The sequence below is a fragment of the Streptomyces durhamensis genome, assembly GCF_000725475.1.
GTDB lineage: Bacteria > Actinomycetota > Actinomycetes > Streptomycetales > Streptomycetaceae > Streptomyces > Streptomyces filipinensis.
The window spans coordinates 1-41,899 of record NZ_JNXR01000045.1 but is presented as its reverse complement, the minus strand read 5'-3'; the positions used below and the strand labels follow the sequence as shown (position 1 = coordinate 41,899).

The window sequence follows — 41,899 nt, the reverse complement described above, 5'->3', positions numbered from 1 at the left end:
ACGAGGCCCCCAGGCCCTTCGCATGGACCAAGACCGCCGACGAGATCCTCGACAAGGTGGCCACGTATTGCCGGCGAATCTCTGACTCAGGTCACTAGGTGGGCCTCGATCGGATTGGCCCAGGGCGCTTAGGTCGGGCTGAAGCACAGCTTGATGGACACGGGTGAGCCAGGCGACCAGCACAGCAATCGTTTTCTCACCGCTGCCTTGCTCAGTGTCCTACTCGCACTGACCAGCACATGGGCGGCCGCTCCTGCTCCAGCGACACCACATATACCGACGACGCCGCCCGCTTCATCGGAGCCGATGCCACCGTCGGTGTCGCCGGCAGCGGCGCGGGCATCGGAAGCGTCTTCGGCAACCTCATCATCGGGTAAGCCCGCCAGGGCTTGTTTGGTGGGTCAGTGACAAGCCGGACAGCCGATCGTTCAGAGCAGTGTGGGGCGGGAAGATCTCACCGATAACGAATGGGCACGACTTGACCGCCCTTGCCGAAGAGCGCCGGGCGGGGTGGGCGGTGGAAGGATCGCCGGCAGGTCATCAACGGAATCTGTTCCGCCTGCGGACCGGTGGCGCGTGGAGCGACCTTCCGCGTCGGTTTGGAAGCCGGCAGAAGGAGCGTCGGGGTAGTTGCTGAGCACGTCCGAGAGCGCCTCCTGCTCCTCGGTGTCGATGCTCAGCCGGGGCTCGGTGGTCACCCTCACCAACGCCGGCAGGAGAAGCTCGCCGCATGGACCACGGCCCACGAACGCCGCACGGATGCCGCCCTCGCCGCGCTCGACGACAGTGATCGCCTGGCCATCGCGGAGACGCTGCCTGTCCTCTTCCAACTCGCCGAACGCCTGGGTGAGCCAGCCGCCGGCGCCGAGCTGAGCAGATCCCACAACGGCCCGCTGAGGGGCGTGTGAAGGCGGTTTGATCGTTGTTGCCTGATCACCTCAGGGTCTGGATGGCTCGGTCGAGTCCGTCCCAAGCCGACGACGAGCTGTGAATGGTGATCGAGCCACCGCTGCCTACGGTCGAGCGGCGGCCCGAGCCCCGGGATCCGCAGGAGGCCAGGCCGGTACGGGGTTCTATCGTCCCGCCCAAGTCCTGAACGGCACTGCCGCGGCCATCCCTCCCCTGGGTGTACAGGGCCGGAGACACCTCCGATCAGGTCCGCCAAGACGCTCCCCTCGGGCGGCGGGAGGTGCCCGGCGCACGCCGAGCAGCGGGACGGGGTGAGCGTGCCCGCTGCGCGACGCTGAGGTGCCCAGGCGGTGAGGTGCGCTCTGTCAGAACGGTGGCGGCCCCGTCCCAACGATGCGAATGGAGCCGGTCACGCCGTTCACAGAAGTCCAATCGGCAGCAAATGTGCCCTCGCGGCCGTCAGGCAAGCGCAAGGTGAGCTGATCGCCGCTTTCGAGCAGTGGATACAGGTCGGTGCGCAGATTGCTGGGAGTGAGGCTGCCGAACCACTTCCCGGACAACTCTGCGTAGGACTTCCGAAGCCTGCCGTGGACCGGGACCTGGGCAGATCGGGCGATGACGAGAGCGTCGTCGTTGTATGCCTTGACTGTCATGCACCTATTTTGGATCTTTTATCCGCATTCGGGTGGATTGATCGGCGCGTGGTTCCGGTGCCTGTCGATCGCGACGGTAGCCGCTGGCAGGCGCGCAGCTGCGCGAGCAGTTAGGCCGACGTCCCGGTGCGGGCGTTGAACTTGATGGAGTATCGCCGACTGGAATGCCGGCAGTATGCGCCTGCCTGAAGGGCTCCTCTGGGCATCCGGGGCATGTGAGCGGTCAGCCGTCTCGGCGTGGTGTCGGGGAACGTGCCGGGAGCGGGGTTGCCGGCCAGCACGTGCGCCCCCGCGACCAGCGGGGTGGCGACGCTGGTGCCGCCCGCGACCACCTAGCCCGTGGAACCGCCGGGATGGGGGATGTGGTGGTGTACACCGCCACGCCGGTGGCAAGGTCCGCGACCGCAGAGACGTCGGCGACGGTGCGGCAGTCCGGGCAGGAGGCGCTCACCATCTCCACGTCGATGGCCTCCTCGAACGACCGGTCCGGGACGACGGTGGTCGGCAGAGTGCTTCCGTCGCGTTGGTTGATCACGCGCAGGCAGCCGCTGGACGTGGTGCACGGAGGCAGGCGGAACTGACGGCGGTAGACGGCCAGGTCACTCTCCAGGTTGGGGTGGTGGTAGGCGACGTTGATCGCCACCGTCCGACCCCTGCCGTACTGACCGAAGAGGTTGTAGGGGCGGCGGAGGTCGAAGGGGCTGAGGCCGGGCGGATTCTGGTTCGGCGGGACGGACGCAAGCGGTGGCAGGTCGGTGCGTACCCGGGCCGTGCAGGACACCCGAAGAGGGTCGGATGGCTGAGAGCCGGCGCGCACGCCGGTCGGCGTACGGTGGCCGGCGGGCGAGCCGTGGGCCTGAGCGGCCGCCGGCACGACGACCAGGCCCCCAGGGCGAGGGCTGTCACCAGCAGCGATCGGATCGGGCGGACACCGCGCATGACACTCCTCCGGGGCCGGACGGTGCCCCCTTCCGTTGGGGCGGGGTTGCGCCGCCGGACACTCGGGTCCGCGGCCTCACCCGTCCCGTCGCGGCGTCACCGCCGGTCCGCCTCACCCGTCACGGCAACGGCCGCACGGCCCACTGCCGGAACGCGAACACTCCAGCGGCCCGAACGCCACCTGAACACCCGCCAGATGGCGCACCGAATCCACCCGTACAGCAGAACGCACTCCGCGCCACGTACGACAGGCATAACCGAATGACCGCTGCCTGGTCAGAAGAACTTGGACCAAGCCCCGATTGCTCACGGGTGATGGAGTGCCAGCTTGCCCGGACCTGTTCGCCCCACAAGATCAAGGGCTACAGCTGGAGTACTAGGGCGTGTTGTGAAAGCGCTTGCTGTGGGTTCGGGGGCGAGCGAAGCGGTGGCCCTTGATCAACGCGGCCGGGCTTCATAACCTCGCTCGATGGGACATGACGACCTTCCGACTCTTGAACTCGCCTTCCCGGGTCCGGAACGTGACCGTGGTGTGGCGGCGATCCTGAGCGGCCAGAAGACTGCCCTCACGGGTCTCCTGGAGATCTACGAACACGCCGGCGAGGCAGTACCGGTGACCGGACAGCGATTCTGGGTGCTTGATTCCGAAGGCCGTCCGGCCGTCACGATCGAGCTCGTCGACGTGCGCGTCGTTCCCATGAAGGAGATCGACGACGACTTCGCACGAGCAGAGGGACGCGGCTACTCCGACGTGGCGGAGTGGCGGGCAGCGCACGAAGAGTTCTTCCGGAGCGATGGCGTGAGCGAGTACCTGGGACGCACCCCGGTCATTGATGACGACACTCTTGTCGTTGCAGAACGCTTCCGAGTGGTCGAGCCCGACGACTCGGGTGGTCCGTGACCGACTCGATGGGAGTCCGGAGGATCAACCGGACAGGCCCTGTGAGTGCCGGTACGGCTGCTGGTCATAGCCACTCGTTGATGGCCGCGACCAGTACGGTTGCCTCGTAACGGACGGCGAGCTTGTCATATCGCGTGGCGACGGCTCGGTGGCGCTTCAGTCGATTGATCCCGCATTCCACCGCGTGGCGCTCCTTGTAGTCGGCCGTGTCGAACTTGGGCGGTCGGCCGCCTCGGGAGCCGAGCTTCTTGCGGTTGCGGACTTGGTCGGCCTTCTCACGGAATGGTGCACGCGACACCTCGTCTGCGTAGGTAGGCGCGGTTCGCTCGAGAGCCGTAGGCCTTATCGGCACGGACCTTGTCCGGCTTGGTGCGGGGCCGGCCCGGGCCAATGAGGGGCACCCGGATGCCCTCCAGCACGGGCTGGAACTGCGGGCTGTCGTGCCTCTGTCCGGCGGTCACGAGCAGGGACAGAGGCTTCTGTCCCTGCTCGACCGCAAGGTGCAGCTTGGTGGTCAGTCCGCCGCGCGAGCGTCCGAGGCCGTGGTCGTCGGGCTCGGCGTCGACACCACCAGGACGCTCCTTCTGCAGATCCCCCTTTTGCGAGCCCCGGCGGCGTGCTGGTGCGCGCGGGCGATCGTGGAGTCCACGCTGACATCCCACGTGATCAGGCCCTTCGCATCGGCTTCGGCCTGCAGTTGCTCGAAGAGCCGCTTCCACGTGCCGTCGCGTTGCCACCGCCGGAAGAGGTCGTAGGCTCGATCCCACGGCCCTTACCGCTCGGGGAGATCCCGCCACGGCGCACCAGTCCTGGTCCGCCGGCGTATGCCGTCGATCAGCTGCCGACGAGGCCACGTCGGCGGCCGTCCTGGCTTCTTACCCGTCGGCAACAGCGGTTCAAGCCGGGCCCACTGGCCATGCGTCAGATCACCACACCCCCATGGCAAGTGATCATTTCACGACCATGATCCACTTTCGCAACAGACCCTAGTACGCGGCACGGTGGAGGCCCGCGGCCCGCGGCCCGCGGCCCGCGCCGCACCGTCGTCGGCGAGATGGCCTGAGACCTGGACGAGGTGGCCGCCGCCCGACGCGACCACGGCCCCCAGGCCGCCCTCGACCTCCTCGGCCGCACCAGCCCGGCCCTGGCCCAGCCGGCCACCCCGCAGCGCACCGTCGCCGACGGTACCGCCGGGGCCCACCTGCACCAGTACGCCGACCTATTGCCCGCCGGCACCCGCTCGGCGGACCTGCGCCGGCTCGGCCACCGAAGTCAAGGTTCTCCGGCCTGCGACGTGTCTCATGAGGCACCGTGGAAGGCCTTTCCTTCGGCAGATGGCGAGAGCCGGGTTCCACCACTCACTGCTCACTGCTCGTCGACTCCTCTCCGGTGCCGCGCACTTCTGCCCGGGTGCGCAGCCGGCCGCGTGCAGTGAGCCTCTCCAGCCGGTGCTGCTCCCTGGCCGCCCAGCGCTCCACCCGTGCCGGGTCCAGCGGCCCCCCGTGGCCGACGTGCAGCGTGGTCGGCTTGAGCGCGAGCATCGCTCGCAGGCTGGCCAGATTGCCGACCGGGTCGTCGTGGAAGGGCGGGTTGGCCGGCCTTCGGTGTGCCATCCCGAGGAACGAGGTGGCGACCAGGTCGCCTGCGACGAGATCGCCCTCATCGGTGAGCACCGATATCGACCCGGCGGTGTGCCCCGGGGTGGGCATGATCCGGGCGTCGACGCCATGCTCGTACAGCGCGGCGGGCCCTCCGATCAGCAGGTCCGGCCGGAACGGTTCGGTGCGCTCGTGGAAGGCGTCCAAGCGGTCCAGGAAGCGGCCGAACCGTCCGGTGGGAAGATACGGTTCGCGGATCCGGCCGGTTTTGTAGGGGCCGAGATCCGCGGTGTGGGCGACCACCGGAGCTCCGGTGGCCCGGCGCAGTTCCGCGGCGGATCCGAAGTGGTCGATGTGGGCGTGGGTGATGACGATCGCCGAGACGTCGCCGGGCTCGATGCCGTGCTCGGCGATTCGCGCCAGGATCTTCGTGCCGCTGCCCGGGATGCCGGTGTCGACCAGAACGGCCCGACGGCCCAGCAACAGGAAGGCGTTGACGTTCCGTTTGCCCATGACCGGTACCGGGATGACTGTGGTGTGTGCCATGACTGCGACGCTACGTTCGTCCAGCCGAGCCGTTCCATGCTTATCTGACCCAGATTCCTAGCTGTTCGTCTCATCATAGGTAGTGTGCGGGTATGGATGTCCTCGCCGATGTGCTGTCCGCCACGAAGATCGGCGGAACTGTCACCGCCAGGGTGCATGCCGCCCGGCCGTGGGGGATCGAGTTCCCGCACCTGGCCTCGGCCGTCTTCCACCACATCACCCAGGGCTGCTGCTGGCTGCGCCGCCCGGGCGCCGAACCACTTCCCCTGACGGCGGGTGACCTCGTCCTGCTCCCGGCCGGCAGCGGCCACGCAATGGCGAGTGACCCGACGGGCCCGACGGTCCGATTCGAAGACGTCACCCAGGCGCAGCGCAGCGGGCCGGGCGCGCCGATCGACTTCCCGGGACCCGGACCGGACACCCGCATCGTCTGCGGTGGCTATCGCTTCGACACCCACGCCTCCCACCCACTGCTGACCTTGCCACCGGTGCTGCTGCTGCGCGCGGACCCCTCTGCGCGCCGGCACGACCTCACCGAGACGCTGCGCATGCTGGCCGTAGAACTGGCCGACCCGGCACCGGGGTCACAGACCATTACCGACCGGCTGGTCGACGTCCTCTTCGTCCACATCCTGCGCCAGTGGGCGGCCTTGCGGGACGCCCCGGATCACGGCACCACCTGGTGGGCGGCCCTGCGTGATCCCGAAGTCGCCGCCGCGATCTCCCTCATCCACGAGGAACCCGGGCGGACCTGGACCGTGGACACCCTGGCCCGCGAAGTCGGAGTCTCCCGGGCCACCCTGTCCCGCCGCTTCACCCGCCTCGTCGGTGAACCTCCACTGGCCTACCTCACCCGCTGGCGCCTGGAGATCGCCGCACGAAGGCTCCGGGAAACCAGCGACTCCGTCACCCGCATCGCCAACACCGTCGGCTACACCTCGGAGTTCGCCTTCTCCCGCGCATTCACGCGCCACCGCGGCACCCCACCCACCCGCTACCGGGCCACCCACCGCCAATGAGATGTGGTCTTGGGTTCTGACTCCGAGGGCTGAAGGTCATGCTCCGCGAGCCACCGCGGTGATCGCCGCCGCGACGGTTTTCTGTAGCTGGTGGGCGTCCGCGCCGGCGCGGGAGCGCAGGTTCACGCCATGTGCCAGGAGGGCCAGGACGTCGGCTGCGGAGTCCAGGTCGGCTTCCTCGGTGAGTTGTCGCTGCCGCCGTGCCGACAGGAGCGCGGTGTGCAGGGCATCGCGTAGGCGCCGGTGCTGCCGGTCGAGGATGGCGCTGACCTGGGGGTCGCTGTTCTCGGTGCCCGCGTGGGCGTTGGAGATCATGCAGCCCCACCGAGCGAACTCGCCGGTGCAGCGGGTCTCGATCAAGCCGGTGAAGAACTCGGTGATGGCCGGCAGTCCGCGGTCGTCCTCCAGTCGGCCGAGGAGGGGCCGCGACCGCTCCTGGACGTACCGTTCGAGGGCGGCGCGGTACAGCTCCTGCTTGCCGCCGAAGGTCGCGTACAGGCTGGACCGGCTGAGCCCGGTGGCGTTGACGATGTCCTGGATCCCGGTGGTGGCCACGCCCTGCCGCCAGAACAGCCGCACCACCGTGTCCAGTGTCGCGTCCGGATCGAAGTGTTTGACGTCTGCCATGCCCCACCGCCCATCTTGAACCGCTGATTCCAAGATACCCCGCTCCACCCATTGACTCGGAGTGCGCTCCGATGGCTATCTTGAAACGAACGTTCCAAGATATTCCGGGAGGAGACCCATGAGCGTCAACGCCGAGCTGCGCGCCTTCTTCGACAGCCGCCAGCAGCAGATCCCCGCCGACGTCCGCGCCGTGATGCAGCGCGCGGCCCGGGAACTGGCCGACTCCGGCCAGGCGGACCAGGCGCTGACCGTCGGCGCGAAGGCACCGTCCTTCACGTTGCCCTCGGCCACCGGCCGGACCGTCGACCTGGCCGAACTGCTCGCCGACGGCCCGGTGGTGCTGACCTTCTACCGCGGCGCCTGGTGCCCCTACTGCAACATCGCCCTGCGCTCCCTGCAGCAGAACCACGACGCCATCATCGCCCGCGGTGCCCGCCTCGTCGCCGTCTCGCCCCAGGTCCCCGACGAGTCCCTGTCGTACGCCGAGAAGAACGATCTGGCCTTCGACGTGCTCAGCGACCTCGGCTGCGACACCGCCAAGCAGTACGGCCTCGCCTTCGACCTGCCGGACGACCTCGCGGCCGTCTACGCCGGGTTCGGCATCGACCTGGCCCGATCCAACGCCGGCCACCCGCGCACCCTGCCCATGCCAGCCACCTACGTCATCGACCGCGACGGCACGAGCCGCTGGGCCTTCGTCAACACGGACTACACCACCCGTGCCGAACCGGCCGACATCCTGGCCGCACTCGACGAGCTGAAATGAGGGGCTGCAGCTGAGGGCCGATACGGCGGGCGTCCGAAGGGGCGCCGCCACCATCGCCCCGGCTAGGCCTTGAACCGCCACCCATCCGGGGCAAGAGACCCGGCCGCACGAGGCAGCGGCATCGGTCGCACCGTTGCACAGCCGCGTCGCTGCGAGCCCCAGGAACCACGTTTCAGCGGGGCCGCGTGAGGACCGACCGCTCCGCCTCCACCCGCGAGCGGATGACACACTCGGCCGTGTGATCGTTGACCAACCCCATGGCCTGCATGAACGCGAAGAGGGTGGTGGGTCCGACGAACTTCCATCCCGCTTCTTCAGGTCCTTGGACAGGGCGACCGAAGCCGGCGAGGTGGAGACCGTCTGCGGCACGTCGGCCTCGTCCGGGCCGGGTTCGCTGCGCCAGGAGAAGGCGGCGGGCGAGCCCTCCTCGGCAGCCAGGTCCACCGCTCGGCGGGCGCTGTTGACGACGGCCTCGATCTTGCCTCCATGACGGACGATCCCCGGGTCCCGCAGGAGCCGGTCCACATCGGCCTCGGTGAACTCGGCGACCAGGTGGAAGTCGAAGCAGGCGTCCTAGCCGCGGTGCACCTCTAGGACAGTCGTCCTATCCGGCGTCAAGGCTGTGCAGGCCTCCGAGACGGCCTGCGCAACCCGCATAGATATTCGAACAAGGTTTGCGGTGCAGAGCAGGGCACCGGAGACCAGCAAGAGACGACAAGGAAGCAACCCCCATGACACACCTGCACGTCTCCTGCCCAGGGGCGGCCATCACGCCGCCCGACTCTCACAGCCGAGACACTCTGAGGCGTCTGGTGATCCAGGGAAGCGCCGGATGATCACCATGGGCCATCATATCCTCCGCCTGCGCTTCGGCCTCCCGGCAGCCCCGGACAGCAAACTTCCCGAGCGGCTGCGCCGCCTACTCGAAGACATCACGTCCCGCGTGCAGATGATCGAGCCGGACATGGCCGTCCTCGGTCTCACCGGCGCGCTCCCGTAGTGGAAGCGCGACGCTCGGGCCCTGACCGAAGTCGTCCAGCTGCGCGCGCTCGCCCACTTCGGGCTGCACAGGCCTGCCTACCCCGCCGCCCGCGCCATCGGCTCCCGTCCCCCGTCAGCCCGTCGGTGGGACCAAGGCGGTCGCCCAGAGGACGCGCGTGAACGTCGTGCGACATAATGTGGCCCACTCGCACGCGATGTGGCTCATGGCCTGGGTGCGGTGCCGATGCCGGCTCCTGCCGGTTGCTGCGACCTTCTACTCATGGTCGACAGCAGGGATCGTTCAGCGCTGGGGACAGCGGTCGGCGAGGTCGTCGTGGGGCTTGGCAGCCTGACGCACCGGGAGCTGAACCCGGCCTTCGAACAGCTGGGGATGCCATCGGTCCCTGATGATGGCGGAGCAAGTGCGAGCGGATCGAGCTGAGTTTCAATCCGAAAGGCCTGGTACACCCATCCCATCGACGGGATACCCGACCCGCAAGCCCCCGCATCCGATAACCCCGGCTCATGCCCTACCGGCGGATGCTCTTACAGACTCCGGGACTTCCGGCAGCGTGCGCCGTGCGGGCGTGGCCAATCAAAGAGTGCAGCCCGCACTGCCCGAGGTGGCCGGGTGATCGGCCCGTACGCACATCAGCGGCGCAGCCCTGAGATCAGTCCTTCGCGGCACGCCACTCCGGTCTTGCGGTAGATGGCCTTGAAGTGGTCGTTGACCGTGTGGGGAGACAGGTGCAGGCGGCGCGCGATCTGTTGGGCGGGCAGCCCTTCGAGCGCAAGTTCCAGTACGCCGCGCTCCCTGCGGGTGATGCCGTACCAGGCGGCCAGGGCGGGCAGCAGCAGATCGGCGGGGGCGGGCTGCACGGTGATGGCATCCTCTCCGGCCGCCCCGCCGGCCAGCAGTTTCCCGTGTACATGGTGCGACTCTCCGATCACGCGACTCGTTGTGCGTGTATGACTGGTCGGGGGGATCTGAGTGATGCCGAGTGGGCCCGCCTGAAGCCGCTGCTGACCGTGAGCAACTGGCGTCGCGGCAGGTGGCGAGACCATAGGCAGGTGATCAACAGGGCCCTGCATCCAGTGCGGACCGGTGTGCAGTGGCGTGATCTGGCTGAACGGTCCGGTCCGTGGAAGACCGCGCACAAGCGACATTTGCAGCGGGCCGATCAGTCGGGGCAGGAGCTGGGTGGTGCCGGTTCCCCGGCGAGCATCCACCCCCACGTCGCCAGCGAGATCCGGTAGATCCGCGCGGAGGACTTCGCGACGCCCGCGCAGATGAGGTACCGCTCGACCGCCGCGGTGTACGACAGCCTTCTCGTAATAGCCACGTCGGACGATCGTGTAGCGCTGGTGACGCCCGGGGCTGAGGATATCGCCGTTGGCTCCGGGCGGCGGCGTCATGCCGGGTGGATGAGGCGGCTCTCGTAGGCGAAGATCACGGCCTGTACGCGGTCTCGGAGTTCGAGCTTTTGCAGGATTCGACCCAGATGGGACTTCACGGTCGCCTCCGCGAGGTACAGGGTGGCCGCGATCTCGGTATTGGACAGGCCGCAGCCCACCTGGATGAGAACCTCGCGTTCACGGCCGCTGAGCCGGCTCAGCCGCTCGTCGCGGCCGGTGCTCCTGCCGTCGGGGATGTGCGGGCGGAGGTTCTCCAGCAGGCGGCGGGTGATCCGCGGGGAGACCACCGCGTCGCCCGCGGCCACGCTGCGTATCGCGGTGAGCAATTCCTCGGGCCTGGTGTTTTTCAGCAGGAAGCCCGAGGCTCCGGCGTTGAGTCCGGCGAAGGCGTATTCATCCAGGTCGAAGGTGGTGAGGACCAACACTCTGCTCCGCGGGGAGATCCGGATGACCTGCCTGGTCGCCTCGATCCCATCGGTTCCGGGCATCCGGACGTCCATGAGGACGACATCGGGGCGCAAATCCTGGGCAAGGTGTATGGCCTGGATGCCGTCCGCGGCTTCGCCGACCGGTGCCATGTCGGGCTGGGCCTCCAGGACCGTGCTGAAGGCCATACGGAGCAGCGCTTCGTCGTCGGCGATCAGGATGCGGATCGTCATGCGGCCGCTGCTCCGCTGCCAGCGAGGACGAGGCGAGTATGCACTCCCCAGCCGCCGCCCGGAAGCGGTCCGGCCTGCAACTTCCCGCCGTAGGCGGCCGAGCGCTCGCGCATGCCTGGGATGCCGTGGCCGGATGGTGCGGTGCCGGGAAGTGGCGGGCAGGGGCCGCTGTCGGTGACGTCCACTGTGACGGTCTGGGTGGAGCACTGTATCCGGACCTTCGCATGTGTGCCGATGGGTGTGTGCTTGAGGGTGTTGGTCAAGGCTTCCTGTACCAGGCGGTAGACGGTCAGTTGTGCGGTGGCGGGTATGTGGGTGTAGCCGCCCTGGACCTCGAGGCGGGTCGGCAGCCCGGCGGCGCACATCTGGTCGGCGAGGGTCTCCAGTTGTGCGATGCCTGGCAACGGGTGGCGCTGCGCGTCCGGTTCGTCGATCCGCAGGATGCCCAACGAGCGCCGCATGTCGGTCAGAGCCTGCCGGCCCGTCTCGGCGATCTGGAGCATCGCGGTGGTGGCCTTGTCGGGCGACCGGAGCTGCGCGTAAACAGCGGCGTCGGTGAGCGCGACCATGACGGACAGGTTGTGGGTGACGATGTCGTGCATCTCCCGGGCCATACGTGTCCTTTCCTCGGCGACGGCCAGCCGCGCCTGCTGGTCTTGTTGTTGCTCCAGTCGTGCAGCCCGTTCCTCCAGGGCCGCGAGGTAGGCGCGCGTGGTCCGCACATTCACACCCAGGACGGCGGCGGCGACGACCATCGCGGTCACCGCGACGAAGAGGGTCAGGAATGCGCCTTCCGTCGCCCAGCGCAGGCAGGCCAGCAGGGCCCCGCCCTCCACGACGGCACCAGCGACGAGCGCGCCGCGCCGGCCCGAGTTCGCGGCCGCCGTGTAGAGAGCCACCAGCAAGGCGATGTCCGCCGGCAGTTGGACGTCCATCAGCCACTGGACGAAGGCCGCGGCTGCCACGGCGCCGAACACCGTGAGCGGTGCCCGGCGCCGCCACACCAGGGGCAGCGCCAGGGCCGTGGTGAGGGCCACCGCCACCGGGAGCTCTTGCGACGCGCGCGTGGTCATGATGTTGAGCAGGAGCAGCGCCGGCAGCAGCGAGTCCCACACTATGGGCGGCAGCCGGAGGCCCCAGCGCCGGGCGGCTCTCACCAGTCGTGCCGCTCGTGCGGAGGCCAGGTCGGCGTACCTCGTCATCCGTACGGCTGTCCTCGTCCGCCGCACACGGTTCCGGTAGCGCGCTGGATGGGCATTGCCGGGCTCTGCGGCCGCCTCGGTCATCACACGTTCCTGTCGGTTCAGCGTCATGTGGCCCCAGTCGGGGCCACCACCGCATACAGCCGGAGTCGGGCCGAGTACAAGGAGCGCACACCCCGAGCTCCCCAGCGTGTACCGCGGCCCTGCCACGGTAGGCCGCGGGCCCGCGAAGCACATGAGTCCACCGTCTGATGGCACCGCGCCGAGGTACGACCTCAGGAGGAGTCCCGCTACCTTCCACGGTCGCAAAGCGGCCGTTCACCTGCCGTGCTCGATTGCGACTCCGGTCGCACAGGCGAGACGCCTGGATGCGACGCCGGTCGCACAGAGGACATACCTCGGATTGCGACTCCGATTGCATGCGATGGCGACCCGGGATCGATGTGGCATCGCGTGCCCCGCCCTGAGGATGGCCGGGTGACCGAGATCATCACGGGGCTGTACATGGCCCCCCTGGAATTCCTTGCCTTGCTAGGTGCCGTCGCGCTGGTGATGGCACGCTGGCTTCCCCCCGCTGCCCGCCCACGCATCACGATCGCGGCGGGGGCGGTTCTCGTGCTGTCCGCGATCGTGCTGAGTGTGGTGGGGATCCGCTGGCAGATGCTGCCGGTCCTGGCAGGTGCTGCCGTCGCGTTGCCGTTCGCCCTCTCTCCCCTGCTGCGACGCCGTACCGGCCAGCCGGCGTGGCGGGCCCGATGGTGGCTGGCGTTGCCGGGGTCGGTGGCCTGCGTCGGCCTGATTGCCACGGGTCCGGTGGCCGCCTGGGCCTTTCCTGTACCCGTGTTCCCCGAGCCGTCAGGCCGTTTCGCGGTCGGCACCCGCGTGGTGCAGTGGACCGATCCACGCCGCCCCGAGAGGTTCACCGCCGACCCGCACGACCATCGCACGGTCGTGGTCCAGCTCTGGTATCCCGCGCAGAAGAGTCCCGCAGGCACGCAGCGGGCCCAGTACCTCGGACGCACGGAGCACGAGGCGCGCACCGTTTCCGACGCCCTCGCCCGTGAGGTCGGGTTGCCTGGCTTCCTGGTCGACGGCGTCCCGCGCGCCCACACCCATTCGGTCTTCAACGCCCCGGTGGCCGACCGGGGCGGACGGTTCCCCGTCGTGCTGTTCTCTCCCGGGTCGGGCGGAGTGCGCACCCAGAACACCGCCTGGGCGGAGGAACTGGCCAGTCACGGCTATGTGGTCGCCGCCCTCGATCACCCGTACGACTCCGCAGCCGTCGTCCTCACCGACGGCCGAACGATTCACACCAAGATCGCCTCCACTGGCGTCCGGGACAAGGACGACAAGCTGGCGGATGGCTGGACGACTGTTCGTGCCGCCGACCTCAGCTTCGTCCTCACTCAGCTGGGTCGTCTGGACAGAGGCGAGATTGCCGGCCCGCTGACCGGACGCCTGGAAACCGGCCATGTCGCGGTGACCGGCCACTCCATGGGGGGTGCTGCCGCCCTGCAGGCAGCCCGGCAGGACCACCGGTTCGACGCCGTCATCGATCTGGACGGCTACCCCCACGGCCCCACCTCCCCCTCCCTCCAACAGCCGACACTCGCGCTCACCCAAGCCATCACCCCCGGAACCGACCCGCGCTACATATCCCGCCTCACCAAGGCCCTCAAGCTCAACACCGCGACGAGCTACCGGCTCACCATCCCCGGCGCCGCACACCTCACCTTCATGGACGGCCCCCTGTACCTGCCGCCTGTGCCCTCGATAGTCGGCTCCCTGGGCCGCACCCAGAGCCCGCACGTCGTCGCCGCTACCGCTCTTGCCTTCCTGGACACCACCCTGCGGCACAAACCCGATGACCTGGCCGGCGTTCTGTCAGCCTACGGCGACCTCAGCGTCTACCACCCGGGCAACAGCCGCTGACCAGCTGTGCCTCGGACGGAGACGACGCCCCGCCGACGGCACCCCACCTCGTACCTGGCCACCAACCTGCCCCACCACCCCGACGCACCCCACGCCACAACCAGCCCGCACCAGCCGGCCGACCTCGCCGAGATCATCCGCCTCTACGGACTGCGGCCGTGGATCGAGCAGAGCTACAAACAGATCAAGGACGAACTCGGATGGGCCGACTTCCAAGTCCGCCTCCGACCGCGCCATCCGCCGCTACCAGACCCTGGTCAACTGCGCCTTCTCCTTCTGCTGGGACCAATGGTTCGCCGCACCCAGCCCCCTGGACGCCACCGCGCCGGACCCCTGCTCCGACGAGGGGCCGGAGGGGGGGCCGGGCCCTGTCCCACCAGCCCCAACAGCCTTACTGGCCCATGGCCTTACGGGCCATCCGCTCCTGGCTCACCCCCCGCCGTCACCCTCACTCGATGGTGGCGAGCCTGGACGGACAGGGACCCGCCCTCCGAGCTCAAGGCCCTGATCGACGCATTCACCACAGGACACGGCATTGACCTCTACCGCCGGATTCGACGAACTACCGTTACTCAGGTCGAACTCGCGGAGTCCGTCAATCCCTGACAGTTCTTGATCGTTGCGGTACGACGTGGTCATGCGGTACGCGCCCGGGAGCGGACTGACAACCGAGGAGCAGGAGAAGCAGGAGCCGGGGCGCCTTCGGGCGACGGACCGGTGCGCTCGAAGGGACCGGCATTGATCGACAAGGGTTGAAGATCCTGGCATTCGGCTCATCGAACTGACGCTACTCGGCACTCTGTTCCTCGCCGGGCTCTGCACCCTGCTGTTCGTGGTGTTCCTTCCGGGGCAGAGCCTGGACCGGGCGGAGAAGGCGACCTCGGTGATCGGGGGGCTCGGGCTGACGCTCCGGCGGCCGACCCCGCCGCCGGAACCGGACACCGGCGTGGTGCGGCCCTCGTCCGTCACCGGACTTGGAGGGGTCGCCGTCGGCGGCAATGTGGGCGGTGACGTGTCGACGGAGGTGTCCGGCATGGCGGCGTCCCCGTATGCGACCAGTTCCGGCACGGACGCCGCCGCAGCGCCGGGATCCGCGCTGGTCAGGGGAAATGTTACCGGGCACGTACGCATCAAGGTCGACGGGTGGGACCAAGGAGCGGCGTCATGACTTCCGTTCGGCAACGCTGGTTCTGGAGAGGCGCCCCGAGATCAACGGGGACGTCCGGCACGTCAACACGACCATCAACCTGCGCTCCAGCCGCGCCCAGGAGCAGGCCGAAGCGGCGGCGCTGGCGGTGGAGAGGTTCCGCGCGGAACTCACCGCCAACCTGCGCACGTACCTGAACGCGATCGACGGTCCAGCGCCGATGGCGGTCCGCTGGAGCCTGCTTCGGGGGAGCGGTGTCGACCGGTGGGTCAACGTCGTCACGCCCTCCGGGAAGGCCGTGTCAGACCCTCGGGACGCCGTGGCCGAGCCGCCCACCGCACTGGACGACCTCGTCGACCCCTTACGGCTGTATGACGCGGTGTCGTCGCGGCGGCCGCTGGTCGCCGGGTCGGCGGGCAGCGGGAAGAGCGTGTTCGTCGCCCGCTTGGCGCATGGGCTGCTGGAGCGGATGGATGACGTCCCTCCGGTCGTGGTGCCGGTCGGCAACTGGGACCCGAAACGGGACTTGTTGGGAGACTGGTTGGTCAAGTGGTTGCAAGAGTCCTACAGCAAGCTGGGCCAGCCCGCGGCGGCCGGCGGTGCACTCTCGCCCAGTGGCTGATGGCGCAGGGCCGCCTCCTGCCCGTACTGGACGGGCTCGATGAAATGCACGAGGACTTCCAGGAGGAAGCGTTCGCGGAGCTGAATCGCGAGCCGGGACGTCCCCTGGTCGTGGCCATGCGCGAGTCCGCGTTCCGGAAGGTCACCGCCGACGGGAGCGTGCTGCGGGCGGCAGCCGTCGTCAACCTGCGTCCGCTCGAGTCCACGGATGTGGCCGCCTATCTGGCCCGTGCACCGGTCGAGTGGGACACCGTCCTCCAGCGACTCTGCGACGATGACCCGGACGTCAGGCACTTGCGCGGCGTCCTGACCAACCCGCTGATGGCCGCCCTGGCCCGCCGCGCCTACGGACCCAAGGGGGCAGGGATCCGGCGGAGCTGCTGGAGGACGGCCGGCCGTCCGAGGTCCCAGCCGTCGAGGACCTCCTGCTGGACGGCTTCGTACCCGCCAGCTACCCGACGCGGCCGCCCCGGAAGTTCTAGGGCGAGAAGTCCGTACGGTACCGCGCGGAACAGGCGGAGAAGTGGCTCGCTCGCCTGGGCGCGGACATGAACGCCCTCGGCACCCGCGACCTCGCCTGGTGGCGCCTTGCGGAGACCATCCCACTCCACGTCCAGGCGCGATTCTTCTACGCTGTCCTGATGGTCGAGGTGTATCGGGTGATGGCCTTCTGTCCCCTGCCCCGCCCCCGCAGGCTGGCCCGGTCAGCTCCTGGTCACCAGGTGACCGGTAGCGTCTTCAGGCCTCGATGATGGAAGGAGGGCAGCCATTCCAACTCGTCGGCGGGGACCGCAAGGCGGAGGCCAGGGAACCGGGCGAGGAGACCGGTGAGCGCGACTTCGGCTTCGAGGCGCGCCAGGGGGGCGCCCAGGCAGTAGTGGATGCCGTGGCCGAAGTCGAGGTGGGTGGAGGGACGCTCGGGCCGGAAGCAATCAGGGTCGTTGAACTGGGCGGGATCGCGGTTGGCCGAGGCGAGCGAGACCCAGACGCGGGAGCCGCCGGGAATGGTGACGCCGCCGATGGTCACGTCTTCCAGGGTGAAGCGTCGGACCCCCAGGGTGACGGGAGCGTTCCAGCGGAGGGTCTCTTCGAGCACCGCGCGGAGCGGTGTGTGGCCGGCGCGGACCGAGTCCATCACCGCAGGGTGAAGCAAGAGCGCCAATGCGGCGTTCCCGATCAGGTTCACCGCACTGGTGTAGCCGGTGAAAAGGAGCAGGAAGCTCATCGCGAGCAGCTCGGGTTCGCTGAGGCTGTCGTGTTCGTCGCGGGCTTCAGTCAGCGCGGTGAGAAGGTCATCGGTCGGCTTGTTGCGCTTGGCGGCAATGACTCCGGTGAGGTATCGGTGCATCTCCCGCATCGTGGCACGGGATTCCACCGAGGCGTCCTCGGAGGACCCCCGCACGCTGTCGGTCCAAGCGTGGAAATCTCGGCGATCGGTGGTGGGGATACCGAGGAGTTCGCAGATGACTTCCATGGGCAGAGGGTTTGCCAGGGAGCGCATCAGGTCGGCCGGCCGCTCTGTGATGGCGGCCAGGAGCTCGTCAGTGTGCGCCTGGACGCGCTGCCGCAGGCCCTCGATACGCCGGGCGGTGAATGCCTTCGAGACAAGACGTCGAAGCCGGGTGTGGTCGGGCGGATCCATATTGAGGAGGTGGGCGTCCAGCTCCGGCGGCATGGATGACTGGTAGCGGCCGGTGGTATGGACGTTTGCCTTGTTCAATGACAATCGCGGGTCCGTGAGAGCGGCGCGCACATCCTCGTAGCGGGTGACGACCCACACGGGTGCGCCGTCAGGAGTGATGGTGCGGTGCACCGGCCCGGCTTCCCGCAGGCGGGCGTACGTCCCGTACGGGTCGGTCATGAGCGCGTCGTTGAACAGGGACGCTGGAGCAGAGGTCATGCTCGATTCGCCTCCTCGGTCGGCTTGTTCGTGGTTACTGCTGCCTGGTCGACGAGTTCCGATTGAACGCCTCCGCGGCCGTTCCGTACGGCTGGCCGACCGGTCGATCCGGCCACCGGCCCGGCCCCGGAAAGCCGCACGTCGTCGTCCTGCGCGTGCCGACGCCGCCGCATCCCGTCATGCCGGTGCAGCCAGAACGGCCGTGCGGCGGTCCCTACCGCCTCGGGATCCTGGTCCAGCAGGATCAGCCGGTCCTGCTCCAGCCAGGGCTCAGAGCCCACGTGACCGCCGACTGTGACCGTGTAGTAAAGGCCGGCGCTACTCTCCCCGCCCTTGGACCAGCGAAACTCCCGGACCGGATCAGCCCTCTCGAAACGCGGGTTCCAGCCCCGCCCTAACGGCTGCCGATGATGCTGCCCGGGCTCGACGAACCCCCGCTCGAAGACCGTCAGGACGGCATCGCCGTAGGCCGGCGCGGCAACAGCCACCGTCTCCCACCCCACCGCTCAAGATCAAGTGGAAGAAACCTACTGGCCGTCAAACTTGCCTGGCAACCGGCCAAGATCTTCTGCCAGAGCTCAGCGGCCCATGTGCGCGGCGGGGCATCGACCTTCCCTTCCAGGGCGTCGAACCGCTCGTCGACCTTGGCAAACCCGTCACGGAGTTCCCGGCGCAGCGCCTGGCCTCGATGACCGACGCGGAACTCCCGCCCGCTGCACCTGCATCGCCTCGACACGACCTCCCACCGCTTCGACGCGGCGGGTCAGCGCCTCGATCTCCCTCTGCGTGATGTCCTCCTCGGCTACGCGGGACTCCCCCGGATCCCCGCGCGGGCACCGGATTGCCGTCCGTGAGGACGCCCGCGACTTCACCCTGTGGATGCAGCTCGCCGACAAGCCGGTACGCGTGCACTGGCGGAACCGCGGCAAGGCCCTCTCCGGGTACCCCGGCGCAAGCCACCGGCTCTCGCCCAGGGTACGCCGAACCCCGTGACCGGGAAGCCGACGATCGGCAAGAAGTACGCACCCGCCACCCGGGCCCACTGCGAAACCGTGCTGCGCACCTTCTACGACTTCCACCTGGATCTCAACAGCGGCCAGTTGCTGGTCAACCCGTTCCCGCTGGACCGAAACCGCCGCAAGGGGCGGCCCCACGCCCACCACAACCCAGCGGACGAGTTCAAGCACGAGCGGACCGGCCGCTACCGGCCGACCGTCCCGGAACGGATCCCCCGCCGAATACCGGACGACAAGTACACCGAGGTCTTCGCCGGCCTGCGCTCGCACCGCGACCGCGCGCTACTCGCCTTCTGGGTCTCCAGCGCCGCCCGCTCAGAGGAGTTGCTGACCTCGACCGAACGGGATGCCCTGCCCGGCCAGCAACTCATCGGCGTGATCCGCAAAGGCACCAAGGACTATCAGCAACTGCCCACCTCACCCGATGCGTTCGTCTGGCTCCGGCTCTACCAGGAAGAAGCCTTGAAGAAGGGTGTCCCCCGCGGCCGCAGCCAGCCGTTGTGGTGGACTCTGCGGCGCCCCTGGCGGCCTCCTCAGTACGACGCCGCCCGCATGATGTTCAACCGCGCCAACGAACTCTTGGGCGCCAGCTGGACCCTCCACGACCTGCGGCACACCGCTACCTACCGCATGGCCGAGGATCCCGAGATGTCGCTGCTCCACGTCCAGCACATCCTCGGTCACAAGGACCAGCGCACGCTCCAGAAGTACCTCCGTCCGAGCCGGGACGAGGTCATCTCGGCAGGTCTGGCGCATCACGCCCGACAGGAGGCGAAGAAACTCGCCCCGCCACCGGCTCCTGCGGCCCCCGCCTACAACGAGGAATCGCTGAACACCCTCTTCGGAGGGCTCGTCGCATGACCACCGCATTGCTCATCGCGCCACCGGAGACCACGCGCAAGCTCGCCGGCGCCGAGGCCGCCACGCTTCTACAGCGGTCCCCGCCACGCCGGAATCCCGAGTCCTGGCACATGACCGAAGCCGACACCGACTACATCCTGGACTCCCTCGGCCGCAGACCTCTGCGCGCCGAAGGCAGGAGCGCACAGTACACGCGAATGGTCGGCGCCCGCGCGATCCTGGCCTGGCTGACAAGTTTCCCGGGTTCGACCTGGCAGGCCAGTCGGGACGCGAGCCCAGCTGCCCTCTCACCCGCGGGCTGGCACAGCACGGTCCTCGACTGGGCCGCTCCCACGGTCGGCCGGAGGCCCACCTCATCTTGCTTGGCCTCCGGCGCATTGGCCTTGATCTGCGCGGACGTCGTCCGTCCGTCCCCGGCATGGCTGGCGGCCAGTTCGTCGAACGCCCTGCGTCCGGCGATGGCGGCGGCCCGAGACCCTGAGGGCTTCGCCCGCCAGGAAGCCGCGTTCCCCGCCGACATCCGGGACACCCGGCACGCCTCCGCGGCCCTCAAGGCGGTCGCCCGCGTCCTGGCGACCTTCGGCCGCCGCGTCGAGGACATCGTCGTCGGCGACCTTCTCGCCCTGCTCCAGGAGACCAACCACGCGGCCCGCGGCACCCGCATCGCAGTCAGTTCCCGTCGGACGCCCCGGCAACGCTGCTGCGTCTCCAGACCCGCACGGGCCAGGTGACCCCGGCGGAACTGGTGGACCGCTACCACCTGCGCTGTCGCCCGGTCCGGGACCTCCTCGTCGACTACCTCACCGAACGCCAGCCCTCGCTCGATCACAACTCCCTGATCACCCTGTCGACCTCCCTGGCCAACAACTTCTGGGCCGATCTGGAGCGTCACCACGAAGGAATCGACTCGCTCCACCTGCCCCCGGACGTCGCAGCCGCCTGGAAAGCCCGGGTCAACACGGTCACCCGCCGCCGTCGCATGCCCGACGGGCAGGTCGTCGAGACGACCGAACCGCGCAGCAGCGCACCGGCGATCAAGACGCTCGTCCGGTCCTTCTACCTCGACATCGCGCAGTGGGCCCTGGACGAGCCGGCCCGGTGGGGCCCCTGGGCAGCGCCCTGTCCGATCACCGGAGCCGACTGCTCGGACAAAAAGACCAAGCAACGGCAGAAGACCGCCTCGGATCAGCGGACACGCGAGCGGCTCCCCGTCCTGCCTACGCTGATCCGTGTCGCCGACCGCCGGCTCAAGGAGGCCCGCCTCCGCCTGGACGCGCTCCACGCTGCCCCGCTCAGCACCCAGTTCACTGTCCTCGGAGAGACGTTCACCGCGCCGAAGAACACTTCCCGGGCCGGTCTCACGGGCCAGGCATACGACTCCTCAGGACGCCGACGCGACCTCGAGGCCGAGGAGAAGCGGGCCTTCTGGGGCTGGGCCACCATCGAGATCCTCCGGCACACCGGCATCCGCATCGAGGAACTGCTGGAGCTCGGACACCACAGCATCATCCGTTACAAGCTCCCCACCACGGGCGAGCTTGTTCCGCTCCTGCAGATCGCGCCGTCGAAAACAGACCAAGGACGTCTGCTGCTGGTCACTCCCGAACCGGCCGACGTCCTAAGCGCGGTGGTCGCCCGAGTTCGCGGCGCGAACGGGGCGATTCCCTCCGTCCACAGCTACGACATCCACGAGAAGGTCTGGAACGAACCAATGCCGCTTCTCTATCAGTGGAACGTCTCCGGTGAGAGGCGGCCGATCTCGTCCAATACCGTCCGTGATTCCCTCAACGATATGCTCATGGCGACCGGATTGCCGACGCCACCGGGAAGCCGTTGAAGTTCCAACCCCGCGAGGGCGACTTGTCGAAATTCGCGACAACCTGACCGACCGGATCGCCGAGGGTGAGGACGGCTTTGGCGATTGACGTCATGCTGTTCGGACTACATCGGGATCTGCGGAAGATCCGCCAGGGCTTCAAGCGGGCGACGCCGCGTTCGACCGGTGCCCGTGCCGCGGACAGGGCCCGGTTGACGGTCCTCTCGGTGGGGGTGAGTTCCTGCAGGGGCCTGCGTTTGATGCCGGCGGTGAGCCACGGGCCGCCGCCCTGGCAGGCGAGATCGGCCAGGATGGGGACGCCCTGGCGCTCGCAGATGCGGATGATCCGGTGGGTGCGGGCGGCGGTCAGGTCGTGGGACCGGCCCGTCAGTGCGGGTGAGAGCCACAGCAGTTGGCCGTCCGGATCGGTGACCACCTGCACGTTCACTCAGTGCCTCCGATGCTTGTCGGAGTAGTCCGCACGGGAGTCGCCGACCCGGTCGCACTCGGCGAGGGTGCCGTCCAGCAGGACGAAGTCGGGTTCGGCCTAGCGCAGGACTTTCAGCAGACCCGGCGCTCGTTGGGCAAGCAGGTGGATGACCGCACTGGGGTAGGCGTGGGCCGGGCTGTTCTGTCGGAATATCACTTCATGGCGAAGCGGGTGATATTCGGGCTTTCGCTCTGTCGGCCGGTCGTCGTAGGTAACGCGCTCCTCGCCGCCTACTATTTGAGCAAATCGGCGAGCTGCGGAATCCGTTTGAAACTGCTGCTCGCCCGCTCATGGCCAGGGGACTTAGCGGCGCTCATATAAACGGAGGTAATGCATGGACGACCACAAGAATTCTTTCAGGCTCCCTCGGCGTCAATTCCTCGCGCTTTCCGGTAACGTTGGCGCCGCTGCGCTCCTGGTCGGCGCGGGAGCAGGCAAGAGCGCGGCCGCAGCAGCCCACTGTACGCACGACGTACCCTCATCCGGCCCGTGCCCCTGTTGCGTCGCACCTCCCCACGCAAACCCCTGTCCCACACCTGGGCCCCTCTGCGGTGACCCCAAGGACAAAGATCCGTTGTGGAACGACGTCCAGTACTGTGTCAACGGCACACCGCCACCGCCGCCGCAGCCCAAGCCCGACTGCTTGAACACGACCTCAAATTACGTCGTGTTCCACGGCAAGCCCGAGACCAAGCATAATTATCTACTGTCTCCTACTTGTCGAATCACGGGTATCGAATGCCCGTTTCTCACGGAGTCCCAGGCGGCGAACTACTGGCATGAAGCATGGGAAAACGCAAGGCCCGGAGGAGCCGTCCCCGTGGAGTACGACAATATCGGATTGGGGATGAACTCGCAGCGCGCCCGGCACTTCAATCAGATGCACATCCATATGGCTGGAGTGCAACCCATCACGCAGACGGAGCTCCAAGGTTACGAAAAGCAACGAAAAATTGCCGCTACGCCTGCGCAATGGAGGGATCGGCAATACCAGGTAACCCTTGCCGGCTCCGGAGGGAATCGCACGTACCGAGCCCTTATGCGGTCCAATCTGGATGAAAATCTTTTCTACCTATTGGATCATTATGTGGTGCAGCCGCTCAATCTGACGATGGCGAAGCAAACGCTGATCGTGGTGCCGAAGAAAGCGGGAGGGAAATTCGACGGTACTTTCTATGTCCTGAACAGCGATGAGTCGCTCCATGACGGTACTGATACGTGTGATGAATTGCTTGTGTATGGGTGAAAGCGTCATCGGCCGGGCCGTGGCAGCCCTCCATACCCTGAGCTTTTTCAGAGTGGCTACTGATCGAGTGATGGCTGGGCCGAAGCACGCTGGTTGTCACATGGGCGGGTTTGCTGTCGCTGTGGCCGGGCTGCATGCGTTGACCTTGACCAGCTGAACACCGTTGTCACCGAAGTGGTTGAGGCGGCCAGGGGTTGTCAGTGGCTGGTGACAGGATCACCGGCATGGTTTTCGTACGTACTACTCCGCCGCGGCCCGTGGACGTGACCGCGGTCTTTCCCGAGCTGGTGCCGTTGGCACGCCCTGCGATCCGGCTGCACCCGCGTCCCGGGTCGCCCTCGGCCGGGGAGAGTTCGGTCGGGGGGCCGTTGCTGTGGCCGGCGGAAGAGCCATGGCCACACTGCGAAGCCTCGCACCTGCACGTGGACAGCGGATTCCGCCAGTCGCCGGACGACGTGCGGCTCAAGAGACGCATGCAGGCCCGGTGGCACCTTGATCACAATGGCCGTGGGACAACGCCCGAGGAGGCGGCGATCAAGGAGCGGAACGCCACGAGGCTCGCGGAGCGATTCGCCGCCGGGCCGCCGCCCGCGGACTGCCCGGTCCCCATGCTGCCCGTGGCCCAGCTGTATCTGCGCGACATACCCCTGCTGCGGCCGCCCGGACAGGCCGATCTGCTCCAGGTTCTGTGGTGCCCCTACGACCACGATCCGCATCACAAGCCGTCGACCGCGCTGTTCTGGCGGTCCGCCACCGAGGTCGTCGACATCCTCGCCACACCGCCCGAACCGTACGAGGTGAACGATGACGGCTATCTGCCGGAACCGTGCGTGCTGGCACCGGAAGCGATCACCGAGTACCCCAACAGCCTCGATCTGAGCCCGCAGCTGCGGCTGATGCTGGCGGACTGGAACAGATGGCAGGCAGCCGGCGCCGACGTGGACAGCTCCTACGCGGGCTATCCGCGGGACTTCTACGACATCCATCTGGCGGACGCCCCCGGATGGAAGGCCGGCGGCTGGCCGCCGTGGGGCCGCACCGATCCCAACCCCCGATACTGCACTGTCTGTGAGGTGCAGATGGTCCCGCTGCTGACCATCGCCTCATTCGAATGGGACGGCGGTGAGGGACACAGCTGGGCGCCTTGCGAAGAACAGGCCGCCGCCAACGCTGCCGGTCATTGCTGTGGCCAGAGCCCCTCGCAGCCGACCAAGGTCGAAGTCGGCAGCACCGACAACATGCAGATCTACATCTGCCCGGCCTCCCCGGAGCATCCGCACACCGACCTGATCCAATGAGCTGCCGGGCCTGTCACACACCCTGACGCAGTCGCTGGCAGAAGTGCCGCCGCGTCAGGGTGTCTGACAAGCCGTTCGCCCCACGGCGACGGGACCCGCAACGCACGAAGCTCCTGTGCCGTTGGGGAAGGTGTTCGAAGTCCCAACCCGTTGGCGCAGGAGCCTTGTTGGTTCCCCACCCTGCCGCACTCGACCTGCCGCACGCGCTGGTCGAGTGGGTCACCATGCTCATCGTCACCCGTGAGGGTGACCGCCGCTGCAAGCTTCCACCGCACCAGCGCGCGCTGGTCGCCTTGGTGTACCTGCGCAAACACGACACCCTCGCGCAGATCGCCGCCGGCTTCGGCATCTCGGTGGGCACTGCCCACGCCTACACCCGCGCCGTGGTCGACCTGCTCGCAGCCAGAGCACCGGGCCTGCTCAAAGGCCTGCGTGAATCCGACCCGGACTTCGTCCTGCTCGACGCAACGCTTGCCGAGTGCGACCGCCTGGGCGACGGCCGGGCGGACTACTCCGCCAAGCACCGCCGCCACGGCGTGAACGTCCAGGTGGTGACCGACCCGGCCGGACACCTGCTGTGGATCTCGCCCGCCATGCCGGGCCGGACCCATGACCTGACCGCGGCCCGACGCACGGGATCATCCGCATCTGCTAACGCCAGGGCGTCCCGGTCCTCGCCGACCGCGCCTACATCGGCGCCGGCCCCTGGGTCACCACCCCGGCCAGACGCCCGCCCCGCCGCGACCTGTCACCAACCCAGCGCACCCTCAACCGCGCGCTCTCCGCAACACGGGCACCGGTCGAGCGGGGCGTGGCCCGCCTGAAGTCCTGGCGGATCTTCCACCACGCCCGCTGCAGCCCGAATCGAATGTCGTCAATCGCCTCTGCCGTCCTCACCCTGGAGCGGCAACGCTGAAAGAGCTCACTGTTGGTGAATCCCAGAGCCCAGGACCAGCGTCGAGCACTCGTTCGGCTAGCCGAACTTCACGAAGGTCGGGAAGGGGGCCGAGAGCGTCTCGAAGTTCCGGGAGCCGACGAAGCCGGCGAACTCCGTGCAATTGCTGTCGGTGTACATGGTGGCGTCGGTGTCTGTGTCGTTGTGCGCATCACGTGCACCACCGCTGACGGCGATGCATGTGCCGTTGGGCGTTGGGACGTTGAGGGTCGTCTCGTGCCCATTGTCCGCTCGCGTGTAGAAGAACGTGCCCGTGGCGGCCTGGGCGTTGCTGGTGGACAGGCCCATGACCAGCGCAGCGGCCGCGCCAATGGTCAGAGTTGCCCTGCCGATGCGGTTGAGTGCACGCATGAAGGGTCCCTTCCCCTTTGCCGTGGCCCGGAGGGCCACGCCCGTAGTAGAAGGGTCCACGCTGTTTGGGCGGGTCTGAGGGTTTTGGCGTGTAACCACCCCAATGGATGACATTGCGGCTCCCGCCAGCCGTCAGAGCCTGGGAGTCAAGGTGTCCCGACGCGCGCCTTCGTGAGCCCGACACGCCTACCTCGTGCCCACCGGTCAGCTTGGTCAGGCAGTCGGCTGAGCATGGCGGGGGGGGTAGATCAGGTCCGGATTCGCCAACAGCATCTCGGACGACTCGGGGGCGTCATTGTCGTTGGCGGCACAGGTTTCGCTACGTTACGTCGCTAGCGGCCGAATGACAGAGCATCGCCCGGCTTTAGCGCCATCTTGTACTCGGTCTCCTCGGCCTGCTCGTCGAGCCAACTGCGGCTCCACGTCTGCCGGAACGCACCATCGAACGCAGCACTCGCTCCAAGGCTGCCGGTGAGGCTGGAGACGATGGGTTTCGGCTGCGGCGCCGGCGGCTCTGCAGCGTGGGCAGCAACAGGGATCGATGCGACGGTCCCAACGAGGGCGGCCGCGAGTACGTCCACGATTCGCTTGGTGTTCTTCACACAGCGTAAACGATCTTGAGCCATTCAGGTCACGCCGACTTAAAGTAGCTTTCGATCAACCAGTACGACTCTAGTTCGGAGAAGACCTCTGGGTTATGAGCCCAGCGAGCTACCGAGCTGCTCCACCCCGCGTCGGTGATGCCGCTCTACATGGTGGATCACGCGGGACTCGGATCGGACGTCAGCCGCCGTGTGGGTTCCAGGTCCGCGTTAGGAGTGCCGGTCGATCTCTAGCAGTCGGCCAGCAACCTTCCGGGGCGTGTTAGCAACGCCTGCGGTCGCTAGTGATCGGTCCTGGAATCTTCGGACCAGCCCCCTCGCAGCCACTCCCGCGGGCGCCACCCTCATCCACGAAGCAGAGCACCTGCTCAGCCTCTTGGACGCAGCGCAATCCGCCGTCACCTGACCGGCGGCTCGACCAGCGTCACGACGCGGTCCGCCTCGACGGCGAACCCGGCTACGAACCCTCCGTGAACGCGGTGGCGTGGTCGGCGGCCCACTGGCGAAACGTTCGCGGCGCCGTGCCAAGGATGTCGGCCACCGCAGTGGTGATGTACGCGGGCTGTCCGACCGCCGCATTCCACGCGGCGAGCAGCATGTCGACGGCCGAGCTGGGCACCGTACCCTCCCACAGGCTTCGGAACTCGTCCGGCGTCACCTCCTCGAATGCGATCCGGCGCCCCAGGGCGTCACCGATGACGTCCACCTGCGCGGCTTGGGTCAGCGATTCGGGGCCCGTAAGGACGTAGTCGCCTCCGACGTAGCCGTCCTGAGAGAGCGTCCGCGCCGCGACGGCTGCGATGTCGCGGTCGTCGACCGGTGCCGACTCGGCAGCGCTGTAAGGCCACCGGACGACTTCGCCTGCCCGGATCGCGGGCGCCCACCAGGCCAACGAGTTCGACGCGAACATCCCCGGCCGGATGATCGTCGACTCGAGTCCGGCGGCCGCGATGAGCCGCTCGATGTCGGCGTGCAGCACCGCCATGGGATTGGGCTGCTGGAAGAAGGGGTGCGGCGTCTGATGCGGGGAGGAGAGGAAGACAACCCGCCGCACGTGGGCTGCCAGCCGCTCGACGACTGCCGCGGCGGTCTGAGGCGGGGCGGTCCAGACGAGGAAGACCGCACCGGCGCCACTCAGCGCCGGGTCGAGCGACTCTGGCACAGTGAGGTCACCGGCGAAGACCTCGACCTTCGCCGGCAGCGTCGCCGCCGCCTCAGAGCGACGGGCGAGGGCACGGACCGGCACGCCCGCGTCGAGGAGTTGGTCGATGACGAGGCGGCCGACCCGGCCCGTCGCCCCGGTGACGAGCACGGGAGGAATGTCTGTCTGATTCATGCCGCCCATGAAAACGTTACCGGGTTAAAAAAGCAACCCGGTCATGAATGTTACGGTGGTCAGATGAGCGAGTTGACGGGACTGCGGGCCCGCAAGAAGGAGCGGACGCGCGACGCCATCGGAGACGCGGCCGTCTCGCTGTTCCTGGAGCGCGGCTTCGACCGCGTCTCGGTCAACGACATCGCCGCAGCGGCCGAGATCTCCAAGCCGACTCTCTTCCGGTACTTCCCCACCAAGGAAGACCTGGTGCTGCACCGGTTTGCGGACCACCAGGGCGAGGCAGCACGCGTCGTACGCGACCGTAAGTCCGGCATCAAGCCGGTAACGGCGCTGCACCGGCACTTCCGGGCCGGCCTGGATCGGTACGACCCCGTCACCGGCCTCAGCGATCATCCCGAGGTGGTGGCGTTCCATCGGCTGGTGTTCACCACACCGAGCCTGGCAGGACGGCTCACGCGGTACCAGCTCGAGGACGAGGAGGCACTGGCGGACGCCCTCGGCGAAGGCATCCAGGCACGCCTGCTAGCCGCCCAGGTACTCGCGGTCCAACGGGTGCTCGCCCGAACCAACTGGCAGAAGATCGCCGACGGTCGAACCGCCCACGACGTCCACCCCGAGGCCGTAGCCGATGCCGACCAGGCATTCAACCAGCTGCGGTGACAGGGGGCACTCCCGAAGGAGGCCCCGCGGCCCGGCGCACGCGTTGCCACGGGCCCGGACAGGCCCCCCGGATGCTGGTGACCAGGCTCGCCCGAGAACGTGCCGATGGACCAGGCATGGGTCGATCCGACGGCGACGTCACTACGGGAAACCGGCGTGATCGAGGACTGCACGCCGCCGACTGGTGGCCGGGACGGCGCATCACGATCGACCGCTGGCGCGAGACGCTCGAGAAGACCGGCTTGGTCCGCATGCACGCGAGCCTCAGTCCAACGGTCCTCCCGGCGGGCCACGTGATTGCTAAAGATCAGCCGACCGACCCACTGCTCACGCAACATGGTCGAAATCGACGAGATCTCCGGGCGCCGGGGCACGAGGTCGAAGCAGTTGGGGCAACGTCGTATGGGGCACCGAGGCAGGGTCGCGACACCCGTGACAACACGCTACCTATTCACCGACCGGCCACCCAGTGGCCCCTCCTGTGCGGCGCCCGGTCAGCTGGCCTGGGTCTGTTCGGCCAGGGCTTTAATGTGGGCGAGACGGTAGGACTCGGTGCCGGTCTGGATGATGGCGCCGTAGAAGGTCAGACGGTCGACGATGGCCGCGCAGAATCGCGGATCGGTGAACGCCTCCGTAGTCGATCGCTGACGAGTTCCTCGACCACCTCAGTGCCCTTTCCGGTGAGTGGATCGACGCGTTCTGCCTCGCGATCCTCACGGACAAAGCATCGGGGCACGGTGAGGCCTTCCACTTCGCCCGTCAGAAGTTCGCCGAGCAGGCCCAGGAAAGCCCCGCCGGCGAACTCGTCACGGGGTTCATGGCCCAGGTCCTCGGCGACACCGGGAACGACGGCGACTACCCACCCGGCTCGCAGGCGAAGCTCACCGCCATCGACGGCGCACTGGCGCGCCGCAGCCGGGTTGAGGAGACCAGCGAAGACCTCCTCAGCCAGCCGGACAGCGTGGCGCTGAAGGTCCTGCGCTCCCTGCGGGGAGAAGTTGTCGAGCACGATCGCGATACGGATCTTCGGCGGGTAGAGGCTGCGCAGGTAGCGGCAGAACTCCAGGAACCTCGTCCGGTTCTTCTTCGGCTTGACGTGGCCGTAGAGCTTTTCCTTGCCCAGGTCGTAGGCGGCGAACAGGCGCCGGACCCCGTGCGGACGGTTGTAGGTCACCCGCCGACGGGGCCTCGGCTCTCGCTCGGGGGCCTTGTGCCGTCCGCCGCGCTCGGCCCCCTGCCGCCCGGGATGGGGCTGGAGGTTGAGCGGGCCGAACTCATCCAGACAGAAGACGACTTGGGTTCGCCGTCCTCGGGTATGACCTCGCCGTCGGCGATCGCGTAGAGGTGCTCGACGCGGGCCTTCTTGGCGGCATAGTCGGGGGTGCGGGAAATCTTCCAGGTCTCTATGCGTTGAAAGGACACGCCCTCCTCGCGGAGCAGGACCCGAAGGCCCTCGTGGCTGATGTCGTCGACCACCCCCTCGGCGACCAGGAAGTCGGCCAGCTTGGCCAGACTCCAGGTCGAAAACGGCAGGCCGTGCTCGGCCGGCTTGGACTTGGCGATCTTCTTGGTCTCGCGCCGCTCCGGCAGCGTGAACGTTCTGTGCCGGCCGCCCTTGTACTTCGGGTAGAGCGCCTCGAAGCCGTCGGCATTGAAGTTGTGGATCACATCCCGCACGCGGTCCGCGCTGGTGAACGTCACCCCGGCGATCTTCGCCACCGGCATGCCCTGAAGCCCAGGCCACCACCGGGCACGAAGCCGAAACGCGAGTAATAGCCCGGATCACCCTCCAGGAAGACGAGCGGAACAGCCCGCTCGGCGAGGATCCCCAGTCCGTGCCGAACCAGGGCCGAGCCGGTACCCCGCTTACTGCGGCGCCTGCTGGACGGGATCACACAGAAGATGCTGACCCAGACGCTGCGCGCACTGGAACGGGACGGCCTCGTGCACCGCAGGGTCTGTCCCACCGTTCCGCCTCGCGTGGACTACGGACTCACCGAGCTCGGGGTCGAGGCCGGGCGGCTCACCAGCGCCATCGGTGCATGGTCCGTCGGTCACGCACAGCTGGTCCTGGCAGCCCGTCAGGCCTTGGACGACCAGGCCGCCAAAGCATCCGAACCTGTTCGGTAGCCGGTCCGGACAGCGATCGGGCGGCCGCTACGATGCTGATCTTGCACATGGCCGCATCGAGCTGAGGTGTGGCACGACGACCGCTGCATACGGGGGGTCCGTTCCATGACGGGAACCGAAGGGGGCTTTCGCCCGCTGACGTCACAGGAACCGCGGGAACTGGCCGGATACCGGCTGCTGGCCCGGATCGGGGAGGGCGGCATGGGGTCGGTGTACCTTTCCCGGACCCGGGGCAACCAGCCCGTCGCACTCAAGATGATCCGGCGTGAGTACGCCAGCGACAGCGAGTTCCGGCGCCGGTTCCAGCAGGAGGTCCAGGCGGCTCAGCAGGTCCGCGGGTACCACCTGGTGCCGGTGGTCGACCATGACGCGGAGGGCGAACAGCCGTGGCTCGCCTCCGCGTACGTGCCCGGAGTGCCCCTCGACGAGGCCGTCGACGTCCACGGTCCGTTGCCGATGGTGACCGCGCTCCAACTGGTCGCCTGCGTCGCCGGCGCCTTGGATGCCGTGCACACGGCGGGAGTGGTGCACCGCGACCTCAAGCCGGGCAACATCCTCCTCGGCGCCGACGGGCCGTGGGTCATCGACTTCGGCATCGCCCGTGCCGCCGATTCCACCCGTCTGACGCGCAGTGGCGGCTTCATCGGCACCCCGCAGTTCATGTCCCCCGAGCAGGGCACGGGCGACGAAGTCACCCCGGCGAGCGACGTGTTCTCGCTCGGTCTCATCGCCGCCGTCGCCGCCACCGGCCGGCATCCCTACGGCTCCGGCGGAGCCCTCACCGTCGCCACACAGATCGCCAACACCGCCCAGCGCCCGCCGGACCTCTTGGGCTACCCGGATGTGCTCCGCCCGCTCCTGGAGCGCTGCCTGGCAGCGGCCCCCGCCGCCCGTCCGACGCCCGTCGAACTCGCCGAGCTGTGCGCGCGAGCCTCCGGCCGGTCCTCGCGCGAGTTCGACGACTGGCTCCCGGCCCCGCTGGCCGCGGCAGTCGCCGAACGGAGCCGCGCTGTACGCCGCCTCCTGGACCAGGAGGCGGCCGAGCAGCACCGCCCCGCCGCCACGTACGTACCCACACGGCCCGGCAATCCGCTGCACCAGGCCCCCACCCAGTCCGCGCCGCCCCGCCCGAGTGCGCCGCCGCCCGCAGCCGCGCGCTCGGAGCACGCATCCGCCGAGCCGGGGGGCGGCCTCGGCAGGCGGCGCCGTTTGTCTCTCGTGATCGCCGCCGCGGTGATCGCCGTCGCGGTCGGCGCGGCATGGTCGTTCTACGGAGACACCGACCACGGCGCCGGAGCGAAGGCCGGGGGCCGCACGACTCCGACCACCAGCCCCGGTGGGAAGAGTGCGCCCAAGAAGAAGGCTCCATCCGGGACCGCCACCAAGACCCCGGCGGCGAAGACATACGAACCGCTCTTCAAGGACCGTCCGTTGACGATCGGCCCGCCGGGAACCGGTGTGGCTATCACCGTCGACCTGGACAAACCCAAGGTGGATCCGGCCGGTGAGATCGGCGACGACGCCGCGGAGATCCAGTACATCTACCAGTACCTGACTTTCCGTACCGCCACCGCCAAGAGTCCCGGTACCAGTCCGAAGGTCTGCCGGCAGGCCGTCGACAGTGCGCCGCTCCCCTCGGAACTTCCCAACGATGCTTTGGATCAGGGCAAAGCCCTCAAGAAGGGTGACGTCCTGTGCACGGTCACCTCCGAGGGGAATCTCGCCATGCTCCGGCTCACCGGCGTCGTCGACTCGGGTGCGACGTCCTTCGACCCGCCGGGGTATACGGGCCTGCTCACGGTCTGGAAGAAGGCCACCGCCTAACCTCGCCGTTTCGGTCGGGTACGGCGACTGTTGAGGCGGAAACGCGAAAGTGCCTTCCTGACCTGGGACGATAAACCTTGCTGAGGGGTTCTGTCGGTCCAGGCGGAGGGCACTTTCCACGTGCGGGGTATCGGGTTGCGTCCCAAGATCCAGGTCATCTGTCCCCCGAACGGGCGAACTGCCGCTGCGCACCCTGCTGGCCGCCCTCGACCTGCAGGGCGGCTGGCCGCCGACGACCCTGTGGCACCGTACGGCCGCCCGTCGGGCCGCCGACGCCCACTTCACCAGAATCCGGCGCCAGCAGCGGATCCTGCGGGAGACCCTGCCCAGCGCCCACACCTACCTGCACCGCCTCCACACCCGACGCGCATACGGCCCATTCGACCTGGACAGTCCACTGAAAGGGCCCCGGACGCCCCGTCCGGACGGGGGACGTGTGCGTGTGTCGCTCACCGTGCCGCAGCGCGCCACCCTGATGATCCGCTTCGTGTACTCGCTACAGACCCTGCGCACCCGCGGCCTCCTCAGCCTTGCCGCCACGGCCGCCCTCGCCGTCCCGTCCGTCCTCTTGGCTCCCCCGGCCTCCGCCGCCGTGTCCAACGGCGGCTTCGAGACCGGCGCCCTGACCGGCTGGACCTCGGCCGGCGCCACCACCGTGGTCGGCTCCGGCGCGCACAGCAGCACGTACGCCGCACGCGTCGGAGGAACCAGCCACGCCAAGGGCGACTCCGCCCACCGCCTGGTCAGCCACGACGACGACCACCGGGGCGCCCCCACCTTCGATCGCTTCGACGACGTCCAGCTCACCGCCGCGCCCGCCCTGACACGGATCGACACGGACCCCTTCACCAACAGCACCAGCCAGCACGCCACCGTGGTGGAGCCCGACACCTTCGCCTCCGGCAACACCGTCATCGCGGTCGCCCAGAACGGCCGCTTCTTCAACGGCGGCGCCTCCGGCCTCGGCTGGGCCCGGTCGGCCGACGGCGGAGTCACCTGGACCCACGGCACCATCCCCGGCATCACCGTCTACCAGGGCGGCGCCTTCTCCCGGGTCTCCGACCCGTCGGTCGTCTACGACGCCCGGCACGCCACCTGGCTCGTCGCCGGACTGCCCCTCAACTCGACCTCCAGCGGCGTCACCGGCGCCGGAGTCACCGTCAGCCGCTCCACCACGGGCGGCGTGAGCTGGCAGAGCCCCGTCAGAGCGGTCGGGTTCAACGGGCCGAACTACGACAAGCCGTGGATCACCTGCGACAACACCCCCACCAGCCCGTTCTACGGGCGCTGCTACATCGAGGTCGACAACGTCTCCTCCGGCAACCGCATCCTGATGAGCACCTCCACCGACGGCGGACTGACCTGGTCGGCGCCGGTCGCTCCGTCCGGCTCACCCAGCGGCCTCGCCGGACAGCCGCTCGTCCAGTCCAACGGCAAGGTGGTCGTTCCCTACTCGGCCAACGGAAGCGCCATCCGCGCCTTCAACTCCACCAACGGAGGGGCCTCCTGGAGCAGCACCTCGTTCGTCCACTCCGTCCAGGCCCACACCGTCGCCGGCGGCCTGCGGGCGCCCAGGGGAATCGCCTCAGCGGAGGTCAGCGGCGATAACCGGATCTTCGTCGCGTGGCACGACTGCCGCTTCCGCGCGAACTGCACGGCCAACGACATCGTCTACTCCACCTCGACCGACGGCGTGACCTGGTCCGGAGTGACCCGGGTCCCGATCGACTCCACCACCAGCGGCGTCGACCACTTCCTCCCCGGCCTCGGCGTCGACCGCACCACATCCGGAACAACCACCCGGATCGGCCTGCACTACTACTTCTACCCGTCCGCCAACTGCACCTCGACCACCTGCCGCCTCCAGGTCGGTTACATCTCCTCCGCCAACCGCGGCGCCACCTGGACCACCGCCACCGCGCTGACCGGGCCGTTCCCGCTCTCACAGATCGCGAACACCAACCAGGGCCGCATGGTCGGCGACTACATCTCCACCTCGATCGTCGGTGGCCGGGCCGTCTCGGCGTTCCCGGTCGGCAGGGCCCCCACCACCGGCCAGGCCTTCGACGAGGCCCTGTACACGGCCGGCCCGCTCACCGTGGGCTGAACCGGCCCGGACGCCCCTGACCGGGCCGATCCCGAAGGCGCCGCTAGTCGGTGCCTTCGGACGCCCGCAGGATCTGTGCCGCCGCCCGTGTCGCCGTCAACGCGCCGTCCCTGACGTGCTGTTCAAGGCCGGGGGGCGGCTTCGCGTACCGCGGTGTTCGCGTGCAGGCGGCCCAGGAGTTCGTCGCAGACCATCGACCAGGTCCAGTCGACCTGCTGGCCTCGCCGTTTCGGTCAAACCCCTGCCCGCCCACGACCCGAAAGACTTGGAGAACCCGGCCACCGCGCCGGGCTCCGCCATGACCAAGCAGCGAAATCACTTCCCCCGCTCGGCAGCTGGCGCTCAACGACTCCTTATCGCCCCGACCGAAACGGCAAGGCCAAGCGTGCTCCTCGGGCACGGAAGTCCGGGTACTCCCGGCGGCCGACTCCTGCGACATGAGCCCGTGGGGGCTCTGGAGGCGGACGACGATCAAGCCGATGCCGTCGTGTCCGCCGAGGCGGGACGGCAGGACGTCGGCCAGGTGGTCCGGGCTGAGCCGCGAGGTGTCGGCGACGGCGTCGGCCCTCATAAAGGGCGAAGGTGACCCCTTCCACTGCGTCACTGTGCGTGACAGATCACCACCGCCGCTTCATCGGCTACCCACTCCGCGTGCACTGACCATCCATGATATGTTCACAGAAACCTTGGAGCTTGCCCCGCGCGAAGAAAAGGCTTCCATGGGAGATATCGGAATACTCCATGGAATGGGGTTGCCCGGTATTTGGGAGCGCATATTCATGCCCGGTGCCAGCGTTTCGGTAATCATCGCCGCATACAATGCGATGCCCTATCTGACGCGGTGCATCACCTCGGTCGCCGAGCAGAGCATCGGTCGTGACCACCTTGAGGTCATCGTCGTCGACGACGGGTCCACGGACGGCACAGCCGCCGAACTGAACCGGCTGCAGGACGTCTACCCCGGGCTGATGCGCGTGTTGCACCAGGAGAACTCCGGAGGTCCGTCCGGGCCGCGCAACGTCGGGCTGGAGCACGCCACGGGGACGTTCGTGTTCTTCCTGGACGCGGACGACCACCTCGGCCCCGAGGCGCTGGAGCGCATGGTGCGGATGGCCGAGGACAACGGCACCGACATCGTGCTCGGCAAGATGGTCGGTGTCGGTGGACGCGGGGCGCCCACGTCGATGTTCAAGCGCAACCAGCCGCGTACCGACGTCTTCTCCTCCCGCGTGTACTGGACGCTCAACCCCATGAAGCTGTTCCGGCGGGAACTGCTGGAACGGCACGGGCTGCGGTTCCCCACCGATCTGGCCATCGGCGAGGACCAGTTGTTCGTCGGCGCGGCCTACCTGCATGCCTCGGGCATCTCCGTACTGGCCGACTACGACTGCCTGTTCTGGGTGCTGCGCGAGGACGAGGGGAACATCACGCGTCGGCTGAAGGGATCCGAACGCCGGCTGCGGTTCCTGCCTCGCGTGGTCGACATGATCCTGGAGAACGTGCCGCCCGGGCCCGGCCGCGACCACCTCGCCCATCGCCACCTGACCGTCGAAGTCCAGCAGATGCTCGCCGACCAGCTCGTCTTCGAGCCTCGCGAGACTCAGAAGGAGATGCTGGCCCAACTGGCCGAGATCATCGATCCGTTGTGGCATGAGGGAATGAACAAGCAGCTCTCGGCCATGGCCCGGCTGCGGCTGCACCTGGTACGCCACCGCATGCTCGACGAACTGCTCGAACTCATCGCCTTCGAAAAGCAGCTCGCCCGGACCAAGGTGGCGACCCCCGTCCTCGTCGACGGCGGCCGGGCGCTTGCCCGCTATCCCTTCCTGCGCGATCCCGACCGTGCCATCCCCGACCTCTGCTACGACGTCACCGCCCAGCTCGCCGTCCGCCACCACGTCACCCGGGCAGAGCTACGCGGCACCGTGCTGCACCTGGCCGGCCACGCCTACCTCCACCGTGTGGAGACCCGGGACGTCACGACGCAACTGGTGCTGCGTGAGCGCGACAGCGGCACCGAGCACCGCCTGCCGCTCACCCACACGGCCACACCCGGCCTCGGATCGGCCGAGGACGAGGGCCACTACACCTACGACCTCGCCGGCTTCCAGGCCGCCGTCGACATCACCTCCGCCGCCGCCGGCAAGCCGCTCACCGACGGGCTGTGGGACATCTCCCTCGCAGTCGGCGCCCAGGGCGTGTCCAAGGAAGTCCGGATCGGCAGCAAGCGGTCCGCCGATGTCCGCGGCGCCACCGGCACGTATGTGGTCGTCACCGGCGAGGACCTGCGCGCCGTGACCCTCTACACCACCAAACCGCACGGCAACCTCACCCTCGACCTGGGCGAGACAAAGCATCAGGTACGGCCTCTGCTGCGCCTCGACGACATTCGCTGGGTCGCGGGCGCACCCACGGAACTGCAGATCAGCGGGCGGTGCGATCTGACCGAATACCCCACAGCCGCCTTGGTCCTGACTCTGAGCAACGGCAGCGGTGAGACCGCGCGGTTCCCGGTCCAGCGGGTCCCTGACGCGCCGGAGATCCGCTTCACCCTGCCGGTCAGCACTCTCCCGGCGGGAACCTGGACCGGGGAGCTCCGGCTCGGCAAGTGGACCGTCCTGTTGCCGCCGCCTCCCGCGAACCTGCCCCCCGCCAAGTGGCGACGCCGAGGACTGCCCTGGTACGCGCGCCCCGTCCGCGACTCCGCCGACCGCTTCGCGCTGCGGGTCGCGAAGACCGACCTCATCAAGGCACTCGCCCAGCGCATCAAGTAGACAGCGCAGCCGTCCGCACCGCAGGCCCCGGGGTCGCTCGGATCTTCGGTCGTCAGTGCGTCAGGCGGCGTGCCCGACGCGGCCACGGCGTCACATTTCTCAGGTGTCGCCACCACCGCACCACCGCTGGTGTGTCCGCCGTGTAGCGGGCAGTCGGCACGTGCTGCCAGTCCGACAGCGGGCCGAGCGGTGTTCCTTCGGGTGAGTACTTGCGGGGCACGTCTGGCATGGCTCCTCCTGGTCGGTACGTACCCCAGTCTTGCGCACACCGTTGTCCGGCCGGGCTCACCCGTCGGTCAGCTCCGTCACCGCTCGGGCGTCCAGTGCGCGTGCACCGGCACGGTCTCCGGCGTCTTGCCCGGGGGCAGGCCCAGTTCCTGCGCCACCGGCATCAGGACCTCCATGAACTTCTGCAGCGCCTGCTCGGACTCCCACACGTCGTAGATCACCAGGCCCGGGCCCGCGGGAACGCAGACATGGGACAGACACCCCGCGAGCGGGTTGCCGGGAAGGGCCTGGAGCCTCGCGGTCAGCGCGTCGTACTGTTCGGTCGTCACGCCCACCAGCTCGGCCGTCATCAAGATCGCCATTCGGTTTCCCCCTCGCCGTTCCGCCGGTCGCCACCATGACGGTCGGTACCGGGGCCAGTACAGCACGTGCGCGGCCGAGCGGACATCCAGCGTGCGGGCGCACGGGGTGGGCGGGGCGCGCGCTCCCCCTCCGGTTTCTTGGCTCAGCCAGGGGTGTCGGGACCGGGCCGGCCGGCCGGGAGATCGGCGATGACTTGTGCGCCGCCGGCCGGGCGGCCGGCGCTGTCGAACGCCTCCCGGAAGCCCTCGGCGATGCTGATGGGCGGTGTGAAGCCGAGATGCGCCCGAGCGGCGGTCAGGTCGAACCAGTGGGGGTGGACGAGTTCGCCGACCAGGAAACGGCTCAGGTGATGGGTGCCACCGATGCGCAGCAGGCGGTCGGCGGCCTCGCACGCGACGGCTGCGGTGTGGGCGAGGCGGGCCGGGACCGGCCGCCAGGTGGCGCGGATGCCGGCGGTGGCGAGGAGGAGGGCGGTGAAGCGGGCGAGGGGCAGGGGCTCGCCCTGGGCGATGAAGTAGGCGCGGCCACCTACGGGGTGGCCGTCGTGGAGCCGGTCGAGCGCGAGCAGGTGGGCGTGGGCGGCCGTACGGACGTGGGTCGTGTCGATCAGGTTGGCACCGCTGCCGGGCAGGGCGATCCGGTGGCGGCGGACGGCCCGGGTCAGGGCAGGGAGGAAGTGCGGGTCGCCCGGTCCCCAGATGACGTGGGGGCGCAGCGCGAGGGTGGCCAGATCCCGGCCGTGGGCGTTCAGGACGAGTGCCTCGGCAGCGGCCTTGGTGCGCGGATAGGCGGCCAGATGCCGACGGGGGTAGGGCAGTTGCTCGTCGACGTTCTCCAGACCGCCGGGACGGAAGACGACGCTCGCGGTCGAGGTGTGGAGCAGGGTACGCACGCCGTTGGCACGGCACTGGTCGAGTACCGTACGGGTGCCGTCGACATTGGTGCGGCGGTAGGGGGCCGACGGGCCGCTGGCACCGGCGAGGGCGGCGTTGTGGACGGCGGCGTCGCAGCCGGCGACCGCCCTGTGCACCGCGGCGGGGTCGGTGACGTCGCCCTGGACCTGACGTACACCCAGCCGTTCCAGTGTGCCGCTCGGGTGTCGGCTGAGCGAGACGGTCTCGGTACCGCGAGCGGTCAACTGCCGGCAGATCTCGGTGCCGAGGAAACCGCTCCCGCCGGTGACGAGGACCCGGGCCGGGCCGGGGCGGCTCATCGCGGTCTCCGGGCGTGCCGGACGGCCCAGGCGGCCACCTGCTCGCGGTTGATCTTCGAGTTGTGGCGGATGTCCATGGGGAGACCTGGGTGGACGAGGACGTCCGAGATCCGGTGGCCGTCCGGGTGTCCGGCCAGCAGAGCGCGCACCGCGCCGACGACGGCGCTGCGCTTGGTCCCACGGCTGAACGGCTCCACACAGAGGACGGCCTGCTGCCGTCCCGGCGGCCCGACGCCGACGAGGGCGGCGCGCCGCACGCCCGGAACGGTGTCGGCGGCGGCTTCGATCTCCTCGGTGGTGAGGACGAAGCCGTCGCCGAGGATCCGGTGGGCCCTGCGGCCGTGGAACCAGAGGCGGCCTTGGTCGTCGATGCGGCCCATGTCTCCGGTGCGGTGCAGTACCCCGTCGTCCGTGGTCGCTTTGGCGGCGGCGGTGGCCTGGGGACGGCTGTGGTACGCGGGGCTGACATTGGCTCCAGTGACGGCGATCTCCCCGACACCGTCGGGTCCGGAGTCGAGGATCCGTGCGGAGGTCGTGCCGACCGTTCGGCCCACACAGGTCCCTGGGCCGGGATTGCGGAGACCGGTGGTGCTGATGGTGCTCACCGGCAGGCACTCGGTGGCGCCGTACGCGCTGATCACCTCGGCGTTCGGGCGCAGCACCCTGTGCAGGGCCGTCGCGAGGTGCGGGCGCAGTGAGGCGCCGAAGGAGACGGCGCGATCGACCGTGGGAAGCGTCAGCCCGCGCCGCGCGCACTCACCGGCCAGCAGCCCCAGGACGGCGGGTGACGCGGCCACCACGGTCGCCCGGTGGTTCAGGACCGGGCCGAGCAGTCGGGCCGGCGGTGTGCGGGCCGGGGCGCGGTGGTTGACCGCGGGGGCGACGACCGTGAGCCCGAGCACCGGTGCGAGGAGGACGAGCGGCAGGAACCCGGCGAGAAGCACACCGTCGGTACCGAACACCGCGGTGAAGGCGTCGACCTGCCCGGCAAGGGTGCTGTGGAGGAACTCGACGCCCTTGGGGGTACCCGTGGAGCCGGACGTGAAGGCGATCAGGGCGAGGTCTTCAGGGGCCGGCTCGTCGATGTCCCAGGCGCCGTCGGCGACCGGCGGCATGGACAGACGCCGCCCGATACCCGGCAGGGCGCCCCCGGTGACGAGGGGCGTGCGCACATGGTCGCGCGCCCAGCCCAGTGCGGTGCGGGCCAGATGGGCGAGCGGCTCCCCGACGAACACCTCGGGGGCCACCTCGTCGAGGCACTGCCGCAGCTCGGCCCGGGGCAGACCGGGATCGACCAGGACGGGGACCGCTCCGATCGCGAGCAGCCCGTACACAGTGGTGACGAGATCACAGGGATTGCCGGTCATGACCACGGCCTTGTCGCCGCGACGCACACCGGCCCGCCGGAACGCGTCGGCCGTCTGCCGGCAGCCGGTCAGGAGTTGGGCGAACGTGACCGTTCGGTCGGTGCCGTTACGACGGCTGTGGACCAGAACGGTGGTCTGCGGGCGTTCCTCGGCGAGGCGCCGCAGCCGGGAGTACAGGCTCGCCATGCTTCAGCCCCGTTCCGATGCCAGAAGGAAGTCACGGATGTCGTGGCCGAGTCGATCCGCCGCGTCCTCCATGACGTAGTGGCCGGCGTCGGCGTAGCGGTGGATCCTCGCGTGGGGGAACCGCCGCCTCCACTCCTCCAGGACGAGCGGCGTGAACACCGGGTCGCGCATGCCCCAGCCGACGAACAGCGGCACGTCGGCCAAGTGGTCCTCGCCGTTGGCGGATTCGAGAAGTCGCCAGGCCTCCTCGTCGTCGTTCCGGGGGATGCTGCGGACGAATTCCACCACGGCGCGCCGGTCCCGCCTGCGAGCCGACGGCAGCAGGTAGGCCCGCCGTTCGGTTCGCTGGAGTGGATGCACGACCCCGGCCCGGACGGCTGCCCGCGGGAAGAGGTTGGTCGCGTGGGCCAGGGCGGCGATGGTGCGGTGGTCACGGATCCAGCGCAGGTACACCGGCAGACGGTAGCCGGACGGCCAGCGGAAGCCGGTCGTGTTGAGAACGGCCAGTCGAGCCAACAGGCCCGGCCTGCGCCGGGCAAGAGCCAGGCCGAGCGGTCCGCCCCAGTCGTGCAGGATCAGTGTCCACCCCCCGTCGGGCAGGCCCCGGTCGCTGACGAGGTGATCGAACAGCGCGTCCAGGTAGGCGAGTTGGATCTGGTGCCGGTCGGCGGGGCGCGCCGGCTCGGGCGGGCGCGGGGACAGGCCCAGGCCCGGCAGGTCGGGAGCGACGCACCGGAACTTTGGGGAGAGGGAAGCCAGAAGGTGCCGCCACTGGTAGCTCCATGACGGGTTGCCGTGGAGCAGCAGGACGGGGGAGCCCGTTCCGGTGTCGAGGTAGTGCTGGCCGGTGCTCGGCACCCGATGCCAGTGCTCGACTCCCGGGTAGCCGGGCAGCCGGTCGGCGGGCGGGGCTTGCGTGTTCATCACGACGGCGCTCATACCGCTGCCACGAGATCGGACGACGGCTGGGAGGCCGCCGGCCGCCGGATGCGAGGCGCTGTGACCATGGCGCCAAACGTAGTGGCGGCCGGGAGGCGGACCTACCTGAAGCCGTCGTTCACAGGGAAACTTCACTCGGCTGGATCACAAGGGAATGCGATCCAGCCACGGCATGCCGGTATGCCCTTCACCCCACACCGCTTGTCACACTTAGAGGTCCTGACAAAGGCGTTGGACGTGGCGGTGTGTGATGAGGCAGGTGGCGAGGCCGAGGAAGGCTTCGTGGATGTCGTCTCGTCGCTTGCAGCGGATGCGTAAGCG

Annotated in this window: 35 protein-coding genes and 9 pseudogenes; 21 read left to right on the top strand and 23 right to left on the bottom strand. The window is 68.7% G+C overall.

All coding sequences use genetic code 11. From position 1 onward, the window contains the following. Positions 1 to 239: 239 nt before the first annotated feature. Entirely contained in the window at positions 240 to 377 is a 138-nt protein-coding gene (locus tag IO33_RS50835; RefSeq protein WP_157858037.1) for an ATP synthase subunit c family protein, read from the top strand. Between the two features lie 51 nt (positions 378 to 428). Here IO33_RS50835 and IO33_RS50830 read toward each other — a convergent pair whose 3' ends face one another. Both IO33_RS50830 and IO33_RS0139810 read right to left on the bottom strand, forming a co-directional pair. Next, a complete protein-coding gene (locus IO33_RS50830) occupies positions 429 to 884 on the bottom strand; it encodes a hypothetical protein (RefSeq protein ID WP_157858036.1) in 456 nt (151 codons plus the stop codon). A 390-nt stretch (positions 885 to 1,274) separates the two neighbouring features. Next, positions 1,275 to 1,562, bottom strand: a complete 288-nt coding sequence (locus IO33_RS0139810) for a hypothetical protein (RefSeq protein WP_031173988.1) — start codon at positions 1,560 to 1,562, stop codon at positions 1,275 to 1,277. A 1,408-nt stretch (positions 1,563 to 2,970) separates the two neighbouring features. Here IO33_RS0139810 and IO33_RS0139800 point away from each other — a divergent pair. After that, complete coding sequence (locus IO33_RS0139800) at positions 2,971 to 3,402, top strand: ASCH domain-containing protein (protein ID WP_031173986.1); 432 nt, start codon at positions 2,971 to 2,973, stop codon at positions 3,400 to 3,402. 64 nt (positions 3,403 to 3,466) lie between these two features. On the opposite strand, the pseudogene IO33_RS48595 reads toward IO33_RS0139800, so the two are convergent. Continuing rightward, positions 3,467 to 4,348, bottom strand: a pseudogene (locus IO33_RS48595) (IS5 family transposase). Between the two features lie 75 nt (positions 4,349 to 4,423). Here IO33_RS48595 and IO33_RS53160 point away from each other — a divergent pair. Further along, positions 4,424 to 4,684: pseudogene (locus tag IO33_RS53160) on the top strand (OB-fold nucleic acid binding domain-containing protein); the annotation flags it as partial. A gap of 76 nt (positions 4,685 to 4,760) precedes the next feature. On the opposite strand, the gene IO33_RS0139790 reads toward IO33_RS53160, so the two are convergent. Next, a complete protein-coding gene (locus IO33_RS0139790) occupies positions 4,761 to 5,546 on the bottom strand; it encodes an MBL fold metallo-hydrolase (protein WP_037687172.1) in 786 nt (261 codons plus the stop codon). Between the two features lie 92 nt (positions 5,547 to 5,638). On the opposite strand from IO33_RS0139790, the gene IO33_RS0139785 reads away from it, so the two are divergent. Then, positions 5,639 to 6,565 (top strand): AraC family transcriptional regulator, encoded by a 927-nt coding sequence (locus IO33_RS0139785; protein ID WP_031173984.1) that lies wholly within the window; start codon positions 5,639 to 5,641, stop codon positions 6,563 to 6,565. Between the two features lie 36 nt (positions 6,566 to 6,601). On the opposite strand, the gene IO33_RS0139780 is transcribed toward IO33_RS0139785, so the two are convergent. After that, on the bottom strand, positions 6,602 to 7,192 hold the full coding sequence (locus IO33_RS0139780) for a TetR/AcrR family transcriptional regulator (RefSeq protein WP_031173983.1): 591 nt from the start codon (positions 7,190 to 7,192) through the stop codon (positions 6,602 to 6,604). A 118-nt stretch (positions 7,193 to 7,310) separates the two neighbouring features. On the opposite strand from IO33_RS0139780, the gene IO33_RS0139775 reads away from it, so the two are divergent. Continuing rightward, positions 7,311 to 7,958, top strand: a complete 648-nt coding sequence (locus tag IO33_RS0139775) for a peroxiredoxin-like family protein (protein WP_031173982.1) — start codon at positions 7,311 to 7,313, stop codon at positions 7,956 to 7,958. Positions 7,959 to 8,130: 172 nt separating this feature from the next. On the opposite strand, the pseudogene IO33_RS54340 reads toward IO33_RS0139775, so the two are convergent. Beyond that, positions 8,131 to 8,483 (bottom strand): annotated as a pseudogene (locus IO33_RS54340) (DNA-3-methyladenine glycosylase I). A gap of 307 nt (positions 8,484 to 8,790) precedes the next feature. Here IO33_RS54340 and IO33_RS50825 point away from each other — a divergent pair. Continuing rightward, positions 8,791 to 8,958 (top strand): hypothetical protein, encoded by a 168-nt coding sequence (locus tag IO33_RS50825; RefSeq protein WP_157858035.1) that lies wholly within the window; start codon positions 8,791 to 8,793, stop codon positions 8,956 to 8,958. Between the two features lie 632 nt (positions 8,959 to 9,590). Here IO33_RS50825 and IO33_RS48580 read toward each other — a convergent pair. After that, entirely contained in the window at positions 9,591 to 9,890 is a 300-nt protein-coding gene (locus tag IO33_RS48580; RefSeq protein WP_245236033.1) for a response regulator transcription factor, read from the bottom strand. Here IO33_RS48580 and IO33_RS54335 point away from each other — a divergent pair. Then, the gene (locus tag IO33_RS54335) at positions 9,870 to 10,196 is read left to right on the top strand and encodes a transposase (RefSeq protein WP_078964111.1); all 327 of its coding nucleotides are present in this window, start codon (positions 9,870 to 9,872) and stop codon (positions 10,194 to 10,196) included. The genes IO33_RS48580 and IO33_RS54335 overlap by 21 nt on opposite strands. Here IO33_RS54335 and IO33_RS50820 read toward each other — a convergent pair. The 3 genes from IO33_RS50820 to IO33_RS0139745 form a co-directional block, all read right to left on the bottom strand. After that, a complete protein-coding gene (locus IO33_RS50820; protein ID WP_157858033.1) occupies positions 10,121 to 10,282 on the bottom strand; it encodes a hypothetical protein in 162 nt (53 codons plus the stop codon). The genes IO33_RS54335 and IO33_RS50820 overlap by 76 nt on opposite strands. A 69-nt stretch (positions 10,283 to 10,351) precedes the next feature. Beyond that, positions 10,352 to 11,014 (bottom strand): response regulator, encoded by a 663-nt coding sequence (locus tag IO33_RS0139750; RefSeq protein ID WP_031173980.1) that lies wholly within the window; start codon positions 11,012 to 11,014, stop codon positions 10,352 to 10,354. Continuing rightward, complete coding sequence (locus IO33_RS0139745) at positions 11,011 to 12,216, bottom strand: sensor histidine kinase (protein ID WP_245236032.1); 1,206 nt, start codon at positions 12,214 to 12,216, stop codon at positions 11,011 to 11,013. Before IO33_RS0139745 ends, IO33_RS0139750 begins: the two co-directional genes overlap by 4 nt. A gap of 441 nt (positions 12,217 to 12,657) precedes the next feature. Between IO33_RS0139745 and IO33_RS0139740 the strand changes: the two are divergent. The 3 genes and pseudogenes from IO33_RS0139740 to IO33_RS0139735 all read left to right on the top strand — a co-directional run bounded on the left by IO33_RS0139740 (position 12,658) and on the right by IO33_RS0139735 (position 15,917). Beyond that, positions 12,658 to 14,687, top strand: a pseudogene (locus IO33_RS0139740) (alpha/beta hydrolase family protein). A 293-nt stretch (positions 14,688 to 14,980) separates the two neighbouring features. Beyond that, positions 14,981 to 15,316 carry a hypothetical protein gene (locus tag IO33_RS51485; protein WP_167349507.1) on the top strand — a complete coding sequence of 112 codons (336 nt, stop codon included), beginning with the start codon at positions 14,981 to 14,983 and terminating at the stop codon, positions 15,314 to 15,316. Next, a complete protein-coding gene (locus tag IO33_RS0139735) occupies positions 15,258 to 15,917 on the top strand; it encodes a hypothetical protein (RefSeq protein WP_031173977.1) in 660 nt (219 codons plus the stop codon). The genes IO33_RS51485 and IO33_RS0139735 overlap by 59 nt, the downstream gene beginning before the upstream one ends. Before the next feature lie 714 nt (positions 15,918 to 16,631). Here IO33_RS0139735 and IO33_RS0139725 read toward each other — a convergent pair. Both IO33_RS0139725 and IO33_RS0139720 read right to left on the bottom strand, forming a co-directional pair. Beyond that, positions 16,632 to 17,816, bottom strand: a complete 1,185-nt coding sequence (locus tag IO33_RS0139725; RefSeq protein WP_031173975.1) for a cytochrome P450 family protein — start codon at positions 17,814 to 17,816, stop codon at positions 16,632 to 16,634. Continuing rightward, positions 17,813 to 18,304 carry a hypothetical protein gene (locus IO33_RS0139720; protein ID WP_157858032.1) on the bottom strand — a complete coding sequence of 164 codons (492 nt, stop codon included), beginning with the start codon at positions 18,302 to 18,304 and terminating at the stop codon, positions 17,813 to 17,815. The genes IO33_RS0139725 and IO33_RS0139720 overlap by 4 nt, the downstream gene beginning before the upstream one ends. Positions 18,305 to 18,805: 501 nt before the next feature. On the opposite strand from IO33_RS0139720, the gene IO33_RS0139715 reads away from it, so the two are divergent. Genes IO33_RS0139715 through IO33_RS51885 form a run of 3 tightly spaced genes read left to right on the top strand, consistent with a single transcriptional unit; the run spans position 18,806 to position 21,530 of the window. After that, a complete protein-coding gene (locus tag IO33_RS0139715; protein ID WP_031173973.1) occupies positions 18,806 to 19,693 on the top strand; it encodes a tyrosine-type recombinase/integrase in 888 nt (295 codons plus the stop codon). Beyond that, positions 19,690 to 20,424, top strand: a complete 735-nt coding sequence (locus tag IO33_RS51890) for a hypothetical protein (RefSeq protein WP_051927251.1) — start codon at positions 19,690 to 19,692, stop codon at positions 20,422 to 20,424. The genes IO33_RS0139715 and IO33_RS51890 overlap by 4 nt, the downstream gene beginning before the upstream one ends. Continuing rightward, positions 20,421 to 21,530, top strand: a complete 1,110-nt coding sequence (locus tag IO33_RS51885; protein ID WP_051927250.1) for a hypothetical protein — start codon at positions 20,421 to 20,423, stop codon at positions 21,528 to 21,530. Before IO33_RS51890 ends, IO33_RS51885 begins: the two co-directional genes overlap by 4 nt. 61 nt (positions 21,531 to 21,591) lie before the next feature. Here IO33_RS51885 and IO33_RS45020 read toward each other — a convergent pair. After that, a pseudogene (locus IO33_RS45020) lies at positions 21,592 to 22,137 on the bottom strand (transposase family protein); the annotation flags it as partial. Between the two features lie 196 nt (positions 22,138 to 22,333). On the opposite strand from IO33_RS45020, the gene IO33_RS48560 reads away from it, so the two are divergent. The 3 genes and pseudogenes from IO33_RS48560 to IO33_RS45015 all read left to right on the top strand — a co-directional run bounded on the left by IO33_RS48560 (position 22,334) and on the right by IO33_RS45015 (position 25,459). Then, a complete protein-coding gene (locus IO33_RS48560; RefSeq protein WP_078964109.1) occupies positions 22,334 to 23,245 on the top strand; it encodes a CDP-diacylglycerol diphosphatase in 912 nt (303 codons plus the stop codon). A 224-nt stretch (positions 23,246 to 23,469) separates the two neighbouring features. Then, positions 23,470 to 24,543, top strand: coding sequence for a hypothetical protein (locus IO33_RS0139700; protein ID WP_031173972.1), 1,074 nt, complete (start codon positions 23,470 to 23,472; stop codon positions 24,541 to 24,543). A 167-nt stretch (positions 24,544 to 24,710) separates the two neighbouring features. Then, positions 24,711 to 25,459: pseudogene (locus tag IO33_RS45015) on the top strand (transposase). A gap of 57 nt (positions 25,460 to 25,516) precedes the next feature. Here IO33_RS45015 and IO33_RS0139690 read toward each other — a convergent pair. The 3 genes from IO33_RS0139690 to IO33_RS0139680 form a co-directional block, all read right to left on the bottom strand. Then, positions 25,517 to 25,849, bottom strand: coding sequence for a hypothetical protein (locus IO33_RS0139690; RefSeq protein WP_031173971.1), 333 nt, complete (start codon positions 25,847 to 25,849; stop codon positions 25,517 to 25,519). A 332-nt stretch (positions 25,850 to 26,181) separates the two neighbouring features. Next, positions 26,182 to 26,451 carry a hypothetical protein gene (locus tag IO33_RS0139685; RefSeq protein ID WP_157858030.1) on the bottom strand — a complete coding sequence of 90 codons (270 nt, stop codon included), beginning with the start codon at positions 26,449 to 26,451 and terminating at the stop codon, positions 26,182 to 26,184. A 457-nt stretch (positions 26,452 to 26,908) separates the two neighbouring features. Continuing rightward, positions 26,909 to 27,787: an SDR family oxidoreductase gene (locus IO33_RS0139680; RefSeq protein WP_245236031.1), complete on the bottom strand. Its 879-nt coding sequence runs from the start codon at positions 27,785 to 27,787 to the stop codon at positions 26,909 to 26,911. A gap of 63 nt (positions 27,788 to 27,850) precedes the next feature. Between IO33_RS0139680 and IO33_RS0139675 the strand changes: the two genes are divergently transcribed. Continuing rightward, positions 27,851 to 28,447: a TetR/AcrR family transcriptional regulator gene (locus tag IO33_RS0139675; protein ID WP_031173968.1), complete on the top strand. Its 597-nt coding sequence runs from the start codon at positions 27,851 to 27,853 to the stop codon at positions 28,445 to 28,447. Positions 28,448 to 28,941: 494 nt separating this feature from the next. On the opposite strand, the pseudogene IO33_RS48555 reads toward IO33_RS0139675, so the two are convergent. Then, positions 28,942 to 29,082, bottom strand: a pseudogene (locus IO33_RS48555) (IS21-like element helper ATPase IstB); the annotation flags it as partial. Between the two features lie 353 nt (positions 29,083 to 29,435). Continuing rightward, a pseudogene (locus IO33_RS48550) lies at positions 29,436 to 30,178 on the bottom strand (IS630 family transposase); the annotation flags it as partial. 171 nt (positions 30,179 to 30,349) lie between these two features. Here IO33_RS48550 and IO33_RS0139665 point away from each other — a divergent pair. The 3 genes from IO33_RS0139665 to IO33_RS45010 all read left to right on the top strand — a co-directional run bounded on the left by IO33_RS0139665 (position 30,350) and on the right by IO33_RS45010 (position 34,508). After that, positions 30,350 to 30,577 carry a winged helix-turn-helix transcriptional regulator gene (locus IO33_RS0139665; protein WP_078964107.1) on the top strand — a complete coding sequence of 76 codons (228 nt, stop codon included), beginning with the start codon at positions 30,350 to 30,352 and terminating at the stop codon, positions 30,575 to 30,577. A gap of 105 nt (positions 30,578 to 30,682) precedes the next feature. After that, entirely contained in the window at positions 30,683 to 32,401 is a 1,719-nt protein-coding gene (locus IO33_RS0139660; RefSeq protein WP_051927249.1) for a serine/threonine-protein kinase, read from the top strand. Positions 32,402 to 32,843: 442 nt separating this feature from the next. Further along, positions 32,844 to 34,508: an exo-alpha-sialidase gene (locus IO33_RS45010; RefSeq protein WP_157858028.1), complete on the top strand. Its 1,665-nt coding sequence runs from the start codon at positions 32,844 to 32,846 to the stop codon at positions 34,506 to 34,508. A 43-nt stretch (positions 34,509 to 34,551) separates the two neighbouring features. Here IO33_RS45010 and IO33_RS53150 read toward each other — a convergent pair. Beyond that, positions 34,552 to 34,738: pseudogene (locus IO33_RS53150) on the bottom strand (methylmalonyl Co-A mutase-associated GTPase MeaB); the annotation flags it as partial. Positions 34,739 to 35,254: 516 nt separating this feature from the next. Here IO33_RS53150 and IO33_RS0139645 point away from each other — a divergent pair. Next, positions 35,255 to 37,282 (top strand): glycosyltransferase, encoded by a 2,028-nt coding sequence (locus IO33_RS0139645; RefSeq protein WP_342448400.1) that lies wholly within the window; start codon positions 35,255 to 35,257, stop codon positions 37,280 to 37,282. A 305-nt stretch (positions 37,283 to 37,587) separates the two neighbouring features. Here IO33_RS0139645 and IO33_RS0139640 read toward each other — a convergent pair whose 3' ends face one another. The 4 genes from IO33_RS0139640 to IO33_RS0139625 all read right to left on the bottom strand — a co-directional run bounded on the left by IO33_RS0139640 (position 37,588) and on the right by IO33_RS0139625 (position 41,563). Continuing rightward, positions 37,588 to 37,872 (bottom strand): hypothetical protein, encoded by a 285-nt coding sequence (locus tag IO33_RS0139640; RefSeq protein WP_031173962.1) that lies wholly within the window; start codon positions 37,870 to 37,872, stop codon positions 37,588 to 37,590. A 143-nt stretch (positions 37,873 to 38,015) separates the two neighbouring features. Beyond that, positions 38,016 to 39,086: an NAD-dependent epimerase/dehydratase family protein gene (locus tag IO33_RS0139635; protein WP_051927246.1), complete on the bottom strand. Its 1,071-nt coding sequence runs from the start codon at positions 39,084 to 39,086 to the stop codon at positions 38,016 to 38,018. Further along, on the bottom strand, positions 39,083 to 40,639 hold the full coding sequence (locus IO33_RS0139630; RefSeq protein ID WP_031173960.1) for an AMP-binding protein: 1,557 nt from the start codon (positions 40,637 to 40,639) through the stop codon (positions 39,083 to 39,085). The genes IO33_RS0139635 and IO33_RS0139630 overlap by 4 nt, the downstream gene beginning before the upstream one ends. Before the next feature lie 3 nt (positions 40,640 to 40,642). Beyond that, positions 40,643 to 41,563, bottom strand: a complete 921-nt coding sequence (locus IO33_RS0139625; protein WP_031173959.1) for an alpha/beta fold hydrolase — start codon at positions 41,561 to 41,563, stop codon at positions 40,643 to 40,645. Positions 41,564 to 41,899: the final 336 nt, after the last annotated feature.

Excerpts from the sequence above, each read along its gene's own strand:
- IO33_RS0139800 (WP_031173986.1), top strand. The coding sequence starts at position 2,971 with ATGGGACATGACGACCTTCCGACTCTTGAACTCGCCTTCCCGGGTCCG.
- IO33_RS0139750 (WP_031173980.1), bottom strand. The coding sequence starts at position 11,014 with ATGACGATCCGCATCCTGATCGCCGACGACGAAGCGCTGCTCCGTATG.
- IO33_RS0139660 (WP_051927249.1), top strand. The coding sequence starts at position 30,683 with ATGACGGGAACCGAAGGGGGCTTTCGCCCGCTGACGTCACAGGAACCG.
- IO33_RS51890 (WP_051927251.1), top strand. The coding sequence starts at position 19,690 with ATGACCACCGCATTGCTCATCGCGCCACCGGAGACCACGCGCAAGCTC.
- IO33_RS0139665 (WP_078964107.1), top strand. The coding sequence starts at position 30,350 with ATGCTGACCCAGACGCTGCGCGCACTGGAACGGGACGGCCTCGTGCAC.
- IO33_RS0139775 (WP_031173982.1), top strand. The coding sequence starts at position 7,311 with ATGAGCGTCAACGCCGAGCTGCGCGCCTTCTTCGACAGCCGCCAGCAG.
- IO33_RS50825 (WP_157858035.1), top strand. The coding sequence starts at position 8,791 with ATGATCACCATGGGCCATCATATCCTCCGCCTGCGCTTCGGCCTCCCG.
- IO33_RS0139690 (WP_031173971.1), bottom strand. The coding sequence starts at position 25,849 with ATGCGTGCACTCAACCGCATCGGCAGGGCAACTCTGACCATTGGCGCG.
- IO33_RS0139735 (WP_031173977.1), top strand. The coding sequence starts at position 15,258 with ATGTTACCGGGCACGTACGCATCAAGGTCGACGGGTGGGACCAAGGAG.
- IO33_RS0139635 (WP_051927246.1), bottom strand. The coding sequence starts at position 39,086 with ATGAGCCGCCCCGGCCCGGCCCGGGTCCTCGTCACCGGCGGGAGCGGT.
- IO33_RS0139790 (WP_037687172.1), bottom strand. The coding sequence starts at position 5,546 with ATGGCACACACCACAGTCATCCCGGTACCGGTCATGGGCAAACGGAAC.
- IO33_RS48560 (WP_078964109.1), top strand. The coding sequence starts at position 22,334 with ATGGACGACCACAAGAATTCTTTCAGGCTCCCTCGGCGTCAATTCCTC.
- IO33_RS0139680 (WP_245236031.1), bottom strand. The coding sequence starts at position 27,787 with ATGAATCAGACAGACATTCCTCCCGTGCTCGTCACCGGGGCGACGGGC.
- IO33_RS0139785 (WP_031173984.1), top strand. The coding sequence starts at position 5,639 with ATGGATGTCCTCGCCGATGTGCTGTCCGCCACGAAGATCGGCGGAACT.
- IO33_RS0139675 (WP_031173968.1), top strand. The coding sequence starts at position 27,851 with ATGAGCGAGTTGACGGGACTGCGGGCCCGCAAGAAGGAGCGGACGCGC.
- IO33_RS0139625 (WP_031173959.1), bottom strand. The coding sequence starts at position 41,563 with ATGAACACGCAAGCCCCGCCCGCCGACCGGCTGCCCGGCTACCCGGGA.
- IO33_RS0139745 (WP_245236032.1), bottom strand. The coding sequence starts at position 12,216 with ATGACGAGGTACGCCGACCTGGCCTCCGCACGAGCGGCACGACTGGTG.
- IO33_RS0139630 (WP_031173960.1), bottom strand. The coding sequence starts at position 40,639 with ATGGCGAGCCTGTACTCCCGGCTGCGGCGCCTCGCCGAGGAACGCCCG.
- IO33_RS0139810 (WP_031173988.1), bottom strand. The coding sequence starts at position 1,562 with ATGACAGTCAAGGCATACAACGACGACGCTCTCGTCATCGCCCGATCT.
- IO33_RS0139725 (WP_031173975.1), bottom strand. The coding sequence starts at position 17,816 with ATGACCTCTGCTCCAGCGTCCCTGTTCAACGACGCGCTCATGACCGAC.
- IO33_RS0139640 (WP_031173962.1), bottom strand. The coding sequence starts at position 37,872 with ATGGCGATCTTGATGACGGCCGAGCTGGTGGGCGTGACGACCGAACAG.
- IO33_RS0139780 (WP_031173983.1), bottom strand. The coding sequence starts at position 7,192 with ATGGCAGACGTCAAACACTTCGATCCGGACGCGACACTGGACACGGTG.
- IO33_RS50835 (WP_157858037.1), top strand. The coding sequence starts at position 240 with ATGGGCGGCCGCTCCTGCTCCAGCGACACCACATATACCGACGACGCC.
- IO33_RS0139700 (WP_031173972.1), top strand. The coding sequence starts at position 23,470 with ATGGTTTTCGTACGTACTACTCCGCCGCGGCCCGTGGACGTGACCGCG.
- IO33_RS54335 (WP_078964111.1), top strand. The coding sequence starts at position 9,870 with ATGGTGCGACTCTCCGATCACGCGACTCGTTGTGCGTGTATGACTGGT.
- IO33_RS0139645 (WP_342448400.1), top strand. The coding sequence starts at position 35,255 with ATGGGGTTGCCCGGTATTTGGGAGCGCATATTCATGCCCGGTGCCAGC.